Origin of the sequence: uncultured Psychroserpens sp. (assembly GCF_947492715.1) — a bacterium.
Lineage (GTDB): Bacteria > Bacteroidota > Bacteroidia > Flavobacteriales > Flavobacteriaceae > Psychroserpens.
The window spans coordinates 1-57,671 of record NZ_CANLNS010000002.1; the positions used below are offsets into that span (position 1 = coordinate 1).

A 57,671-nucleotide genomic window follows, 5' to 3' on the forward strand; every position below is an offset into this window, starting at 1 on the left:
GTATCTACCACTGAAATCGTTTGAGTATCAGACACAGCATTACCACAGTCGTCAGTAGCTGTCCAAGTTCTCGTAATGGTTTGCGTGTTTCCACAAGCATCAACAGCAGTATCAGCAAAAGTAACTGTTACATTACCACAAGAATCTGTAGCTGTAGCATTACCAGTGTCAGCAGGATCTATACTTTCTCCACATTCAACCGTAACATCTGAAGGAACAGTTAATGTTGGCGCAGTAGTATCTACTACTGAAATCGTTTGAGTATCAGACACAGCATTACCACAGTCGTCAGTAGCTGTCCAAGTTCTCGTAATGGTTTGTGTGTTTCCACAAGCATCAACAGCAGTATCAGCAAAAGTAACTGTTACATCTCCACAAGTATCTGTAGCTGTAGCGCTACCAGTATTAGCAGTATCAGTACTTTCAGTACATTCTACTATTTTGTTTTGAGGAATCGTTAATGTTGGTGCAGTAGTATCCACTACCGAAATTGTTTGAGTATCAGAAATGGAATTACCACAGTCGTCAGTAGCAGTCCAAGTTCTCGTTATTGTCTCTGTATTACCACAAGCATCAACAGACGTATCGGCAAACGTAACTGTTACATTTCCGCAGTTATCGGTCGCTGTAGCATTACCAGTAGCAGCAGGATCAGTGCTTCCTCCACATTCTACAGTTGCATCATCAGGTATCGTTAATGTTGGTGGCGTATTGTCAACCACTAAAATAGTTTGTTCGTATTCTAGTGTAGCACCACATTCATCTGTAAAAGTCCAAGTATTCGTATATGAACCATTGCTAGCACAATTTGGGTCTACAACAAAAGCACCAGTAGTTTTACTAAGTGTAAAATCGCATTGATCTGTTTCAGGAGCTAGACTTTGCGCTGCGTTTAATGCATTAGTATCTGAACAATCAATAGTTCTATCCAATTCAGCAGGAGCTGTTGCCCAGTTAACTGTAGGTTGAATTATATTAATCGTTACGGGAAGTTTATTACCTATATTACAATCGTTTAAATCAGAAGAACTAATTGTCGATTGATTATTTGGATTTTGAACACCATTATAGTTTGCTGTAAATTGCAAATCAAATGACAAATCACAGTTATCTTCTAGAAAATAGCAAGCATCTTGTATTTGAAGATCAAAATCTAGGTCCAGAGGTGCATCACCTACATCGACCATACCGTCTACAAAATTAAAGACAAGTTCACCTGTATTAGGGTTAAATGTATAAGTAACACCATTAGGTAAATTGTTTGGAATAATATTTTCTATTTGAGGTGGCAATGTTGCCGAAATAGTTAAGTTTATGGCATCATCATTTCCTTTATTAAAAACAGAAAAGTTAAATCCAAGTAATTCACCAGGATTTGTTGGGTTTGATCCCGAATCCATCATGATTTCAATTGGATCTAAATCTGGAGCCCAAACGTCAACTGCGAGTCCAACTAAATATAAACCATAAGTTTCTTGATTAGAAGTTAATCTTAAAGTTGCAGAAGTCTGGTTATTTGTAATTATACTATTGGAAGGATTATTAAGAGGAAACACGGCAGCGTCAAAACCTAAAGTATTTAGACTCGCTGGATTTCTGTCTATAAAATTCGAGTTCCCAACAGTAATCCTACTATTGAAAAAATTGTTACTTAATCTTTGAGGTGCTGAAATTGGCACAAATGTATTTAAAGGCGTTCTTATTTGTAATTGGTCGCCACTTAAATCTTGATCGCCTTCTAAAGATCCAATGACAACATTTGCATTAACATCTCCAGTAGGTACTGTTTGAAATCCACCAAAAGTGATATCAAAATTATTTGTTGCAGAAGATACATTGGCATATCCATCAAATAGACCAATATTTTTGGATGGTAATTTCGGACTTTCATATACAAATACAATTTGCCATCCACCAGACGTACCAATTGTACCTCCGTCGTGACCTATTACACTACCTGTTTTAGCTTCAACATTGGCAACCTGATAGGTTCCATAAGGATCATCTAAATTCGAAACAAGGTCAGTAATATCTTTTACACATATATATGGATCGTTATAAATATGAGTATTTCTACCTCTAAAAATTATGTCGTCTGCCGTTAAAGTTGCATATGCCGACTGACCAGGTAACATAAGTTTTATGTCATTGTAATTCCAATTTGGTTGATTTTCAGAATTTGCATCTGTCCCAGGCTCTCTATCTGCTGCTGCCCAATATAAATAGGCTTTTAAAACAGATAAGCAAAAAAGCTGAGGCTCTGGATTAGCGAAATTCGCACTACTAGAGTTAAATGTAGTAGCGTCATTATCAATATCCACATATACATTATTTGTAAAATCGTGGTTACCATCGGTACCGTTGTAATTAGTAGTAGCTGTTCTCGATAACATATTGTTAGCAATCATGGTGACATCTCCTTTTACCGTTTCATTGAAACGAGGAGTGAAAGGATCCAAAACCTGTGCAGACGCATAGATTCCAGAAACAAACATAATCAAGCTAAGTATGTTTTTTATTTTGTTATGATTAATAGCATTTTTCATAAGCCCTAGTTTAGATTTATGGATTAATTAGTACAGACTAATTAAAACTTTTGGGATCTGGAATTAATGATTTTATTATTATAGGGTTGCTCAATGGCTTTCCTGTATTAGAAATAGCTTTTACTTGAGAGCAATTCCAGGTGTTAAGTTTTGTGTCTTGAGGTCTAGATATTTTTACATAAAACTCCAAAGTTGCACCAGCTTCAATACTCATTGCGCTGTTAACGTTACTTTTTTGTTTGTTTAATGCGCTCTGTTTTAAAAGCACTTGATTTTGAGCACTAATATCTTTGCACGCTACATTTTCAGTTGAAATACTAAACTGTATATTGCTTTTAGATGAATTAGTGATTTCCATCAAATAAAAATGTTCGGTTTCGTTTACGGTTTTATCCGTATCCTTTTTTAAAGATAAACTTAGCTGTTCTTGGCCAAAAAATGATTGATAGCCAAAACATACAAGTAAAACTGTAATTACAATCTTTTTCATGTTTAAATTAATTAACAACGTATTATATTTCGCTTAGCGATGTTTAATAAAATTATTTTTCATAAAAGGGATGATTAGAAAACAATTTTCTAATTAAACTTCTATGGAAAAATGAGGGAAGAACATTGGTAACCAATGTTTGGTAAATGGATATATTAATATATTTTTGATTTGGGGTCATTAAAACATTAATTTAACTAAACAAATGAACTGATTACTAGTTCGTTTGACAAATTTAAATGTTAAGAGGGCAAAATACTCGTTAAAACGGAAATATGCAACATTTTATCGATAAAATTTGCATTTAATCGAATATCTATGAAAACAATTATATTAATAAGACATGCAAAATCGTCATGGGAATATGACGTTAATGACCATGAAAGGCCATTAAAAAAGCGAGGAATTAAGGATGCTAACTTAGTTTCGAAAGCATTTAAAGCTAAATCACTAGTTCCAGATGCGATTTATTCTAGTTCTGCAAAACGTGCTTTACTTACCTGTGAAATAGTAATGGAAAATTTAAAATTAGACACTAATCTTCTAACAATCAGTAAAGAAATTTATGATTTTGGAGGCGAGAACGTTATAGATTTTATAAAAAATATTAGCGAAGAAAATCAAAAGGTTATGATTTTTGGACATAATCATGCATTCACATCAATTTGCAATATATTTGGTGATAAATATATTGACAACCTTCCTACAAGTGGTTTAGTTGTTATAGATTTTAACGTAAATTCATGGTCTGAAATTGGCGATGGAAAAATGCGTTTTATGATTTTACCCAGAGATTTAAAATAATGACAAAAGACAAGAATAGTTACATAAATAGAGAATTAAGTTGGCTTCAGTTTAATGAACGTGTTTTACAAGAAGCCGCTGATGAAAGTGTTCCTTTGATTGAGCGCTTTCGTTTTTTAGGTATTTTTTCTAATAATTTAGACGAGTTTTTTAAGGTGAGATATGCTACAGTAAAGCGTATTGATGAAGCTGGTAAAGGCGGTAAAAGCGAATTAGGAATCAAAGCTGCAGATTTATTAGAGATTATTACTCAAGTTGTTATAAAACAGCAAAGTAAGAGTTTGGATATTCTTAGTAATATTCAATTAGAACTAGAAAATGAAGGAATTTATATCATTGATGAGACTCAAGTTGATGATGAGCAACATTCGTTTATAAAGAATTATTTCATTCAGCAAATTAGTCCGGCTCTAGTAAATATTGTTCTTAGTGATACTGTTGATCTTCCTCATTTGAAAGATAGTGCCGCGTATTTAGCGGTAAAAATGGAATTGACAAACCATGAAAAGCAATTTGCTCTTATTGAAATTCCTAAATCGATGAATCGCTTTGTGGTATTACCAAAGAAAAATGGAAAATGTTACCTCATGATTCTTGATGACTTACTAAGATATTGCTTAGATGATATTTTCAATATATTTAGCTATACCAATATTACCGCTAATATGATTAAAATCACACGTGATGGAGAATTAGATTTTGATAGTGATTTGAGTAAAAGTTTTATTGAAAAAATATCGGCGAGTGTAAAGGATAGACAAATTGGTGATCCTGTACGTTTTGTTTATGACAAAACCATAGACGAAGAGACCTTAGAATATTTAATGACCAAAATGGGGATTGACTCAAAAGATAGTGTAATTCCAGGCGGACGTTATCATAACAGACGCGATTATATGGGCTTTCCTAGCCTTGGGCGAACGGATTTATTGTATAATAAAATTAAACCACTGGAAATTAATGGTTTAAGTCTACAACATAGTATCTTTAATACGATTGCCAAAAAAGACTATTTGTTGCACACACCATATCAAACGTTTTCTTATGTTGTTAAGTTTTTACGAGAAGCTGCATTAGATCCTCAGGTAAGAACAATTAAGATTACAATATATAGACTTGCTCAAATTTCGCATATAGCAAGTTCATTAATAAATGCTGCTAAAAACGGAAAAAAAGTAACGGTTGTTATTGAGTTGAGGGCACGATTTGATGAGCAAGCAAATATCGATTATGCCGAGCAAATGCAGGACGAAGGTGTTAATCTTTTGTTTGGCGTTTCTGGCTTAAAAGTGCATAGTAAAATTTGTGTTATAGAGCGCGAAGAAGGTAAAGGCGTAAGGCGTTATGGCTTTATAAGTACAGGTAATTTTAATGAGTCCACCGCAAAAATATATACAGATTTTACTCTTTTTACGGCCAATCAAAAAGTCCTAAAAGATGTAAATAAAGTTTTCAACTTTTTTCAAACGAATTATCGAATATACAGGTATAAGCACATTATTACGTCTCCTCATTATACAAAGTCAAAATTGTTTGCATTAATAGACACCGAAATTGAAAATGTAAAAAACGGTAAACCTGCTTTTATTAAACTTAAACTTAATAGTATATCGAGCTATAAGATGATAGATAAACTCTATGAAGCGAGTAGAGTTGGTGTGAAAGTTCAAATGATAGTTAGAGGTATATGCTGCCTGATTCCTGGAATAAAAGGAATGAGTGAAAATATCGAAGTGATAAGTATCATTGATAAATTTTTAGAACATACAAGGCTCTATATGTTTTGTAATGATGGAGATGCTAAGATTTATATTTCTTCGGCAGATTGGATGACACGAAATATTGAAAATAGAGTAGAAGTGAGCTGTCCAATCTATCAAAATGACATTAAACAAGAGCTTCTCGATGTTTTTGATATTTGCTGGAATGATAATGTTAAGGCCAGAGCAATTAATGAAACACAAAGTAATGAATACCGTAAAAACAGTAAACCAAAAGTAAGAGCGCAATTTGCATTGTATGATTATTTTGAAAACAAACTGAAATCTTAGTCTATGTTATCCATCAAGAAATATGCAGCAATAGATATTGGTTCTAACGCTGTAAGACTTTTAATTTCGAATATTATTGAACAAGAAGGAAAGCCTGTTCAGTTTAAAAAGAGCTCATTGGTGCGTGTACCAATTCGTCTTGGGTCTGATGTGTTTTTAAATGGTGAAATTTCCGAAGAAAACAAAAAACGCATGCTGGATACAATGACGGCGTTTAATTTGTTGATGAAATCGCATAAAGTTGTAACATATAAGGCTTGTGCAACGTCTGCTATGCGCGAAGCCAATAACGGAAAAGAAATCGCAAAGATTATTTCTAAAAAGGCTAAAATCCACATTGATATTATTGATGGAGAAGAAGAAGCAGCTATTATTGCAGCTACAGATTTGCATTCATACATAAAGGAAGATAAAACGTATTTGTATGTAGATGTAGGTGGAGGAAGTACAGAATTTTCAGTATTTCATTTGGGAAAAATAGTGGCTTCAAAATCCTTTAAAATAGGAACAGTAAGGTTGTTAAAAGATATCGTTAAAAATGAAACTTGGTTAGATTTAGAGCATTGGATAAAAAAGAACACCGAATCATATGATAAGGTAGATTTAATTGGTTCTGGAGGAAATATCAATAAAATTTTTAAAATCTCAGGAAAGGCTTTGGGTAAACCATTAACCTATTTTTACTTAACGTCATATTATCATCGCCTTCAAACGTATTCTTATGAAGAAAGAATTACAGAATTGGGCCTTAATCAAGACAGAGCCGATGTTATTATTCCGGCTACTAAAATATATTTATCTGCCATGAAATGGAGTGGCTCCAAAGATATATACGTTCCAAAAATTGGGTTATCTGATGGCATTATAAAGAGCGTGTATTATAATACGGTTTCTAGTATAAACATCTAATTTTAAGTTCGTTTGGCGTATTTTTGAACCGAATACCCAATATTTATTTTGTATTGTTAATTTTCATTATATATTAGCCAACTCAAATCTTTGCTAGATATTAGCACAATTTTGACGCAAATCTCACGATAAAGAAAACCCTAAATAAGAATAGTTATGCAATTAAAATCAATACTACTTACTTTAATGTTCGTATCCATTACAACACTGTCTTTTTCACAAGAAGTTAGTTATGGAGTTAGGGCAGGTGTTAATATTTCAAATTTAGATTTTGATCCTGGACCTAATTTTGTAAATCAGCATAGAAACGGATTTGCCTTTGGCGGATTTGTAGATTTTGGAATTACTGAAACCTTTTCAACTCAAATTGAACTTCAGTATTCAGCAGAAGGTGGGAAAGCAGACGACATTAGAGCCGATTATATTCAAATGCCAATTATGGCACGTTTTTCACTAGGTGATAAGTTTGTAATTGGTGTTGGACCAATGGTGAGCTTAAAAACTTGGAAAAACCAGGATGCCTTTTCAACATTTACATTTTCAGGAGTAGGAGGTATTGAGTATATGATTAACGATGAGTTATTTGTAGATGCTCGAGTACATTACGGATTAAGTAATATCTTAGATGAAGATGTTTCAAACGGTCTTGAAGCTCAAAACACAACATTTCAGTTTGGATTTGGTATAAGAATCTAAGACTCTATAAGATATAAAAAAAGGCTTCAGTTTAACTGAGGTCTTTTTTTATGGATTATTTTAATATAAGGCTATGGTGCTACTGGAGCTTAATCACTTTGTTTTTTACAAAATTTAGCCATGAATGGTTTCGCTCTTGCCTAAATCTTTCATGATATTGGCTTCAAATTCAAGTAATTGCTGCCATTTCTCATCAACCTCTTTGCGATCTCCATATTGTCTGGCAAAACTTAAGAACATGGTGTAATGATTGGCTTCACTTACCATAAGTTTTCTATAAAACTCGGCAAGCTCTTTGTCTTCTAATTCTTCAGAAAGGAGTCTAAAGCGTTCGCAACTTCTAGCTTCAATAAGTGCAGCATATAATAAACGATGTACCAATTGAGTTGTTCTACTTCCGCCTTTTGGAAAAAACTTGAGTAATTGTAGGACATACTCATCCTTTCTATCTCGACCTAAAACCCAGCCATTTTCAATAATACGATCATGTACCATTTTAAAATGACTAATTTCCTCTTTAACGAGTGCTGTCATTTCTTTAACCAAATCGGTATATTCCGGAAAACTCACAATAAGGGAAATAGCAGTACTGGCAGCCTTTTGCTCACAATAAGCATGATCTGTAAGAATTTCTTCTACGTTTTTTTCAACGATATTAACCCAACGCGGATCTGTGGGAAGTTTTAATCCAAGCATAATTAACTCTGTTCTTCAATAAGTGTTAAACGTTCTCGACCATTTTTATCGATGTGCATTTCATAGAGTTTGTAGGCCGAATTCTGAGGGTTTATAAAAGAAAGACTCAAAGAGAGTTTACTGTTGTTTGATGCTTCTTGATTAACCCATATATGTTCTAATGTGGCATTATTCCAGAAATTAGAATTTGAATTGCCTCTAAATTTTTCTGCGGAAATGTGCTTGTCATATATAATTTCATCAGCAACCTTTACTAAAATATCAGACTCAAAAACGCGATGATATTTTGTTGATTGGTCTAACTTTTCTTTGGTTGATTGCATTAAAATTTCACGATCCATGGCACTATAATTCTTGATGCTTACATGAAATGTTTTTGAAATAATTGAATCTGTTTTTATTTCCGTATAATGTTCTGGATAGTAAGATTTTAATTCTAATAAATTAAAGTTTTTATTGAATTCTGAAACAGCGTTTTCAAGCCTGTCTTTCTTACTTGTTCTTCTGTTGCAAGACATAAGAATAAGTAGGATTAAACACGGAATAAGTAGAGCAAGTTTTTTCATGATATTGGAATTAAATATCTAAGCCAAATGTTTTTCGAAGCACCTCAATACTCGCATTTTTTTCCTTTAACTTTTCATATTTTTCTTGAGTAGTAAAGGCGTACTTTTTTGAAATCTCTTCGTTGACACTAATATCGAGTTTTAAATTAAAATTCTGAAGTGTTTTACGAAGAAATTCCATTAGTGGGTATTGAGCTCTTTCTAATTCTACTCTAAGTGTATCATTTGGGAATTCGAGCTGAATATCTGTACCATTTAAGGTAGGTTCTCCCATTTCTAAAATCGAAGCCATAATTTTCTCTCCCTTTTTATGTAATTGAGCAATATAGTTGTTCCAGGTAGTATGAAACTGTTCTTCTGTGAAATCTTCAGTTGGGAGATCATCCACATCAATAACAACCTCCATTTGTCTAATTTGATGCTCTTTTTTAGCCCTAATACTTTTTAGTGACAATCCAGATGTACGTTGATCTTTCTTTAAGTCTAAAACTGGTTTTGGAGGATCGGCAGTAATTGGTTTATCTACGGTGTCATTGTCGTTTGACTTTTCTTCAGTTTGATTTTGAGCAGTCGCGCTTTTTACTTTAGCTTTTTCAAGGTCAACAGGAATAGGAGTGATGCCTTTAGCTTTAAAGTAAGATGGAGGAATTATGTAATGTTTACTATTTTTTTTTTCTCCATCAAAAGTGATAGAGGCAAGTTGCATTAAACAAAGTTCAACAAGTAGGCGTTGATTTTTGCTGCTTTTGTATTTGAGGTCACAATCATTAGCAAGTTCTATACCTCTTATAAGAAAGTCATGGGGTGCTTTTCTAGATTGTTCTAGATACTTAGCTTTGGTATCTTCACCAACTTCAAGTAATTCTATGGTTTGTTCATTTTGGCAAACCAGCAAATCTCTAAAATGAGATGCTAATCCAGCAATAAAGTGATGACCGTCAAAACCTTTTGATAGGGTATGGTTAAATTGAATAAGAAGCTCAGGAATTTTATTCTCTAAAATCAAATCTGTACTATTGAAATAGGTTTCATAATCTAGTACATTTAAGTTTTCAGTAACCGCTTGTCTAGTTAGCTCTTTTCCAGAGAAACTTACAACACGATCAAAAATAGATAATGCGTCTCGCATTGCTCCATCTGCTTTTTGAGCAATGATATGTAAAGCATCATCTTCAGCATTAATACCTTGCTCTTGAGCAATATATTTTAAATACTCTTTAGCATCTTTTACTGTAATTCGTTTAAAATCGAAAATTTGACAACGCGATAAAATCGTTGGAATGATTTTATGCTTTTCAGTAGTTGCAAGAATAAATATGCAATGTTTTGGTGGTTCCTCTAAGGTTTTTAGAAAGGCATTAAATGCCGCTTGAGAAAGCATATGTACTTCATCAATAATATAAACTTTGTACTTTCCAACTTGAGGAGGAATACGCACCTGATCTGTTAGGCTCCTGATATCATCTACCGAATTATTTGAAGCCGCATCCAACTCGAAGATGTTAAAAGCAAAATCTTCATCTTCAGTTTCCGAGCCATCGCTGTTGATCATTTTGGCTAAAATACGAGCGCAAGTTGTTTTCCCAACACCTCTTGGGCCTGTAAACAGCAAGGCTTGAGCCAAATGATTGTTCTCAATAGCGTTTAATAAAGTATTTGTAATAGCTTGCTGACCAACAACATCCTTAAATGTTTGTGGTCTGTATTTACGCGCAGATACTACAAAGTGTTCCATGAAAAAAACTTAGAAGAACAAAGTTAAAAATTCAGTTCAAAATTAAGAATTATGTAGCTTTAATTTAGGAGGAGTTATTAACAATTAATTGTATTTTTGCACCAAGCAGATCGCCTTATCGCAGTGGCATTTATTGTCTCTGAGGAAAGTCCGAACACCATAGTGCAATCATAGTGGCTAACAGCCATCCATCGTAAGGTGAGGAAAAGTGCAACAGAAAGAATGTACAGGTTAAGCTGTAGTGAAACCAGGTAAACTCTATGAGGTGCAATGTCATGTATACCAACGCTTGAGTGCGGCACGTGCGATTGTTGGAGGGTAGGCAGCTAAAGTTTGCTGGCAACAGTAAACGTAGATAAATGATAAGGGCTTTTCTTTTTTTTGAGAATTCATTTTCTCAAAAAAAGAAAATGTACAGAATTCGGCTTATAGATCTGCTTTTTTTCTTTTTTGACACGTTTTGACACTTTAGTTACGGTCGTTTTTTTCTGTTCTGATTTTTGATAATCATTAGTTTTATAGCATGAAATGTATTATATCATATATCCTGTTTTTTTCCTTGTCACTTTCAGTTTTATCTCAGGAAATAGATAGTGTTAGAGTTATTTTAGAAAGTAATTTAAAGGAAGCAAATTCAGAGGCTCAAAAGTTAAACGCTATGTTGGCTTTGGGAGAACTTGAATTGGATCATAATTTTACAAAAGCAAAGTATATCATTAATGATGCATATGAATTAATTAATAAAACACCTACAAAATTCACTAATCATGAAAAGGCTTTAGTATTAGTTCAATATGGTGTGCTTAAAAGACGTTTGGGTAAACATGTTGAGGCTTTAGACAGCTACCTCCAAGCTTTAAAACGATTTGAAGTAGACGAAGACGATAAAAATATAGCAGATGTGTATCATAACATCGCCATGGTCTACAGGTCGCAAAAAGAGTATCGTAAGTCTATTCAATATTTTAAAAAATCTATAGCAGTTAATCAGGCTTTAGATAATAACCACGGCGTGGCTCAGGCGACTCTAATGCTTGGAGTCTCTTATAGTAGTACTAAACAATTAGATTCGGCGTTGATTTGTTATAACAAGGCAAAAGCCATTTTTAATACACTTAATGCAGACGAACAACTTCAAGAGGTTAATGACAATTTAGTAGCGATTTATAGAAAGCAGAAAGACTATGATGCGGCTTTGAATCTTAGTTTAAAAAACGTCGATTATTCGAAGCGTAAAGGAAAGCAATTGGCTTTGTGCGGAAATTACTATGATACCGCCTTAGTTTATGAAAAACTTAAAGCCTATAAATTGGCTGGTAAATATGTAGATTCCTCAATAAAATTAGCAAAGAAGGAAAAATTTATTCATCGTATAGCAAAAGGCTATAAAAAGCGTTCTCAATTATGGAATAAATTAGAGAATTATGGAGCAGCTTATAGAGATTATAAGCGCTTTAAAAAATATTCAGATTCTATTTTTAATATAGAAACGGTATCACAAATTCAAGAATTAGAACTGAAATATACTTTTGAAAAAGAACAGCAAGAAGCTAAATTGATTACAGAAAATGAACGCTCCAAAAAATGGTTGTATTTAGCTTTGTTTATTCTAACATTAATTGTGGCCATTACGATCACCTTATTAGTACAAAAAAATTATAGAAATAAAATTGAATTAGCACGTATAAATCATAAAGCCGAGACACTGTCTTTAGATCAGGAAATTAAAAATAAAGAAGTTAATGTTAAACAACTTATTGCAGATAATACGATGCGATTAGATTTTAAAAAGGAATTATTGGATCGCATTAGAAATGATAATGAGACAGCAGATGCTAAAGAATTCATTTCAAAACTAGCCAATGATTTAAGGCTTCAAATTGAAACAGAAAGTAAATTATCTAACTTACAACATACCATAGATGCTACAAATACAGCATTCGATACTGTTTTAAAAACACGCTTTTCTGAGTTAACAAAAGGAGAACGAGAAGTAGCTTCTTTATTACGTTTAAATTTGAGTGTCAAAGAAATTATGACGATTCGTAATGTTTCAGAAGATTCTGTTAAATCTATGCGTCGTCGTATTCGGAAGAAAATGCAAGTTCCTAAAACACAACGTATAGAAGATTTTATTCAATCGCTCAATTGAAACTTTTGACACGTTTTGACACGTGTTTTTTGTGGGTTTGAAACGTTTAGCTATGTATTTTAGCTGAAATTTTAAACCTTTAATCGATGAAACCTACTGTCTTACTGTTACTTTTTAGTTTACTAACATACAGCACCAATGCTCAAATCACTCAAGATAATACGGCATTAAGTGGTTTAGTACCTTCAGACTCACCAGTTTCTATTACTGTACCTACAGGGAATGATAAAGCGCTGATTATGGTGATTAGCGATGCTAGCTCTGCTCAAGTTTCTGATATACAAAACTTTAATGGCTTGCCAGTATATAGCTTAAATGATTCTGGTTTTGAGACTAAAGTTTTCATAGTCTACTTAGGTGATGTCACTACCGAATTTGTAGCTGATTTAAATTTTTCAAAAGGTATAAATACAGTATTTACTTTAAATAATGTAGAGCAAACTATGGATGATACTAAACTTAATGATTTTGAAAACATCATTGGGCAAAAGCCTGTGTTTACGCATTTAGGTAGTTTAAATAAAGAGCCGGGTGATTTTGTAATAAATGGATTTAGAATAAGTAACTCACTTGGAGGTGAATGCGCACAACCAGAGTTTAGTATTTTTAATTCTCAAGGAAACACAGTCAACCTTGAGTTTGAACAATCTGCTGGAGTAGGATCGGGTCTTCAATGGACTATTTATTCGTCTATTGTTTCCAATTCTAACGAGTATACAATGTGGTCTTTAGCAGATAATTGTTTCGATAATACCACTGGTCGTTATGCTGATGATTTTCAATATTATGCCGTTAGACACTATAGTATTATTATAAAATCTGTACTCGAAGAAACACTTACTACTGCCGTTATTGACAATGAGATAGATTTTAAATTATTTCCTAATCCAACTGATTCCATTTTACAATTTAACCAATCTTTTAATGGAACATATGCAATTTATAATACCTCTGGTAAGAATGTACTGTCATCTAAATCGGTTGAAATCGTTAATCATATTAATATTTCAACCTTATCAACAGGCACTTATGTCATTAAAATAGAAACTAAGGATGGTAAATCTTTCCAAAAACAATTTATAGTCAATACTAGAAAATAATGCTGTTAAGTCATTAGCAAACATAAGCGACACCTTTTGACACTCATCTTTTATGAGCCAAAATAATACAGCCATTATTTTTGCAAAAAATTAAAAACACTAAATCTACACAAATGAAACACTTTTACCTACTATTAATATCACTAGTCTTTACATACACGACAAATGCCCAATATACTGTCATTCCTGACGCGAACTTTGAAATTGCATTAGCAGCCTATGATGACATTGCAGGAGATGGACAAGTACCAACTAACAATATAAATACACTAACTTTTTTAAATGTTGGAGACAATAATATAAGTAGTCTTAATGGGATTCAGGATTTTGAAGCATTAGAGCAGTTAAGATGTAATAATAATAATCTTATGACTTTAGATTTAAGTCAGAATTTAAACCTTCAAAGATTGCGTTGTTACAATAACCCACTAGTTAATTTAGATTTGTCTAATAACCTTCAACTATTTGAATTAAGAAGTTATGCGTGTCCTTCACTTACGAGTTTAAATATTGCTAATGGAAATAATAGTAATATCAATCACCTTAACATCTCTTCTAATACAAATTTAACGTGCGTCGAAGTAGATAACCCAACTATCGCAGATGATTGGAACAATAATATAAACTTACCAGGAACATACTCCGCAGGATCTAACGTTGTTTATTGTGTTTTAGGCGTAAACGAAACTTATGTGCCAGATGATGCTTTTGAAGCGTATTTAGAATCCAACAGTTTAGGTAATGGCATTGCTAATGACAATAGAGTTGATAAGAGTTTAATAAGTACAGTAACTTCAATTAACCTAGAGAACCTAGGCATTATAGATGCCATTGGTATCAACGAGTTTGTCGTTTTAGAAACCTTGCAGGTTAATGATAATAACCTAGAGGTCATTTATCTAGACAATTTAATCAATTTAGTTACGTTTAGAGCAACTCGCAATAACTTAGTTACGTTAGATTTAAGTAATAGTACAAGTCTTGAGGTTCTTATTGTAGATTCAAATAATCTGTCTACACTTTTATTAAATTCAACCGTATTCATATATTATCAAGTCGCTGGGAATAACTTTTCATCCATAGATTTAACTAATTTTCCATTATTAGAAAGACTCTTTTGCAGTGGAAATAATATATTAAACTTGGATGTTAATAGTAATCCAGAATTAATTACAATAGAATGTCAGAATAATGATATTGAAAGTCTTGATGTATCCAACAATCCAGATTTAGTTAGCTTATTAGCTTTCAGTAATGCGTTAACCTCTTTAGATGTTAAGAATGGGAATAATGGTATCATGACTACTTTTAGAGCCGATAACAATACTAATTTATCGTGTGTAGAAGTTGACAATGAAGTAGCAGCTACAGATGGTTTCGGGAATTATTCAAGTTGGATGAAAGATGCTGGTACTGTATATTCTGAAGATTGTGCTGCGACGTTAGGGACAAACACCTTTGAGTTAAATACTATTTCTGTATATCCCAATCCAGTTGAGAATATTTTGAATATCAATGCAACTAATAATGAATTAAAAAGATTAGAGATAATAGATATTAATGGTCGACTAGTGATTACAAAATATAACAGCTTTGAGAACGTAGATATGCATCAATTGAATGCAGGCGTATACTTTATGAGGTTATACAACAAGAGTGCTACTAAGACACTTAAACTTATTAAGCAATAGTATGTTGTAATAGCTAATTAGTTTATTTTTAAGATTATATAGAGGCTTTATGTGCTACAAACTTAAATAAAGAACCCTTTACAAACTGTAAAGGGTTTTTTATCAGTAACATAATCTGAATGGGATTATTCTTTAGTTGGTGTATAGCTTAAGTCTGGTCTTATATCACCTTCAACTTGGTCATATTTTGAAGTAAGTTTAATCACATTAAAAAATGTATCACCTTTATCGTCACCAAAAATCTCATCATTTTCTTTGCCTCCCATAGCTATAGCAACATCGTCTTTACCTGCAATAGATACCATATAATAGCTTTCAGGGCTTCCAAAGCCGCTATGATAAATACTATAACCGTTTTTGATGCCTTTAGATTCAAATAGCGCTTTGACTTTAGCCATGGCTTCTTTCATCGCTTTGGCATTTTTTGGCGGATAGTATAAGAAGTGATATTCTCTATGATTTTTTCCTTCAGTGCTATAACCTTCAGGAGTATAAGATAACTCTGCGTTATAATGAATAATCGAATTGTTGTGAGAATCATAACATTGATCCATATCATTAAATAGTTTCCCAGCAGCTTCTTCTCCCATTTTTTCAAATAGTGGCGCCATTGGGTTTTTATCTAAATCGGCCATGTTTTCAATTGGAGATACATAGACATATCGTCCATCTTCCACACTTATGGTAGTCCAGTTTACACCCTTGATATCATGTTTTACGCAGTTATCTTTTAGGCTTTTTGCAGCTTGTTCATACTGTGGTATTTTTTCAAATTTCACGTTGTCTGTATGAACAACAAACATGGTTGGTGCATCTTGGGCGTAAGAAATGTTAGCCGCAAATACTACAGAAATTAGGATAATTAATCCTCTTTTTAAAGTTTTCATAATAATTGATTTAAGTTAATATGTTGATTGCATTAATAGCCTTAGTTAAAAGCCATAACAACTAAAATCAAAGCAAATAAGAGGACGTTTTATAGGTAAATCGAGCGTTTACTCAGAATTGAAGACTTATAAGATAATTAAAAAAAATGATTAGGATTTATACTACAAATTAAGCTAAGAGCAAACATAAATAATAGACAGAAAATACGCTTAAATAAAAACAGGTATATCTACTCGAAAAAACTAAACATGTTACCACCGTAGCCTTTAGAGTAGGCGTAGTGTTTGAGTTCTGACAAATCGGTATGCTTAGAATGCTCAACTATTAATAAGCCATCATCTTCTAATAACTCATTTTGAAAAACTAAAGCAGGAATTTTTGCAAATTCTTCTAAAGGAAAATCATATGGAGGATCTGCAAAAATAACGGTATGTTGTTGCTTCGTTTTTTCTAAAAATTTGAAAACATCACTTTTTATAGTCGAAATCTGCATTTCAAATGCTTGAGCCGTTTCATTAATAAATTTGATACAAGGGTAGTGCCCATCCACAGCAGTAATGTACTTCGTACCACGAGATGCAAATTCGTAACTTATATTCCCTGTGCCGGCAAATAAATCCAATACAGAGATCTCGTCAAAGTAAAAATTATTATTTAGAATATTAAATAAAGATTCTTTGGCCATGTCTGTAGTAGGCCTAACAGGTAATTTCTTTGGAGCGGTTATACGACGTCCTTTATATTGACCAGAGATAATGCGCATTAATTAAAGCTATTTAGGATTATAAAATCACTATGACTCGATGTGGTTTTTATACCATCATCAAACTTAAAGTAAGCTATAGGCTTTTCAAATGCCACATGTCTTATATAGGTATAGAGTATAGCGTATAGTTCACTTTTTTCTTCTATTTGACCCGTTAGAACCGTATGAATTGTTTCAGGGTTAAGTTTAAGTTGCTCAACAGTGAATAAAACATAATAGATAAAATCTTCTTTCGTATTATACTCAAAGGAATTATAGAAAATGAGTTTTCCGTTATTGATACCAATTATTTCGAATGTCGATGTATTGACATTGATATATAGTTTTTCTTCTTCATTTTTGAAATTTGTTTGTAACAAGGTTTCAATAAGTATCGTAGATGAATGCTTATAAACAAAACTTCCAAAGGTGTCGAAAATGTAGTTGTTAATATTAATTAACGGCACATAGATATTAACACTTTTATTTGTGGGTAAGGTGTCAAAACTGATAAAATCTGTCTTTAATATTTTTGCATTAAACTTTAAATAATCGGCCAAATTTTGTTCGTCAAATAATGCGTCAGGAACCAGACAAGACAATTCATTTTGATAAATACAAGTTATGGTGTCAAACGTTTGCTCAAAGTCTGAATTTGATGCAAGAATAACTTTTAAGTCATTAAGTAACTCAAATGGAGTTGCTTTCTTTTCTAAATGCACGTGTTGTAATAACTCAATGGTATTTGTCGTACGATTTAAAATACAAAAAGAAAGTCCACTCAAACGAATTTGAATGGACAGTGCTTTTATACTAATTTGTTTCAATTTAGTCTTTACTTAAGTTTTTAGGCCAGTTACCTTTGGTAACATCTTCTATCATAGAACCAACTTGTAATTTTGGTCCATTCACACCATCTACAGACATCACTTCTTTTTCTTTAGCAACTAAATTTTTATTCTGATCGTGTAGAATAATATCTTTATCAACAGACGCTTCAAATACTGCGATTCCAGTATCTTCTAATTTACCTGCATTTAAAGTGAACTTAGAGCCTGCAGGTCCAATACCTTCAGGAAGGTTCATCATTGTTTTATAACGTGGATCATCACCAAAAAGAGAATCTCTAACAGAAACAAAGTCTAATGTGTCAATGATAACAATATCCTTTGTGGTTTCAACACCTCCAAAACGAGCAGTTAGTTCCTCGTCAATAACCGTTGAGTCACGTCTTTGAGTAATTATAAATTTGGCAGTATCAATAAACTTAATTAAATCATCAAAATTACCCGTAAACTTTTTAGTTACAGTTCTATGCGCTAATTCGGCATCTCTAATATCTATTAATTTTGAGATTACCGTTTTGTATCGTTCTTCTTTCAGCTTATTAAATTTAATTTCGCCATAAACAGAATCGAAAGTAAGGTAGCCCAAAAAGAAGATTAAAGCCCACAAAACTATATTCAATACAGGTTTTAATTTTTTAGGTACAAATCTATCAATTAGCCAAACGATACCAATTGTAAGCAAAATTAGGGCTACAACTACAAGAATTACTTTTAACATAGTTAGTTTTTTTTATATTTTTAAGGAGTTACGCAAATCTACAATTTTTTTTTATTCGTTAAAATATTGTAGAGAAAAATCAATCAATGGTGAAAGATATAAAATAACTTTCAAATTATATAACAAATTTTGCCATGTCACCCCATAAAATTATAATGTATTAAATCATATCTTGCGTTTTTATTTGGATTTCAATTACATAGATGACGGCATCAGAATTTTATAAATTACTCATTAAGAAGTTTCCATTTGCTCCAACCTTAAAGCAAACAATAGCATTAGAGCAACTATCGCAATTTATTTATGACGACACTCCTAACGCCTTATATCTTTTAAAGGGATTTGCAGGAACAGGGAAAACAAGTATTATTGGCACCTTGGTTTCCAATATATGGGAAACAAAGAAAAGTGCTGTGCTAATGGCGCCAACAGGGCGAGCAGCCAAAGTAATCTCTAATTATTCTAACAAAGAGGCCTTTACTATTCATAAGAAAATATACTTTCCTAAGAAAAATAGAGGAGGAGGAGTGAAATTTGTGATGCAACCTAATAAACATCGCAACACCATTTTTATTGTCGATGAGGCGTCTATGATTCCTGATACACCTTCAGACTCTAAAAACTTTGAAAGCACGTCATTATTGGATGATTTGATACAATATGTTTATTCTGGGCATAAATGTAAACTCCTTTTAATTGGAGACAAAGCCCAACTACCTCCTGTGAAAGCCGATTTGTCTCCAGCGCTAAACCAAGATAAACTTGATCTAAATTATAACAAAAGAGTAACAGCTATTGAACTTGACGAAGTGGTTAGGCAAAATCAAGATTCGGGCATTTTGAGTAATGCTACTCGAATTAGAGAGGTTATAGAAAATGACTTTTTTGAGTCATTTAAGTTTAACCTTAATGGGTTTAAAGATATTGTTAGGCTTGTAGATGGACATGAGATTATGGACGCCATTAATGATTCTTATAGTGAGCATGGACATGAAGACACTGCAATCATTGTTAGAAGTAATAAACGTGCAAATCTTTATAATCAACAAATACGACACAGAATTCTTTTTAATGAAAACGAACTAACTGTTGGTGATTTTTTAATGGTGGTAAAGAACAATTACTTCTGGGTTAAGCCTACAACCGAGGCTGGATTTATTGCTAATGGGGATATCATTCAAGTTTTAGAAATCTTCTCTATTACCACACTCTATGATTTTCGTTTTGCAGAGGTTAAAGTACAAATGGTAGATTATCCCAAAATGCGACCATTTGAAACCGTTCTTTTATTAGACACCATTGAGGCCGAAACACCATCTCTTACTTATGAAGATAGTAATAGACTGTATCTAGAGGTTCAAAAGGACTATGAAGATGAAACGTCTAATTATAAAAAGTTTTTAAAAATTAAAGGGAATAAGCATTTCAATGCGCTACAGGTTAAATTCTCCTATGCAATAACATGTCATAAATCTCAAGGAGGACAATGGAATACCATTTTTGTAGAACAGCCTTACCTGCCAAATGGTATCGATAGAGACTATATGAGATGGTTATATACTGCTGTAACTAGAGCTAAGGAAAAATTGTATCTTATTGGTTTTAAAGATGATCTTTTTGAAGAAATTTAAGTGTTATTAATATGACAACCGAAACAATTATTAGTATTTTTTTAGGTATTGGATTATCGGCATCTGTAGGTTTTAGAGTGTTTGTGCCATTATTTGCTCTAAGTTTGGCAGCTTATTTTAATCTTTGGGAACTTAATGATTCGTGGCAATGGATAGGCAGTTTAACTGCTGTTGTGACCTTAGGTGTTGCTACTTTAGTAGAAATTTTTGGATACTATATTCCTTACATTGATAATTTACTTGATACTATAGCCATACCTTTAGCTACGATTGCTGGAACAGCCGTAATGGTATCTACTATTGCAGATCTAGGCCCAGTAATCACCTGGGCACTTGCAATTATAGCAGGAGGTGGAACCGCAGCAGCAGTCGCCGGGAGCTCTGGAGTAACAAGATTAACATCAACTGCAACAACGGGAGGAGTAGCTAATCCTATAGTATCAACTGTTGAAACAGGCACATCCATAGTTATGTCTGTCTTATCTCTATTTATTCCTGTACTGGCATTTATTTTTGTTGTTGCTATTTTATATCTCATTTTTAGAGTTTATAAAAAGATTAAAAGAAGTAAGAGCAAAACCACATAAAAGTTTTATTTTTGATATTCAATCTATATCAGTTTAATGAAGATAATATCAATGATACCTGCACGATATAGTGCATCTCGGTTCCCAGGAAAACTCATGCAGAATTTAGCAGGGAAGACTGTTATTTTAAGAACATACGAAGCGACTGTAGCCACGAATTTGTTTGATGATGTTTATGTTGTTACCGATAGTGAGACCATTTACAATGAAATTGTTTCGAATGGAGGCAAAGCCATAATGAGCCAGAAAGAACATGAGTCTGGTAGCGATCGTATTGCAGAAGCCGTAGAACATTTAGATGTTGATATTGTTGTAAACGTCCAAGGAGATGAACCCTTTACAGAGCGTACAAGTTTAGAAAAGGTTCTTGAGGTGTTTAAGGATGATGAGAAAAAAGATATTGATTTGGCATCCCTTATGGTTGAAATTCATGATTGGGATGAAATTAATAATCCAAATACAGTAAAGGTTATTGTTGACCAAAATAATTTTGCCTTATATTTTTCGAGAAGCCCTATTCCGTTTCCAAGAGATAAGGATGCAGGAGCTCGCTATTTCAAACATAAAGGTATTTATGCCTTCCGAAAAGAAGCTTTATTAGACTTTTACAAATTACCAATGCAGTTTATTGAGGCCACAGAAAAAATAGAATGTATTAGATACCTAGAGTATGGAAAACGTATAAAAATGATTGAAACAACAGTTGAAGGTGTTGAAATTGATACGCCAGAAGACTTAGAACGTGCTAAAAAACTCTGGAAATAGATTGGATACAAACTACAAACATATAAAAGTCATCGGGTTTGATGCAGACGACACGCTTTGGGTTAATGAAACTTATTTTCGTGATGCAGAACTAGAATTTGCTAAGTTAATGGCGCCTTATGAAACAGCAAATAAAATAGATCAAGAATTGTTTAAAAAGGAAATGGATAATCTTCCATTGTATGGATATGGAGTTAAAGGTTTTGTATTGTCTATGGTAGAAATGGCTATTGAACTTTCTAATAATATGGTGTCTAATGCCACCATTTCTGAAATTTTAGATATTGGTAAATCCATGCTTAATAAACCTGTAGAATTATTGGATGGGGTTGAGGATACCTTAAATGTTCTTTCTGAAAACTATAGGTTAATTTTAATAACTAAAGGTGATTTGTTAGATCAAGAACGTAAACTTGAAAAATCTAATTTAACATCCTATTTTCACCACATAGAGGTTTTAAGTGATAAGCAAGAAAGTAATTATGCGAAATTGCTTGAACATTTAGATATAGAGCCTAGTGAATTTTTAATGGTAGGTAATTCGTTAAAATCTGATATTTTACCCTTGGTGAATATAAATGCTAAAGCAATACATGTGCCTTTTCACACAACATGGTTGCATGAGCAAGTAAATACAGAAGAAACGGAGCAAAAAAAATATAGAACAATATCTAGTTTGTCAGATTTAAAATCGATTTTAGATTAATGAAAGTAATAGATCTAGATACTTGGAAACGCAAGGCGCATTATGAACATTTTAGATCTTTTAAAGATCCATATTTTGGTGTTGTGATTCCATTTGATATGACAACAGCGTATCGCTTTGCTAAATCGAATACCTTATCTTTTTTCGGAAAGTATTTGCACGATTGCATGAAAGCGATAAATGATATTGACGAATTAAAGCTTAGAATAGAAAATGATAAAATTGTGCTGCATGATCAAATTAATGCTTCGGCTACAATTATGAGACCCAATAAGACATTTGGATGTTCTTATATTGAATTTGATCGTGATTTAGAACGATTTTTAGTCAATTTAAATGCAGAGAAAAAGAGAATAGAACAATCGAGTGAATTGTTTCCAGAACGTAACGATTTGGCTTGTATACACTGTTCTGCTTTACCTTGGGTTCATTTTTCGGGACATAAAGAACCTGTGTCTGGAACCTTGGAATCTGTCCCTAAATTGGCATTTAGTAAAATAGAATATCAACAAGATGGCAAAATTACAATGAATGTGTCTATACATGTAAATCATGCTCTAGTTGATGGGTATCACGTTGGATTATTTTCTGAAAAATTCCAACATTATTTAAATAAGTAAAGATAAATCCAACTATGTTTTTATTTTTGTTACACGAAGACGAATAAATGAGTTATAAAAATTATCCAATGGTGTCCAGAGTTGTTTTTGGACGAGGCAGTTTTAATCAGTTAGGTGATATTATCGCACCTAAGCGTTTAAATAGAAAAGCCCCATTTATATTTTTGGTCGATGATGTATTCAAAGGCAATTCAGATTTAACAGCAAGAATTCCTTTAGCTTACGATGACCAACTTCTATATATTTCTGCAGAACATGAACCAAAAACTTCTCAGGTTGATGAACTCGTAGAAAATATTATTTTAACACATAAAGATAGACCCTCAGGAATTATTGGTATTGGAGGCGGAACCATTTTAGATCTTGCGAAGGCAGTAGCTATTATGCTAACTAATGAAGGCGAAGCTAAGGATTACCAAGGATGGGATCTGGTTAAAACCCCAGCTATTTATCATGTTGGTATTCCCACGATATCTGGAACAGGAGCCGAAGTCTCACGTACGACGATATTAACAGGCCCAGAAAGAAAACTTGGCATTAACAGTGATTATACACCTTTTGATCAAGTTATTCTAGATCCAGAGTTAACTAAAGACGTTCCTAAAGACCAGTGGTTTTATACTGGAATGGACTGTTTTGTACATTGTATAGAGTCTTTAAACGGAACGTATCTCAATGCGTTCAGCCAAAGCTATGGTGAGAAAGCCTTAGAACTTTGTAAAGAGATATTTCTTAGTGATAATTTATCAGATGAAGAGTCTGCAGATAAATTAATGATGGCTTCTTGGCATGGAGGGATGAGTATTGCTTATTCTCAAGTTGGCGTTGCTCATGCAATGAGTTATGGCTTAGGATATTTATTGGGTATTAAGCATGGCGTGGGTAATTGCATTGTTTTCGAACATTTGGAAGATTATTATCCTGAAGGTGTTGCTATGTACAAAGCGATGCGAAAAAAGCATAACATCACGATTCCTAAAGGTATTTGCGCCGAACTTCATGATGATGAGTTTGATATTATGATTGATGTAGCATTAAGCCTTGAACCATTATGGGAAAATGCAATAGGTAAAAACTGGAAGCAAGTGATTACAAGAGCAAAACTTAAAGCATTATATCAAAAAATGTAATATGCGGTGGCTAGCACGACTTATCTATTTTAAAATTTGGGGATGGAAAGTCACTGGTAATACCAATTTCTCAAAAGACACTATTAAAAAAGCGGTAATAATAGCTGTTCCTCATACAAGTTGGCATGATTTCTTTATTGGTATATTACTTCGGAAAGTTGTTAATGTGAAAACTAATTTCATAGCAAAAAAGGAACTGTTTAGATGGCCATTTGGTTGGTACTTTAGGGCAGTGGGAGGTGCTGCTATAGACAGAACTTCTGGTCAAAACAAAGTAGACGCTATTGCAAAATTGTTTGCAGATAAAAAAGAATTTAGATTAACCTTGGCGCCAGAAGGAACAAGAAAAAAAGTTGAGAATTGGAGAACAGGTTTCTATTATATTGCAAAAGCTGCTCAGGTGCCTATAATAATGTTCACTTTAGATTTTCAGAATAAACAAAATCATATTTCACAACCGTTTTATCCTACAGATGATGTGGATGCTGACTTTAGGTTTATGAAGGCGTTTTATAAGGATGTGAAAGGTAAAAAACCTGAATATTCATAAGCCTTGTTAGGAATGGTTCCAAGAGTTCTCGTCATCTTTATTTTTAGGCGATAAGCCTAAAACTTCATTTTTGGTATTTACACCTAAACCTAATACTGTTCTGTTGGCATAGTTGAAATAGGCTACAACTTGATTGATTTCTAAAATTTCTCCATCAGAGACACCCAAATCTCTCAATGCTTTAATATGATTTTCTGTAATGCTATTTGGTTTTAAACTTAGGTTTTTCGCATATCTAATAATGCCTAATTCTTTTGCATTAAGAATTGTGTCCAGCGAGTCGTTCTCAATATGATGTTGGAGAAGCATAGCTCTGTCAGCATCATTTAAAAAACGTTTCATACCTTCAAAATGATGCTTGTAACAATAATCACAGTCATTTATAAAACTAGTATAAGTTCCTAAAAATTCTAAAAACCAATTAGGGTAGGTGTTATCGGTATGATGTAATGTGTTTTTGTAAAGACTCATATGTCCAATTAAAGTATGTGGTCTTAAACTATGGATGCTTAAAACGTTATCAATTTGATTATTAGGACCTTTTATTTTAGAATAAATAGATTTTAGTTTGCCTGTGGCTTTTTCAAATGGGATTACTGTTATCCAACTCATAGTAATATTGTTAAGTTCTGTCTTTTAATCTATACACGAATTTAAGTCCGCTCCAATCTGCATCAATGGCCGCAACTTTAATATCAACTAATCCTTTATTCAAGATTAATTTTCTTACTGGTTCTCGCTTTAAATCTGTAATTATTTTGCTGCTACCTTTTGGCCAACTCACCCACATCAAACCATTAATTTTTAGTACAGGTTTATATCTATCAATAACTTGAGACAAGTCTGTAAGCGTTGTACAGAAGACATGTATGAAATCTGCAGATTTTTCTTTTAATGTCTTCAGTTCTATAAGGTCTTCTGGTAAATCTTCAAACAAGCTAAAGTAGTGATTAGGAGCTCTATAGAGCAAGAATGAGTGTCCATATTTTAAGCCTAATTTTTTCGCTAAAGGTGTTTGCGAATATCCTGAATTCATGTTGTTTTTTTGATCAAATTTTATATTTTTGGCACACATTTTGAGTTACTTAAAATGTAATCAAATACTGAAACATAAAGTAAACTATTAGTCCCTAAAAAGAAACAGATATTGATTATTACAAAAGCTATTTAAGACCATCTTAGATAGCTTTTTTGTTGTTAGAGCTTATTATTTTCAAACTTTGAGAGTAAATGATTGGTTTGCTGGTTCAATTTTCTTTTAAAAAAGCCTGTCCCTCCTAAAAGTAAACCTTTAAAACCCATGGCTTGCTTTGCCCATTTATGCAAATCAAAATAGTCTGTATGTTTTATGATTTTTCCATCTTTAAATTCAAAAGATGCCGAAATAACATTATGAACTTTTCTTCCCGTTTTACTGAAATTATAAAAGGCTTCCCATTGGGCACTACCATTATTATCATCAGTTTTGATATTAGAAAATGTAATTTTGAATTCTTTTCCTTTCTGTGAGTTCGCAAGCATTCGCCACATATTACCTGCTTGCGGGCCTTTTAAAACACCAAAAGCTGGGTCTTCAAATACAATGTCGTCATGATAACACGATGCCATTGTTTCCGCATCTAATTGATCAAAGGCTGTATAAAATTTCTTAATGAGTTCATCCATGTTTTAAAGTTAACAATTATTCTGTTATGAACGCTTACTTAATTACATGGCAACGAGGTTTAGATTATAAGATTTCGAGTTTAAATTTGGTAAAAGAAAAAAGACCATCTAAATAGAGATGGTCTTTTGAGTGTTTTATATTAAGCAGTCTTAGTACATGCTCTTTATTTTCTTTAGTTTTTCTTGCCAAATTAAAAGGCCTTGTTTGTGCTTTTCAATATTTTTAATAACATCTTTAACTAAAGGATTACTTTCGTCAACATTAGAGAAAAACTGCATATTATTCTCAAGTTGATTGATTTCTCCTTTAACTTCTGAAATTTTCTTTCTAATAAAGTTTTGCTCATTGTCCAATAACCTCGTATCATTTGGTTGAGATAAACTTTCCAGTTTATTTTCAAACTTGATCATTTCCAATTTGGTTTTATCCATATCCAATTGACCAAAAAGTCCATCTAATGCTTTATTGAATTTACCATCAATATAGCGCTTGTTTGATGGTACATGACCAATAGCTTTCCATGCCGAGATTTTCTCTTTTATACTTTTAATATCTGCCTCAGGTTTGCCAGATAACTTCAAAGCATTAACCTCTTCTAATAAAGCCGATTTTTGTTCATAGGCAGCCATCAATTCTTTATTAGCTTCATTGCGCTCTGCATTTAATCGATCAAAATAAGCGTTACAAGCACCTTTAAATTCTTTCCAAATTTTATCACTATCTCGCCTCGGTACATGTCCAATTTTTTTCCAATCACTTTGAATTTTTTTCATCAAAGGTGTTGTTGCAGCAAAATCTTCATTATCCTTATTATCTATTGCAATTTGAATTAGAGCTTTCTTTTTCTCTAGATTATCATATTGATCCTTCTTAAGATTTTTATAAAAGGCATTTTTATTTCTGTTAAATGTTCTAACTGCACCTTTAAATTTAGACCAGGTCTCTTCATTTACTTTTTGAGGTACTTTTCCTGCATTAAAGAAATCCTCTCTTAAGGCTTCAATAGATTTAATCTTCTTTTGCCATGCTTGGTGAGAGCTAGATGTGTCTGACGCAACTTCTTCAATTTTAGAAATAATTTCTTCTTTACGTTCTAAGTTCTTTTCGCGAGCCTTGTCTAAATTAGCATAATACGATTGACGCTTATCATGAATTGTCTTAGTTGCATCACTAAAACGTTCCCAGATTTCATCACGATGCTCTCTAGCCACAGGCCCTAGGTCTTCTTTCCAAAGTTTATGTAAAACTTGTAACTCTCTAAAAGAACGATTAATGTTATCATCTTTTGCTAATTCTTCAGCACGTTCAATAATTTTAGTTTTTTGCTCCAGATTGTGCTTAAAATCCATATCACGTAAGTCGCGATTTAAATGCAACACGTCATAAAATATTTCTACATGATGGTGGTAGGAATTCCAAGCATTGTTATAGCGATCTCTGGGAATAGGTCCAGCATTACGCCATTGTTCTTGGAGGTCTTTAAAATGTTTATAAGTAGTGTTTATATTTTCTTCAGCATTTACAAGTCCCTTAATTTCCTCAATAATATGAAGTCTTTTTTCAAGGTTTGCTTTTAAGTTATTTTCACGTTCTTTATAATAGGCATTTAAGCTATTTCTATAGGTTTTAAAGGCATTATTAAAACGTTTTTTAACAGGAGAGGAGTAGTAAAAATCAATTGCATTTCCACCATCGTTTATAAATTCTTCTTTTTTCTCATCCAGAAGTGCATCAAATTTAGAACCGAATTCTGATTTGATTTCATCAACTTGAGCTTTAATGTTTTGAATTTTATGGTTGTCTATAAGCTGCTCAAACTCAATAGTGAGTTGTTCCATAGACATAGAATGGTAGTCTTTAGATTCTAATTTATGACGTTCAGCGTTAGCCTCGTCTTCGGCATCTTCGGCATTTGCTTCTTCAATTTCTTCAACGTGAGCGTCGATTTTATTTGTGTCTTCTGCTTTAGGCTCATCGGTATGCTCTATAACGTCATCTACAGCATCCATGACGTCATCAACGTTTTCTTTATTAGTTGTTTCGGTTTCTATAGTTTCGGTCTCTTGCGAAATATCTATGTTATTTTCGACAGGCTCAGTAGACTCTTTTACCTCTTCTAAAATTGGCTCTTCTGAATTAGTTTTCTTTTCAGGAGATTGAGGTGCTTCGGTAGTATTTAATTCTATTTTTCCATCTGCTTCTTGCAGGTTATCATTCTCAGACATTTTTCAATGTTTTATGTATTAGAAGGCTAATATACAACCAAGCGGCTGATTTACAAAAAAAGAAATCTTAGTTATGATTTTTTAAGAGTATAAATTCCAAATCTTCCATGATTTTTCAGCTTGGAATACGAGCATTTGATAACCGTTAATAGTACTAGCTCCCTGGAGTTTTGCGATTTTTAAGAACTTGGTTTCTTCGGGATTATAAATTAAATCAAATACCAAGTGCTTATTCGAAATACCATCATATGGAAGATTTGGGCAACTATTGATATTTGGATGCGTTCCTAACGGTGTGCAATTAATAATAACCTTATATGATTTTATATGATCTATAGTAAGGTCGTCGTAGGTGAATTTTACACTATCGCTTTTTTGTCTTGAGACGTAGTCATATTTTATTTTCAACTTTTTTAAAGTATATGCAATTGCTTTTGATGCACCACCTGTACCAAGAATAAGCGCTTTTTTATGATGTGATTTTAAAAAGGGTTTAATAGATTTTTTGAACCCATAGCAATCGGTATTATGCCCTTTTAGTTTGCCTTTAGAATTTATTGTTATCGTATTAACTGCTCCAATTTTTTTTGCTTTTTTATCAAGAGTGTCTAAATATGGGATAATTTGTTCTTTATATGGAATCGTGACATTTAAGCCCGAAATGTCAGGATGGGTTTTAAGTAAATGTTCAAAATCGGAAATATCCTCTATATCAAAATTCTCATAAGTACATGAGAGTTCTTCAGCTTCAAATTTCTTACTGAAATACCCTCTTGAAAATGAATAATCAATATTTTTTCCTAATAAGCCTAATTTAAACATGTGCTTTTTTTGTGCGTTGACCATACCACTCTAAAGCAAGTACGATAAAAATTCCTATGATAATATAGCCTATGGCAAAATAGGTTTCAGAAGTTAGTTCAGGTAAAAAACGTTCATAATTAGAGATAATTTTCCCTCCATTTGAATCTAGCAAGAAACTCCCGTCATTTTGAGTTTTGAATATCGTTTTCTTCCAAGGCCAAACTACACCCAGCGAACCCACAATAAATCCAATGATAGAAGCTGTTGTAATGCTTTTATAATGTTTTAAAACATAACTCAAAACATGCGAAAATGTTACTAAACCAGTTACAGAGCCCAAGGTAAATACAACTAACACCTTAAGTAGTCTCACACGGATTTCATTTTGTAGAAAGCTAAAATCTCCTGAAAAAACCTCGGCAATTGTATCATATAATGCGTTCACAGAATCAACAAGTAGCAACACATAATTACCTAAAAGAATTAAGATAAACGATCCAGAAAAACCAGGGAGTGTCATCCCCGAAACACTAATTATGCCACAGAAAAAAACAAAAAACAGGTTGTCATTTTCCATTGCAGGATCTAAAAAACTAATAGCAATACCTAAGGAAATGCCAATAGCTAAAGATAGTATGCTTTTATAGTTCCAATCTTTAAAGTCTTTATTGATATAGTAAATTGATCCTACGATCATTCCGAAAAATAAACTCCAAACATACAATTCATAATTTTGGAGGAAGTAATCTAAAATTTTAGATACGCTAAAGTAACTAACGATCATTCCGAAGAAAAGTAGACCCAAAAATTTCCCATTGATATAGCGGTAGAAACTTTTAAATCGGCCATTAAATAACAATTTAAAAGCTGTTTTATTAACCCTTTGTAGTGAATATATAAACTCTTCGTAAAACCCAGCAACAAAAGCGACAACACCTCCAGAAACACCAGGGACTTTATTTGCGGCTCCCATGCCTAAACCTTTTATAACAAGGAATATTTTGTCTTTTAGTGTTCTGGTGCTCTCCATTAGGCTTTTCCTTTTTTAGTACCTAAGCTCTCAAGTACCAATATCGTTGCAAACCCAGCAATTATTAAAACTAATGCTAATACAATCTGATTATCGCCACTATAGGAGGTAGGCAAAATACTTTTATCTAAAACAGTTACTTCTAAGCCTTCAGAATTTATTCTTGTTTTTAATACCTCTTTCCATGGCCATATTTTATTTAAAGAGCCTATCATAAATCCAGTAAGGATGGCTAAGGTCAAGTTTTTCTTATGTTTAAACATCCAATTGAGTATTTTAGAAAACACTTTAAGACCAATAACAGCTCCAATGCCTAGAAGAAAAAATTTAAGTAAGGCATCTTTTAATAAATCAAAGTTCCCGGTTGTAACACCTTCAATGAGATTATTTACGGTGTTAATTGCAGTTTCATAAGCACCAAGTATGAGTAGTATAAAGGCGCCTGAAACGCCAGGAAGAATCATTGCAATAATTGCTATAAAACCACAAAATAATAGATACAAGGAACTATCTGGTGATGCAAACGGTTCGGCTAGTGTAATAAAATAGGAGAGGACCGATGTTATTGCTATAGCAGCAATTACAGATAACGACCAAGATTTTATTTGTTTTGCAATGTATAATACACTCGCCAAGACGAGTCCAAAGAAAAACGACCAGAGTAAAATAGGCTCATTGTGCAATAAGTACTTGATGAGCTTAGCCAAAGATAAGATGCTAATGAGTATACCTGAGAACAAGGCTAAGAGAAAGGTCCCATTTATAGAAGACCATGCCGCTTTGAATCCCTGTTGTTTCCAAATTTTAAAAACTCCTAAATTTAAGTTGTCAATACTCTCTATAAGCTCTTCATAAATCCCAGAAATAAACGCAATTGTACCGCCAGATACGCCTGGAACAACATCTGCTGCTCCCATTGCTATTCCTTTAAGTGTTATGAAAAAGTAATCTTTAAACTGTCTCTGCATGTTGATTTTTAATAGCTAGCGTAAAGGTATGAAATAGCTATGAGTAATTTCAGACAAAGTTTAATTTGATTTGACTTGTTTGTAGAAAAAAGTAAGTGTCTATTTTTTTGCGTTACTAATCATTTCAATAACAGAGGGTTTATGCAAAACGTTTGGAAATAACTCTTCTAAAATGAAATAAAACTCGTGATTTAGCAGCAATGCATTTTTTAAATGATAATGCCCCTTGTTACTTTGATTTAAGCTAAAGTTTAAACCAGCCAATCGAAATTCTAGTTCTGCCGTTTCTGGATAAAACTCTGCCGCTTGAATCAAATTCATGATTGAAGCCTCATATTCACCAAGTGCAATAAGAATGTCTGCTCTGGACAACCATGTTTGTAGTTCGTAATTACCTAAATCGAGTGTTTTTTTATAACCACGTTCAGCTTCCTCGAGAAAATTGAGACGATGGTTAATTTTTGCGTATAACTTCCAATATACGACGTTTTCACCATCTATATTAATGGCTTTATTAATATAGAACAGTGCTTTTTGGTAATTCTGTTTCTTATTATAAAATTTGGTAATAGCAATCCATCCTTTATCTAATAAGGGGTCTTCATGAACTGTTTTATAAAAATATTGTACAGCCAAATCATCATTACCAAGTTTTTCATAACAGTATCCAATTCGTAATAAAGCGAACGAAGTTGGTTCATCTAAGGCTAATGTGATTTTATAATTTTCAATAGCTTCATGGAACGCTTTTTTCTTTTCTAGAACTTTCCCTTTTTCTAGATAAGCACCAACAAAACTGTCGTCAGAAATAATGGCGAAATCGAAAGCAGCTAAAGCTTTGTCATAATCTTTTATCGTGAAATATTGACGCCCTAATTGATGCCAAGCAACTTCGCAATACGGGCTTTTATCAAGATATGTATTTAAAAAACTTATAGCGTCTTCATTTTCGTCTAGAAAGTCATAACAGTAAATTACATTATACAATGCAGAATAGTCGTCTAAATCAAGTTCTAAACATTTTTTAAAATAAGTTCTCGCATTGTGAAATTGATCTAAGAATAAATACTCCATACCAATTAGAGCATATAAATCTCCTACGCCTTCATCATTTTGAGCTAAATCTAACGCAATTAAAAGGGTATTAACGGCTTTTTCATGCTCATCTTGCTTTGAAAGTACATTTGCCTTCTGTATATAGATTTCTTCGTTTGAAGGCTCTAAAATGTGTAGCTCGTCTAGTAGCTTATCTGCCTCTTCAAATTTATTCTCGAGAACAAAAAGTTCTGTTTGAAATAACTTTAAGTTGATTGAAGATGGGTGTTGTTCAAGTCCTAACTTAACTGCTTTTTTTGCTAAAGCGATTTTACCTGTTTCTAGATAATGGTGAATAATATTTTCAAACTCTACAGAATCAAAGAACAAAACATTATTAGTTTTGAGCATTGATTCAAATCGATTAAGCGAAATATTGTTGTTGTCTTGAGGTAGACCAAACTCCATAAGCAAATAGCATTGTTTGTTAAATAAAAGTACTCTTATCAGTTAAAAAATTTAATATCTAATTTTAATGTTTTCAACAAAATAGTTAACAGCTAGAGTAGAAGTTAAGATTGATAGTTTTTAATTTCTATAAATCAAAGACTTAAGTTATAATAGTAATAGCATAAATTATGCCGAAATAGAATCTAAAACTCGTGTAATAATGGCACAACCTTCAAGGATTTCATCTTTTGAAATGGTAAGAGGCGGTGTAATTCGAATTGCTTTTGGTTCAAATAGTAGCCAAAATAAAATCAATCCTTCATCTTGACACTTTAAAATGATGTCATTTGCCATATCAGCAGAATGGGTTATGATGGCCAGCATTAATCCTTTTCCACGGATTTCAGTAATCAACGGATGCTTTAAGTGTTCTCGAAATAATTTTTCCTTTTCTAAAGTATCAGAAATGAGATTAGTTTCTGTTATTTCTTTAAGGGTAGCTAACGCCGCGGCTGCGATTACGGGATGACCGCCAAATGTAGTGATATGCCCAAGTTTAGGAGCTTCTTGTAATTGATTCATATGCTCAGATGATGCTGTAAATGCTCCAATTGGCATGCCACCTCCTAAACCTTTTCCAGTGACTAAAATATCTGGAATACAATTGAAATGTTCAAAACCGAATAGTTTTCCTGTGCGACCAAAACCAGGTTGTATCTCATCTAGGATCAATAAGGCACCAACATCATCACAACGCTTACGAACCTTAGATAAGTAATCGTTTGAAGGTGCTATGAAACCAGCACCACCTTGAATGGTTTCTAAAATAACACCAGCTGTATTACGAGTAATCCATGTGAGGTCGTCGATACTGTTAAAATCAATAAATTTCACATCTGGAAGTAATGGTCTAAAAGCACGTTTCCGATCTTCATAGCCCATAACACTCATGGCTCCCATTGTATTACCATGGTACGCCCCATGCGCAGCAATAATTTCACTACGTCCAGTAACACGTCTTGCAAGTTTTAATGCACCTTCTATAGCTTCTGTACCAGAATTGGTGAGGTATGTTTTTTGTAAATTTTCAGGAAGATGATTAGCCAATAACTTTGCGAGTTCTACAGCTGGTTGCTGTATATATTCGCCATAAACCATAACATGCAAATAACGGTCAATTTGGTTTTTAATCGCCTCAACAACTTTGGGATGTTTATGACCAAGACTACATGCCGAAACCCCAGCAACAAAATCTAAATATGCTTTGCTCTCTGCGTCATAAATATAGGAGCCTTCAGCATGAGAAATTGACATTGCCAAAGGGTGTGATGTCGTTTGAGCTTGATATTTGAAGAAATCATCTTTCATCAGTTACCTTTCTTTTTTTTATAGGTGGTTGGTAACGTATTACTTAAAGGCTTCTTTTTTTTCTTAAGTCTATCCTTTTTTGGTATTTGCCTGTTGGCTTTATTTTCTTTGCTTTTGTCTTTCTGTTTTGCCGTGTTTACTCGTTTTAAGAGCGCATCATCAAAGAATTCGTCATCTTCAACATAGGGTTCTAAGCCTTTAATCACTGGCAAAACTAATGGAGGATCGTCACTAAACAAGTCTTCTACGCTTTTGGGTTGTTCATCTCCTCTCCAATCAAAACCTCTAAACTTTCGTGCGTTTTCGGGAAATTGAGATTCAGGATATATGTCTCCATCGACCTGATTAAATAAAGTTATTATTTTATAAGGACCGTCAAATTTAAGGTTAATGCTACCTGATTTTGACTTATTAATACCTATTAAAGTGTCGTTATCATCTCGCGTATAAAAGATGATTTCAGCATTTTTAATAATATCAACATTATAAAGTTCATTATCTTTAAAAAGACCAATTAATCGCTGACCTTTAATTTGATTAAAGCCATCACCCAAGGTGTCTTTACTAATAAGGAATGCATTATTGAATACTTTAAGCGAATCGAGTTCTTCTTTTTCCACATCAGAGATTAAATGAATAGAATCTCCAGTCATTTGGTTACCTAAATTCCATAAAACAGGTCTTCGTTTTACCGAAAAGTCATCACCAGTTGCATAACGCTTTAAATTAATTAATTGCGTTAGTCCAGTTTTATGGTCGGCATGTATAGAATCGGCCTTACCACTCATATCACTCTTGTACATTTTGGCATTAAAGAATGCTCTGGTGATACGATGTTCGGGTTTTCCAGTGACCATTAAGGTATCGGCATGAATATAAATAGAGTCATTTTCTTGAACGGTAATTGCCAAGGCACGTTTCGTAATGAATACAGAATCTTTAGCTCTAAAAACTTCAGCATAATGGCCTCTAACGATACTTTTATTAGTGGTATCTGTTACTGTAATGTTATTTGTTGCCGAAACAAAACTCCTGTTTCTGTCAAAATATAAGCTATCACCTTTAACCTCTCGATTATCATAATCAACTTTTGAGTTCTTTACAAAATAACCCAAGTCATTGTTTGTATCGTAGAATCCGCGTTCAGAGTATACTTTACTGGTTTCACCAACAATTGTAGAAGGGCCATACATATAAGCATGTCCTGTTTCAGAATAAAAATCTAACTGGTTGGTGTTAAGGGTGTATTCTGGATTAACAAGAACCACATCTTTTTTGAAACGATACTTGCTTTTGTTTAAATAATAACGACCAATTTGGCTTGTAATCGTTCCAGAAGAATCTCGAACCACCTTACCCATACTTTTGTAAAAAGCCTCTTGTTTCGTTCTATCAAAAAACAGTGTGTCTGTTGTTAGTGTAGATTGAGGCTCGGTAAGTACAACATCACCTGCGGCAAAAGCTAGTTGAGTAATACCACTATATTCAACATATTTTGATGTCATATTAATGGTATCTCCTTGCTTGATAACCACATTACTAAACGCTTCTATAAAATCTTCATCATGATAATATCGTGCCTTATCGCACCACATATCAACGCCTTCATGAACAATGTGAATTTGACCTTGGTCACTACGAACAAAAGTGGTAACGTTAGGGCCTGAAAGCGAATCCCTAACGGTAAATCCAGAGTATTCTATAAAAATTTTCTTGGATTCTTGAGCATAGCTGTAAGTTGTTGCAAAACAACATGCGAGTATAAATATGTATCTGAAAATTAGATTCAAGTCAATATGGTTTGCTCCAAAAATAACTATATTCTCTTCGGAATAGTATGCCTTAACAGATTTTTAATACCTATCTATTAATAGTTTGGGTTCTATCTGGACCAACAGAAACTATTGTAATAGGAATCTCTAATTCTTTTTCAAGAAATGAGATATATGTGTTTAGTTCATCGGGAAATTCTTTGACATCCCTCATTTTAGTAAGGTCTTCTTTCCAACCTTTAAATTCGGTATAGATAGGAGTGACGTTTTCTTCCTCAATATTAAAAGGCAAGTGATGAATTGTTTCACCTTTGTACTTATATGCCGTACATACTTTTAAAGTTTTAAACCCTGAAAGCACATCACCTTTCATCATACTTAGTTGTGTAACACCATTAACCTGACAAGCATATTTAAGTGCTACCAGGTCTAACCAGCCACAACGTCTAGGTCTACCAGTTACGGCTCCAAACTCATGACCAATACGTGCCATTTCGGCTCCTGTATTATCAAATAATTCGGTTGGAAATGGTCCAGACCCAACTCGAGTTGTATAGGCTTTAAAAATCCCGAAGACTTCACCTATTTTATTTGGAGCTACACCTAAGCCAGTACAAGCTCCTGAAGCTGTAGTATTAGAAGATGTAACAAATGGATATGTTCCGAAATCAATATCTAACAATGAGCCCTGAGCACCTTCGGCTAAAATAGGCTTACCAGCTTTTAAGGCTTGGTTTAAATATTCTTCGCTATCTATAAATTGCAATTCTTTTAAGCGTTTTACAGCCGCAAAGAACTCGTCTTCCATTTCCTTTAAATTGTATTGAATGTCTACATTGTAAAAGCCAATCATAGCTTCGTGTTTGTTAGCCAAAGCACGATATTTTTCTTTCCAATTGTCTAATTCCAGATCTCCAACTCTTATACCATTTCTACCTGTTTTATCCATATATGTTGGTCCAATACCTTTTAAAGTAGAGCCAATTTTAGCTTTTCCTTTAGAGGTCTCTGAAGCAGCATCAAGCAAGCGATGAGTTGGTAAAATAACGTGAGCTTTTCTTGAAATAATCAATTTTGACTTATAATCTAAATTAAATTGATCTAAGCCATCTAATTCTTGCACAAAAACAACAGGATCGATTACAACACCATTTCCAATGACATTGATAGAATCATCGTGAAAAATTCCAGAAGGTATTGTTCTAAGCACATGTTTAATTCCATCAAATTCTAATGTGTGTCCTGCATTTGGCCCACCTTGAAAGCGGGCAATAATATTGTATTTGGAGGTGAGTACATCAACAATTTTTCCTTTGCCTTCATCGCCCCATTGTAATCCTAGTAGTAAATCTACTGCCATTGTGTATTAGTTAGTTGGTTTGTTTTTTGTTCCGTAAAAGTAGAGAGAATGGTTAGAGATAGAAATATCAAAAACCTCTTCAATTGTTTTTTTGATTGATTGGATACGAGGGTCACAGAATTCGATAACTTCACCAGTATCTGTCATGATAACATGATCATGTTGCTTATCGAAATATGACTTTTCATAATGCGCTTGGTTCTGCCCAAATTGGTGTTTCCTTACCAAAGCACATTCCATTAAAATTTCAATTGTATTGTAAAGCGTAGCACGACTTACGCGATAGTTTTTATTTTTCATTTTGATATACAACGATTCTATATCAAAATGTTCTTCACTGTCATAAATCTCTTGAAGAATAGCATAACGCTCGGGTGTTTTTCTATGCCCTTTTTCTTCTAAAAATTTTGTAAAAACGTTTTTTACAATCTCTTGGTTAGTCTGTTCTGTTTGTTCGCTCATAATCAAGGCACAAATTTACACATTTTTTAGACTCTAGTCACTTTATCTATTCCATTAATTTTTTTAAGATTATCAATTAGTTTTTTAAGCATGTTAATATTGTTTACAACAACGTTAATCTTACCACTAAATACGCCATCATCTGTTTCAAAACTGATACTTTTCATATTAACGTGCATATTTGAAGATATCACTTGAGTAATGTTATTAACTAATCCTAAATTATCAATTCCAGAAAGTTTAATTTGAGTGGCAAATTCTTGCTGAGTAGAATCAATCCATTTGGCCTTCATAATACGATAAGCGTAATTTGATTGCATACTCAAAGCATTCGGGCAGTTTTTCTTGTGCACTTTTATACCATCATTTATAGTGAGGAACCCAAACACCGGATCTCCGGGAATAGGATTGCAACAAGACGATAACTTGTAGTCTAGTTTCTCTTCTTCTTTACCAAAAACGAGTTGATCATATTTTGATGTTATTTCGTCTTTATCAAGATCTGGAGCCACTGTAGGTTTACGAATTCTATTTTTAATATAGCTCATAAACATATTGCTACGAGACGACGCATAATCTTTTAACATGGTGTTGTCTATAGTACCAATTCCAACGCGATAAAATAAATCTAAACTTGTTTTTAATTTGAAATGATTTACCATTTCATTTACCGATTTCTCGTCTAAAGTTATTTTTAGTTGCTTTAGTTTACGCCTTAAAATTTCTTTTCCTTCTTCGGCAACATCTTTCTTCTCTGCTTTAAGTGAAGATTTTATTTTGCTTCGAGCTCTAGCTGTTGTAGCATAGTCTAACCAGTTACGATTTGGCTTGATATTTTCAGCAGTAAGGATTTCTACTTGGTCACCACTATTTAACTCCTGACTCAAAGGAACAAGTTTACCATTAACTTTGGCTCCTTTGGTTTTCATGCCAATTTCAGTATGTATACTAAAGGCAAAATCTATTGGTGTAGCTCCTTTTGGTAAAGACTTTAATTGTCCTTTTGGAGAAAACACGAATATTTCTTTAGAATAGAGGTTAAGTTTAAATTGCTCAACAAAATCTACAGCGTTCGTTTCGTTACTTTCTAGAGCTTCTTGTAGTTTATCTATCCATGTATCCAGCGCATCTTCTGCGTTGCCTTGTTTATATTTATAGTGTGCTGCATACCCTTTTTCGGCAATTTCGTTCATTCTTTCACTCCTAATTTGCACTTCCACCCATCTGCTTTTTGGTCCCATTACAGTAATGTGTAGCGCTTCGTACCCAGTAGATTTAGGAGATGAAATCCAATCACGTAATCGGGTAGGATTGGGTCTAAAATGATCTGTAACTATAGAATAGATTTTCCACGCAAGGAATTTTTCGTTTTGAAAATCGGATTTATAGATAATTCTAACAGCAAATTTGTCATATACTTCTTCAAAATCAACACCTTGTTTGACTATTTTTTTTCTGATAGAATAAATAGATTTAGGTCTTCCTTTAATTTCGTAATTAAGCCCTTCTTTATCCAATGAATCAACAATGACTTTAGAAAAATCTTTGATGTAGCCATCCTGTTCAGATTTACTCTCTTGCATTTTTTCGAGAAGATCATTATAGACTTCTGGTTCGGTGTATTTTAATCCAAGATCCTCAAGTTCTGTTTTAATATTGTAAAGTCCAATTCTATGTGCTAGAGGTGCATAAATGTATAAAGTTTCCGAAGCAATCTTCTCTTGTTTATCCCGACGCATGGAGTCCATGGTTTGCATGTTATGAAGTCGGTCTGCTATTTTAATGATGATAACACGTACGTCATCATTAAGCGTTAATAACATCTTACGAAAATTTTCTGCTTGTGTCGATACATCGGCATCTTTACTAAGTGAAGATATTTTGGTTAAACCATCTACAATACGCGCTACAGTTTCTCCAAAAAGACGTTCGATATCATCTTTGGTATAATCTGGATTATCTTCAACAACATCATGAAGTAAAGCAGCGGCAATACTCGTAGCGTCTAGACCTATCTCACTCGCTACGATTTTAGCAACTGCAATAGGGTGGAAGATATAGGCTTCGCCCGATTTTCTCCGTTGTCCATTATGCGCATCTACAGCAACTTCAAAGGCTTCCCTAATTAACTTTTTGTCATCTTTAGAAAGGGTTTGATAACTTACTTTAAGAAGCTCTTTGTAGGCTTTCGCAATCTCTGCATTTTCTTTTTCTATCTCTACTTCAGTCATAGAACTAAAGTAACAATAAGATTTTTATTGTGCAATGGGTTTTATGCTTTGTTTTTAAATAATTCTTAGGTCCTTCCGTTTGCATTAGAAATTTCATTAAATCCGTCTATTGCCAAACTAATGTTTGTGTAATCACCATTTGGAATAAGTTCTATATCACCAATTATTTTAGCAATAGGAAATAAGACAGAACGTTTTGCTAAGACAGGGTTTCCTAGTTCAAATTTGGCCACGTATTCTTTGTTACTTACACTTAAATTACCAGTAAAGGTGACTTTTGGTAGATTTTTATTAGAAATAGAATCGGTATATAATTTGTCGAAAGATTCAAACCCACCAGATAAGGATTTTGCAACACTATGTGATTGGTTAGAAAAAAAGATGAGATCAGCCTTTTTAGAAAATTCGATATGCCCATCATTTACGGAGGCTTTCGGACTTGTAATTAAGAAAAGAGATAAATGTTGATTTACTATAGAATGTTTTAACTGTACTAATTCAGTTAAAGAATTAATCCAACCATCTAAAGGTTTAATGGCTTGGCTAATTATGGTTTCAAAGTAGGAAACATAATTAGTGAAGTATTTTTCTATTTTTTTAGCTAACTCTTTAGGAATAGTATTTGGATTATTATTTGGAAGATCAAAACTATCATAAACTGCAACGATATCTTTATTAGCCTCATTAATTTCTGGCATAATTGGATTGTGAAGTCGTGGTTGGTATTTGGTTTTCGGTCTGTCAAAAACAAAGTTAATTGAATTTGAATCTAAAGTGTATACGTATCCCATATGCTTTATAGCCCCTTCAAAAGCCTTTAGCATGGTTTCTTCTGGGAAGGTTATGGCAACTTCCATTTTTAACTGCTCTGGTTCTGAGTAAATTCCCCATTTAAAACCCGTAAGCCACCAATCTTTTTCTTGACCTCTTGTAAACAGTAATTCATTATCACGATATAAAGAAAAATGCATGTCTAGCATTTCGTCATTACCAACGCAATTATAGAATAAATTGTGATTTGGATTTGGGTCATCTGGGCGCTTACCTAAGTATTTGTCTAAAGTATTATATATTCCAGAATGATCATTTGGGTTACGATTATAAATGCCAATTTCACAACCAGTTTCTAGACCATATTGTCCTTTCCAAAGTTCAATCATCCATACTTTATTATCATATTCAAAAAATATGGGTTCGCAATCTATATTGGCACTTATCATAAATGCGGCAGCATCATAGCCATAAGCATAACCCAATTGTCTTTGAATCGCATACATACGAGAATAAAGAATATCTTGTTTTGGATCATACCTAAAACCCGCAAGATAAATAGCATGAGCTAATGCGCTGGTTGGTTGCCATTGTACCATAATGTGTTCTATTAATAACTAAAAAGAGAATACTTTTATGGCGAAGTTCGTTTAATTCTAAACTGAAATCAATACGTAGTTCTACGTAAATTTCTAACACGTTGAAGCAATGTTGGATGGGAATAATGTGCTAATACATATGATGGGTGAGGTGTTAGGTTACTCAAGCTGTTTTTTGATAATTTTTTAAGAGATGTGACCAACGGTTCAGCTGCATACGTATGCTTGGCATAATCATCTGCCTGGTATTCAAATTTTCGTGAGAGATGATTCATTACTAAACTTGTTAATTCTGAAATAGGCGAGTAGAGGAGTCCAAAGGCTATTAATCCAACATGAAAACTAGGTGTCTCTACACCAAGCGCATTGGATAATAGTGGGTTGGAAATAAAAATAGATAGAATAAAAAAAGTGATTCCGGTTAAAGCTATAGACGCTATTAAGTTGTAAATAATGTGTTTTCGTTTGTAATGACCTACTTCATGAGCAAGCACAGCAACAATTTCTTCATCATTAAGTTCATTTACTAAGGTATCGTAAAGTGTAACACGCTTTTCATTACCAAACCCAGAAAAATAAGCGTTAGCTTTAGTGCTTCTTTTTGAACCATCAATAATAAAAATCTTGTCGAGATTAAAACCAACAGATTTTGCATATTCTGAAATTTTATCTCTTAAACTACCTGCTTCTAATGGGGTTTGTTTATTGAAAAGAGGAACTACAAGTCTAGAATAGAACATGTTCATGAAAATGGTGAAGAGTGTCACGATTCCCCAAGCATATAGCCAAAACAAATCTTGAGTTTGTTGGTAGAACCAAATAATTAATGCTAGAATTCCTCCACCAATAATAGCCATCATAATCAATCCTTTAATCTTATCTAAGATGAATGTTTTTCTTGTGGTTTTATTAAAGCCAAATCGTTCTTCAATCACAAAAGTTTTATAATAACTAAAGGGAGTAGAAATTAGGTCGCTGCCTAACATAATGATGCCAAAGAAAACTAAAGCAATTACTATGGAATAGTCACTAAAACTTCTAGCTATCGTATCTACAAATTCAAAACCATCAAACAATAAAAAACCAAGTGTTAGGATTAATGAGAAAAGAGAACTCCATATTCCGAATTTATAATTAGTTTTTTTATAAGATTGCGATTTTTTGTATTCTGCTTCATCGTATACATCATCCAACTCTGTTGGTATTGGATCATCATAATGTTTAGCATTGAGTGCATCTAAATATTTATCTATTATAAAGTTGAAAATGATAATGCCAATAATTAATAAGAAAAGTATTTCTGCTGTCATAATATTATTTGAAATGTCGTTGACGTTTTGCTTCAAAGATTAAAATTCCGGCGGCAACCGAAACATTCATGCTATCAATTTCTCCTTGCATTGGAATCACAATATTTTGAGAAGAATTTTTTAACCATTCATCACTTAAGCCCGTGGCTTCTGTGCCAACCACAATAGCCGTTGGATTAGTAAAATCTTGTGTGTGGTAATCTACTGAGGCTTGTAAAGCAGCACAATAGATAGCTATATTTTGCTGCTGTAAAAAATTAATAATCTCTTTTGTTTGACCAGTTGCTATTTGGTTTGTAAATACACACCCTACACTGGATCTAATAATATTCGGATTGTAAAGGTCGCTTTTAGGGTTAGCAATAATAACGGCATCTACATTTGCGGCATCTGCAGTGCGCAATAAAGCACCAATGTTTCCAGGTTTTTCAGGAGCCTCTGCAACAAGAATTAAAGGATTTGGCGAATCAAATTTTAAATGATTCATGTCATGAGATCTAACGTTAACTATGGCAATAACCCCTTCAGTAGTATCGCGATGCGCAAGTTTTTGAAAAACTTCTTTAGAAATCTCAATACATTCTATCTCAGAAGATGATAGCGATTGCCTAAGTTGTTCAGAAAAGAGTGGCTTATAAAATAAAACTGTTTTTATTTGATAGTTTGCCTTTTGAGCCAAACTCAGCTCTCTCTGTCCTTCAACTACAAAAAGCCCTGTTTTTTTTCGTTCTCGTGATTTCTCCTTTAGAACAATTATTTTTTTTACTAATGGGTTTTGAGTACTCGTAATCTCCTTATGATTCATTTTCTGGCTATGCGCTATATTTGAATAGCCACAAATTTACGCTTTTATAGATCATTCACAATGTCTTTGTTGGTATTAGAGTTAACAATTGTTTTTACAAAAAGGTAGGAAAATTCCAAACCCAATTGTTATAGTAATGACATTAATCCGTTGATACTTAACTTTCCAGTTAACAATCAATTTAACTACTAACCAAACGCTATCTTTTCTATGAAAGTAAAATTACTATTTCCGCTTGTTGCCCTACTTTTTTCGATAACCACGTTTTCTCAAACTTTAAATCAACCCAATGATATGGTCGTTTGTGACAATGATAATGATGACATTGCTTCTTTTAATTTAGAATCTCAAACACCATTAATTCTTGGAGATTTCAGTCCAAATGAATACACGATCACCTATCATCTTACAGAAGCAGATGCGGTAAATCAGTTAAATCCTTTACCATCTCCATATACCAATTCTTCAAATCCTCAGACAATTTATGTTAGCGCAGTTCAAAACACAGGTAATATAGAGCTATTTACATTTAATCTCATTGTAAACTCATTACCAATAAATGGTTTTGCTCAAGATGTTATTGCATGTGATGAAGGGGGTGGCTTTGCAGTATTTGATTTAACTCAATTTGATCTAGAATTTGCCGAGGGTAACCCAAACCTATCTGTTACTTATTATGAAACATTACAGAATGCAGATTTAGGGATAAATTCAATAGCAAACCCTGAATCTTATATAAATACGGTTGCTTATTTTCAAACCATTTACGTGAGAATTGAAGATAACGTTACGGGTTGTTATTATGCGAGCCCAAATACCGTTTTATACTTAAATGTAGATCAAAGTATTATTCTAACTGAACCAACAGCATTTGTTGTTTGTGATGACGACGGAGATGGGTTTTATCCTTTCGATTTAGAAAGTAAAACTGCCGAAATTTTAAACGGAAACCAAAACCCAACACTTATTGTAACTTACCATGAAACCCTTGCTGATGCTGACGCTAATGTGAACGCATTATCAACGCCATATTTTAATATTGTTGGTTTTGCACAAACTATTTATGTAAGAGTGTCGACAAATTTTGGTGATTGTTATGAAACCACAACTTTAGAATTAGTAGTAGATGTTGACTGCCTTTCGGTATCTCCAGCAACGATAGATTTTTGTTCAGACGACCCTAATTTTATTGGTGAATTTGATTTAACATCTGAGAATTCAGAGATTGTTAATGGAGCGGATGTTGTCGATTATGTTTTTACATATTATACAACAGAAGCAGATGCTGTAAATCAGAATAACCCTATAGCCAATCCAACATCTTATCAAAATACTCTAGAAACATTAGTGATTTATGTACATGTAGAAGAAAATGCTACAGGTAACACAGCAATAACAACATTAACGATTAATGCCAATTTAGCACCAATAGTTGATTATAATGGTTCTTATACGATTTGCAATGGAGAGGAAGTTGTGTTAACACCTTTAGTTTCTGGAGGTAGTGGACAATATACATACCTATGGAATACAGGTGCCACAGATCCAGAAATTGTCGTGTTCGAAAGTGGTGTTTATACTATCGATGTAACAGATGCATTTACTGGCTGTATCGCTGAAACGTTTTCTATAGATGTTATAGAAGGAGAATCAATAGCACTAGGTGATGCCGCCGATTTAACAAGCTGTGAACCAAATGCAATATATGATTTAACCTTGACGCTTCCAGAGATTTTATTAGGAGCAGATGCAAGTTCTTTTATTATAACATTTCATGTCAATCCAAACGATGCGTTCTTCGGTGTTAATCCTATTGCAAATCCTACAGTTTATACTTCGACAAATGCTACGGAAACAATTTATGTAAGAGTTCAAAATGAAAACGATAGTTGTTTTGCTCTTAGCGATTTTAATATCCTAACAGAAACATGTCCTATTGAAGTGGCGTGTGGAGAAGATCCAGTTAATACAACGTTTTGCTATGAATTGGATGATGCTACACCATATGTATATTCTAGTTCTGATGGCTCACAGTTGCATGTGTTTTTTAATGCTGGACAGGTTGAAGATACTTGGGACGAATTGGTAGTTCTAGATTCTGATGGTGTTACAAATTTAAATCCAGAAGCAACAACTTATGGGAATGGAGGTGACTTAACAGGATTATCTTTTGTGTCAACAGGTGATACAATTACTATTTATATTAATTCTGATGAGGTTTTTGCATGTGCAAATCAAAATTATATTCCAATAGATTTTACCGTAAGTTGTTTAGATCCAAATGCCTTACCTAACTGTACGTCTGTACTTACATCACCTGAGAATGGTTCTGAGGACGTAAACGAAAATACAGATATAACTTGGACGGCTTCGTCTGGGTTGGTTAACGGTTATAAGGTATCAGTAGGAATCACGCCTGGAGGAACGGAGGTTCTTGACCATGTTGATGTAGGTAATGTATTAACTTATGATATAGGAACACTCGATTATGAGATTACGTATTATGTAAGTATTGTGCCTTACAATGACAATGGTGATGCCATAGAATGTGCTGAAGAGAGTTTTACTACAAGAGCAAACCCTAATCAGCTCGTAGATTGTGATAATGGTGCTGTTAACACAAATTATTGCTACGGAAATAATGACACTAGCGAATTTTCTTTTGAAAGTGTTGACGGACTGCCACTAACTGTTGTTTTTAACGCAGGAGCGACCGAGGTAAATTATGATGAAATTTCAATACTAGATTCTGACGGAACCGTTTTAAATCCAACACTTCCTTATGGGAATAATGGAAGCTTTACAGGATTAAGTTATACGTCTTCTGGAAATAGTATTACTATACGTTTTGATACTGATGGTTCTATTAGCTGTCAATCTGGAAGTACTTGTTGTACCGAAGCCTTTGATTTTGATGTGTTCTGTGCGTCTTCGGTTGGATTGATACAAGTAAATGCTTTTGAAGATGCCAATACAAATGCTGTATTTGATGCCAATGAGTTTAATTTCTCAAATGGATATTTCACCTATGAAGTTAATAGTGATGGTATTATTAATACCGTGAATTCATCTACAGGGAGTTTTCAAATTATTAGTACAAATGACACTGATACTTATGATATTACGTTTAATTTATATGAAGAGTCTGCAGGCTGTTATGATTTAACAACAAGCAGTTTTAATGCTATTAGTGTAGCCAATGGAAATACAGTAACATTAGATTTCCCTGTAGTAGAAGAACAAAGTTGTGAAGATTTGGCGGTATACCTTATTAATAACTGGACGCCACCAAGACCAGGCTTTACCCACACAAATTATTTGTATTTAGAAAATTTAGGATTTACAACGATTGCATCTGGAACAGTTGAGTTTACAATTGATCCTCAGATGGTATTAAATAACACCTTTAGCGTAAATCCGGCTTATACGATTACGACAACAACAACAGGGTTCACTGTAGATTTTGTAAACCTTCAACCAGGAGATGTGGAGACTATTGGAATTTCAATCATGTGTCCAGCAAGTGTTGCCTTGGGAGATATTGTTACAAATACAGCAGACTATATTACCGATAATAATGATTTGGTGCCTGTAAATAATTATTCCACATTATCTGAAGTTGTAGTTGGCTCTTGGGATCCTAATGATAAAATGGAGTCTCATGGTCCAACTGTGGTTTATGATGATTTTGCCGCGTCTGATGAATACCTGTATTACACGATTCGTTTCCAAAATTTGGGTACAGCTGCAGCAACATTTGTTAGAATAGAGGATGCACTAAATAACCAATTAGATGAGACTACTTTTCAGATGCTACGATCTAGTCACGATTATGTTGTGACACGATCAGGAGCTAATCTCGAATGGTATTTTGATGCTATAAACCTACCTGCAGAACAAGATAATGATGAAGGAAGTAGAGGTTTTGTATACTTTAAAATTAAACCAAAACCAGGCTATGCTATAGGAGATATAATCCCTAATACTGCGGCTATATATTTCGATTTTAATGCACCTGTAATTACCAATAGATTTGATACAGAGTTTGTTGAGTTTGCCTTATCGGTTTCAGAAATTGATATAACATCTTTCGATGTGTTTCCTAATCCAGCAAAAGATAAGGTAACGATTAGGTTAAATACTAATAACTTTGAAAATATAACCGTTGAATTTATTGACATACAAGGGAAACAAATTTTGAAACAAGATATTTCAGAAGGAAGCTCTATGGATATTAATACTTCAAATTTACAAAGCGGAATGTACTTCGTTAAGTTACATACAGCAACTAAAAGTTTAGTAAAGAAACTTGTTATAGAATAACCCAAACAAATGATTTCACAAAACCTCAGGGACAAGCCTGAGGTTTCCTTTTGATACTATTAAATTATTAGGGTAATTGTATTACCTTAATAGACTATTTAAGACACTATATTTATGAAACAAAAATTACTAATTGCCCTATTTACTTTAAGTTTTTTATCTGGTTATACACAAGTTGATTTAGGAGAGGATATTTTTACATGCGAAGGAGAGACTGTTGTGTTAGATGCTACGACTGCCAATGCCATAGAGTATGCTTGGTTTCAGAATGGTTTCATTATTATCAATGAAAACGGACCAACATTAGAGGTGAATTACACAGATATTTATGAAGTTCAAGTTATTATTGATGCAGACACCATTTTTGCAGATACGATTTTCGTAACATTCAATCCATCACCAGATGCTCAAACCCCATCAGATTATGTGGTATGCGATGCTAATTCTGGAGGCTTTGGGGTGTTTGATTTTACCACTAAGGATGCCGAAATCATTGGAAACGATCTCGATGTTTCAATAAGCTATTACCAATCAGAATTTGATGCATTAGCCTATGTTAATGCGTTGGCGAGCCCGTATTCTAATATTAGTAATCCTCAGACTATTTGGGCTCGTGCTGAGAATGTTGTAACCGGTTGTTTTTCAATAGTGAATTTTGATCTTATAGTCGACCCAAATTGCGAGGATATAGAAGTATTCTGTGGGGCAATTCCAGTAAGTATAGACTATTGTTATCCAGATAATACGAGTTATCAGTATAACTTTCTAAATTATACGGGTTCACCATTAACACTGACATTTAATTCTGGACAATTAGAAACAGACGGAGATTATGTTATCGTTATTGATTCTGATGGTGTAACTCAACTTTTCAATGGTAATAATAATGGAGACCTTGATGGACTAAGTTTCCAATCTACTGGAGCATCCATTTCGGTTAGAATAGAAACAAATGAAAGTATAAGTTGTGGAGATGGTAGTTCAGAATCTATTACGTTTGATGTGTCTTGTAATGATTTTTCTGGAAGTATTAGCGGTCGCGCTTTCTTTGACGAAAATGGTAATGGGATGGTAGACGGAAATGATTCTAATTTTAGAAATGGGTATTTTACGTATGAAGTAAACAACAACGGTATCATTAATGAAATTATGACTTCGGATGGCAGCTATTACATAGCCAACCCAGGAGAAGGAAATACTTATGAGATTTCGTATCATTTGTTTGACAATTATGACGATTGCTACACGATTACAACAAGTACTGTGAGTAACGTTTCAGTAACTGGAGATGAAGATTTAGAAATTAATTTCCCCGTAACTAACGACCTCATGTGCGAAGATCTAGGTGTTTATGTATTAGCTCCTTTTTCCGCGGCACCAAGACCAGGATTTAATTATGTAAACCGCGTATATATTGAGAATTTTGGATTTAATACGATTGCTTCAGGTACCATAGAGTTTGTGGCAGATGATTCAGTCCAGTTTGATACAACCTTATATCAAACAAACCCCAACCATGTTATTACTAATACTTCAAACGGATTTATTTTGGAGTTTACAGATTTGCAACCAGGTGATATCGAGTTTATAAATGTGTTGTTATATTGCCCAGCGAGCGTAGAATTGAATCAAGTCGTAACCAATACGGTAACATATGTAACTTCGGGAAATGACGATTTCGAACTCAACAATACATCAACTCTTAGTCAAATAGTTGTTGGCTCTTTTGATCCTAATGACAAAATGGAAGCTCATGGACCAGAAGTTGTTTATGATGATTTCGTGGTGTCCGATGAATTCTTATACTATACAATTCGTTTTCAAAATGTTGGTACAGCAGATGCCATTACCGTTAGAATTGAAGATGTTTTAGATTCTGGTTTAGATCAAACAACCTTCGAAATGTTGCAATCTAGCCATAATTATATTTTGTCTAAGATTGATAATGAAATCACATGGCAATTTGATAATATTTATTTGCCTGCAGAACAAGACGATGCAGAAGGTAGTAACGGTTTTGTCTATTTTAGAATTAAACCCCAAGCGGGTTATGCCCTTAATGATATTATTCCAAATACAGCGTCTATCTATTTTGATTTTAATGCTCCTATTATAACTAATACTTTTCAAACTGAGTTTGTTGAAGAGAGCTTATCAATTTCAGAAATAGATGCATTAAACTTCAATATATATCCAAATCCAGCGAAAGATAATGTTATAGTTGAATTGAATGAGGTACACTTCGGAAATGTAACGATTCAGGTTATTGACATCCAAGGAAAGCAAGTTTTGGAACAAGATATTTTAGAAGGACATACAGCGAATATTGACACATCCCATTTGCAAAATGGACTGTATTTTATAAAATTGAATACAACAACAAAAAGTTTAATAAAGAAACTTGTAATAGAATAGTCCAAATCTTTATTTAGTTGAATTTAGGCCTCAGGATTTTTCTGAGGCTTTTTTTGTAAACTATTCTGTTTACCTTCGTCTAAGCACGAAACTAAAACATCAACAAATGAAACTTAAAACTTTACTTTTAATTGTACTCGTAGTTTTTGCATCTTGCAAGGAGAATAAAACCAACGAAACAGTAGAATCTATTGACTATTCGGAAGAAAATTTAGATGCTACAACAAGCGTATATCCTGAGAATATTAGCAAGATATTTGATGCGCATGGAGGTGTAGACGCATGGAATAACATGAACACATTGTCATTTACTATGGAGAGACCAAATGGAAAAGAAGTGACCACAACCAATTTAAAAACACGCGCAGAGCGTATTGATACGCCAACATATACAGCAGGTTATGATGGGGATGTGCTATGGGTTAGTGAGAAAGACGGTAATGAATATAAAGGCAATGCCAAATTTTATAAAGGATTGATGATGTATTTCTATGCCATGCCTTTTATCGTTAGTGACAATGGTATTATATATGAAGAGGCAACTCCTCTTGAATTTGAAGGTAAAACGTACCCTGGAGTTCTAATCTCTTATGAAGATGGGGTAGGAGCATCATCAGACGATCAATATGTTTTATATTATGATGAAGAGACAGGACAATTGCAATGGTTAGGATATACAGTTACTTTTGGTAAGGATGAAAAAAGTACCGATTTTCATTTTATCAGGTATAACAATTGGCAAACGGTTAATGGATTAGTGTTACCTAAAAGTATTGATTGGTATAACTATGAAAACAACGTACCTACAGAAAAACGTAACACTGTAGAATTTTCAGATATTATCGTATCAGATAAAACCCCTAATGCTACACTTTTTGCTAAACCAGAAGGCGCTATTTTAATAGAATAGTATGTATCTAATTAATAAAAAAAGACCTATCTATTGTGAAATTGATAGGTCTTTTTTTTTTAGCACACAGCGCATGTTATTTTTTCTTAGGTTTTAATTTTTCAGAATAACGCTCCCATAGTTCTGTTTGATGTGTATCTAAGCTAATTAAACGTCCATCTATAAACGCATGTGTAATAATATTGGTTCTCATATCTAAGGCATCTCCTTCGCTAATAAAGAGCGTAGCACTTTTACCAGCTTCTAAACTGCCATAATTCTCATCTATTCCTAAAATTTTAGCTGGATTGAGAGTAATGAGTTGTAAGGCCTGTTCTTTTGTTAAACCATGAGCAACTGTAGTACCTGCATAAAAAGGCAAGTTACGCGAGTTCATACGTTCCATTTGCCCACTTGTTTCTAAAGCAACAGTAACTCCCTTATCTGTAAGTAATTTTGCTAATTTAAAAGGCATGTCATAATCATCATCTGATTGGCTTGGTCTAGAATGAACACGTTGTAATAACACCGGAATGTTATGTTTCTTCAACATATCGGCTACTTTATATGCCTCATACCCACCAACAATAACAGTTGACTTTACATTGTGCACTTTTGAAAAATTTACGGCATCTGTAATACCTTTTTCATCATCGACATGAATATATAATGTTTTACTTCCGTCAAACAAGCCATTAGTAGCCTCAAATGGTAAATTTTTAATTGCTTTATCACTTTGCATATAGGCCTTCGCTCCATTAAAATAATCGGCAATCTGCGTGACTTGATTATCATAGTTTTTGTTAACTTTCATAGCAGGATCTTCTCCTAACCACCAACGGCCTCTAGAAAAACTGTTGGGCCAATTCATGTGAATCCCATCATCTTCTTTTATAACGGCATCTTCCCAATTCCATGCATCAAATTGTACAATTGATGAAGTTCCTGAAATACGACCACCTCTTGGAGTGATTTGGCCAATTAACACGCCATTCGGCCTCATAGATTCAACAATCTTAGACTCGGCATTGTATGCTATTAAACTTCTGATATGAGGATTCCAAGTTCCAAGCTCAGAATCATCATCTGTAGCCCTAACGGCTCCAATTTCAACCAATCCCAAGGTTGAATTGGGTACAATAAAACCAGGATACACGTGTTTTCCATTGGCATTAATAACATCCATTTTTGACATATCTACTCTAACTGTAGTTCCATCTAAAACCTGAGTTAATTTTCCGTTTTCAAAAATGATCAAGCTATTGTTAATTACTTTTCCATTTCCTAAGTGTGCTGTGGCGCCAGTAATGGCGACTGCTTTGTCTTGTGTTGGAGCAGGTGTTTGTTGCGCATAACCAAGAGAGAAACTCATTAGAAATACAACGATTGTTTTTATATATATAGTTTTCATAATCATCTTTTTAGTGTTGTTCTTGATCTAAATAATCACAATGCATTTGATCCTTCTCTTTCTTTTTGATAGGCTGCGTTTTTAGGCCTTTATTTTTGGCTTGCATCATCATATTTATAAGGTCACTTTTTTCTCTTTTAATTTGATCACGCATGATTTGATCACGTTTTAAATCAAAATAGGTTACACCTTCAATAATGGTCTTTTCTGCTTTTGCATAAATAGACATTGGGTGGTCAGACCATAAAACAACATCTGCATCTTTTCCTTCTTTTAAACTTCCTACACGATCATCAATGTGTAATAGTTTTGCAGGATTAAGTGTTACAAATTTCCAAGCATCCTCTTCACTAATACCTCCATATTTTACAGATTTTGCAGCCTCTTGATTTAAACGCCGAGACATCTCACCATCGTCACTGTTAATAGCTACTATAACACCTGCGTTATGCATAATTGCAGCGTTGTATGGGATGGCATCATTAACTTCATATTTGTAGGCCCACCAATCACTAAATGTTGATCCGCCTACGCCATGTTCAGCCATTTTATCTGCCACTTTATAACCTTCAAGAATGTGCGTAAATGTGTTGATTTTAAAGTCAAACTTTTCGGCAACTTTCATCAACATATTAATTTCACTTTGCACATAAGAATGACAGGAAATAAAACGCTCTTTGTTTAAGATTTCGGCAATTACCTCCATTTCAATATCTTTTCGATATGGCTTTCCGCTTTTCTTTAACTCATCATAGGCTTTAGCACGATTAAAATAATCCATATATAGTTGCTCAACACCCATTCTAGTTTGTGGAAATCTTGCAAAACTTTGCCAATTAGATTGTTTTACGTTTTCGCCTAAAGCGAATTTTATAAACTTCGGACTATCATCATAAATTAAATTTTGAGCAGTTTCTCCCCATTTTAGTTTTATAATGGCCGAACGCCCTCCAATAGGATTTGCCGATCCATGTAAAATTTGAATGGAAGTAACGCCTCCAGCAAGGTTTCGATAAATATCGATGTCTTCATCATCAATAACATCTTCAATAGATACTTCAGCAGAAGAGTTGTGACCTCCTTCATTAATAGAAGATGCCGCAATATGTGAGTGTTCATCAATAATCCCCGCAGTTAAATGTTTGCCAGTAGCGTCTATAACCGTCGCATTTCCGTCGGAAATATTCTTGCCGATTTTAGCAATTTTACCATTTTTAATTAAGACATCGGTTTGCTGTAAAACACCTGCATCTTCATTAGTCCAGACGGTTGCATTTTTAAAGAGTAATGTTTCTGCTTTTGGTAGCTGATCAAAACCATAAGCGACATTTGGATATGTTACAGCAACTGTCGTTTTAGGCACTTTATCCTTCATTGCTTTTTTATCCTCTTTGGCCTTTTCTTCTTTAGGCATCTTGGTGGCATAAAATGTCATTTCATTGCCATTTGGGAAAATGGCTTTTCCGTTAAGGGCATTATTATGATTAACATGAGCTGCTAATCGAATAAATTTTTGTTGGGTAGAATCTTTGGTTGTCATGGAGATATTTACCCAATCATCTGCGTAGTTAATTTTTGAACCTCTTGTTTTACCATCACTAGTAATTTCAGATTTTAATTTACTTAATGACCCTTTCAAGGTCATTTTGTAAGATGCACCAGCTAAGCGAAATTCATAATCTCCGCGAATATCTTTAACATCCATATTTTCAAGTACTGTTTTCTTTCCTTGAACCCAGTTTTCGTACAGTGTAGTTTTGCTATCAAAAACATCTCCAGATGTAATTAAAAAGTTAGCATAAGCGCCTTTATTTAATGATCCTATTTGAGAAGATTTTCCTAGTAATTTTGCAGGTGTCGTTGTTAGAGCCTCTAATGCTTTTTCCTTTGAAAGCCCATACTCAATAGCTTTCATGACATTAGATTTAAACGATTTTGGAGATTTTAAATCGTGCGTGGTAAAAGCAAAAGTCACGCCGTTTTCCGCTAAAACCTTTGGGTTAGACGGTTCTTGATTCCAAGCTTTCATATCTCCTAATGAAAGAGATCTACTTAAAAAAGCATTTTCTACATCATATGCTGCTTGAAAGTTGACTGGAAGGATATAAGATGCATTTGTTGCCTTTACGTCTCTAATGCGCTCATATTCATCTCCACCACCAAGAATGACATATTGAATGCCAAACTGGTCTCCAATTTTATCTGCTCTAAGGGCATTTACTCTGTTACCAGCACCAAAGATTTGTACTAAATTTTTATTATCATTTAAAGCCTCAAGTGAAAGGTCTTTAGTTTGACTATAACCTTTTCCATACCAATCAGCATCTAAATACATTTGACGCAATAGAGCCATGCTTCCCATTATAGAACCAGGATAGGATTGCCTTGAAGTAACACTTTTTCGAAAAGAAAAGTATTGTCCAGATTGAGGGTCTAGTATACGAACTTCATTTCCAGCACTAGGATTTAAGGCTACTAAGGTTCCGCTTCCTCTAATAATACCATCTTCAATATATGTGTTTACCACACCGAAACCAGCTTTTAATAGTTCTTTTGCCATTTTAGAATCATATCTAAACTTATCAATAGCCCTATTTTCTGGCATTACATGATCGTTCCAATAGTATCCAGTTCTGCTTGGACCATATTGCGGTCCTCTGGCGTTACTGTTTGGACGTTCAGGTTTTTTTACACCAAATGTGGAATATATATCTATAAAAGACGGATAAATACTTTTACCCTCTAGATTAACAATGGTCGTGTTTTTTGGAATGGTCACCTGTGTACCAGATGCCACTACTTTTCCATCTTTAATTAGTAATGTGCCATTCTCAATAATTTGAGAAGGTGTGACGTAAATTTTTGCATTTGTAAATGCTTGATAATTGGTGTTGGTGACTTTAACACCATTGTTCTTAGGGAAATAGTCTTGAGCAAATAATGCAAAACTGCAAAAGCAGAGCGCTATTGCAAACTTGATTTTATTCATATGAATGGTTGGTTTTAATTCCTTCTAAAGATAAAAATTAAGACCTTACGACACTGCAAAACTCCTATATTTTAACGTTTAATCTATGGGATGGTTTTTATGATAATTAACTAATAATGCGACGACATAACTATAACTTTCCATGCCACCAGCCTGATTATTAGACTTTAAGAAGTTATTGTAGGTGGCTTTAAACAAGGGCTCTGTAGGGTTTTGATAATTATCCCAGAAATCCTGAACTTCCTTATAATTATAGATAATACCTTCATTAACCTGAGAGACGAGTTCTTTATATAGTTCTTGATCTCTTTTAAAAGTTTCATGCAAGCAATGGCGAAGTGCAAATGCAAATCCAGAATAATTAAAATACACATTTGGATGATGCATAGCAGCCATACTACCTATGAAATTAGCTTCGTTTTCGGCAGCATAACCTAGTTGGTGCGCAACTTCATGACTCCCTGTTGTGGGAAATTTGAATGATGGAATTAAACCATCAACTTGTGCTTCATTTGTAAATGGGTTTAAGTATCCCGAAAATCCCATATAGGTTAATGGTATGCTATATAATGAACGCTTTATACTTCGAGGTTGATATGCTAAATAAGGAAATTCTTGAGATAATTTATCATAACCTTCAGGTATCATTTTTAAGATTTCAGACTTAGAATAGGGTATCACCACTTTCGTAGAATCATGAGCGGCAAGTTGAAGTTGAAGGCTATTGGTTTTGCCAATTAATTGCTTGGTGAGGTCTACTAACTCTTCGGTTGTATAATCATGATTAATGTTCAACGACTTATGTAGCGGTAGGCGATAGTAGTTAAAAGCCCAAAGTAGATGAAATGCAAAGTAACCAACCGAAACTGCCGATAATACATCTAAAAACCATTGCTTCGAGTCTTTAATTATACGTTTTCTATTGCTGAAGAGCCACCTAACAATATATAACCCCAAAAGCGTATAAAGAATGTCTCCTACTGAAAATGGCAGCCATCCAAACGCATAGCGCATGGCTTTGGAGATCCAAATATAAATGCCATGACTGTAGACAGATTCGACCAAATTTGGAAAATTTACTAATACCTTTAGAAAAATAATCTGGGGAATAATAGATAAAGCTATAATGAGTCTTTTATATTTCAGCATGACTCAAAAATACTAAAAAGAATGTACCTTTGCTAAACTAAAAAAAACAGAATGAGTTCAGAAATAAGACAACTAGAACCTAAGCAACTTTGGAATAAATTTGCCGACTTAAATGCCGTACCAAGACCCTCTAAAAAAGAAGAACGTGTAATACAGTTCATGAAAGATTTTGGTGAGAAATTAGACTTGGAAACTATTGAGGATGAAGTAGGGAATGTTATTATAAAAAAGCCAGCCTCTTCTGGGATGGAAGATCGCAAAACTGTTGTGATGCAATCACATCTAGATATGGTACATCAAAAAAATAATGATACAGATTTTGATTTCGATACACAAGGTATTGAGATGTATATAGATGGAGATTGGGTAAGAGCAAAAGGCACAACACTTGGAGCTGACAATGGGTTGGGTGTAGCTACCATTATGGCTATTTTAGAAAGTACAACAATTGTACATCCTGCTATTGAAGCGTTATTTACCATAGATGAAGAAACCGGAATGACAGGAGCAATGGGATTAAAAGGAGGAATGCTTGATGGCGAAATTCTTTTAAACTTAGATACAGAAGAAGATGATGAAATAGGTGTAGGTTGTGCTGGAGGTGTTGATGTTACTGCGACAAGAACTTATAAGGAAGAGGAGACTCCCGAATTTAAAATAGGGTTTATAATTTCAGTTAAAGGCTTACAAGGAGGTCATTCAGGTATGCAAATCCATGAAGGACTTGGAAATGCTAATAAAATAATGAACCGTTTGTTATTTGATGGATTTGAAAATTTTGGCTTGCGCATTTCAAACATTGATGGAGGGAGCTTGCGTAATGCTATACCGAGAGAAAGTAATGCCATTGTTGCCATAGATGCTGTTCATGAAGCCGCTTTTATATCTGAAATGGATAACCTTGCGAATACGATTAAAACGGAGTTAAGAACAATGGAACCAGAATTGGTCATTGACATCTCTAAAACAGAGACGCCAAATAAAATTATGGATTTAGGAGTTCAAGAAGGATTAA

At 33.6% G+C, this 57,671-nt stretch carries 45 protein-coding genes, 1 other RNA gene and 1 pseudogene (1 of these 47 running past the window's edge); 19 read left to right on the forward strand and 28 right to left on the reverse strand.

Annotated features, from left to right (window positions below):
* Both Q0787_RS06835 and Q0787_RS06840 read right to left on the reverse strand, forming a co-directional pair.
* Positions 1 to 2,546 (reverse strand): annotated as a pseudogene (locus Q0787_RS06835) (hypothetical protein); the annotation flags it as partial.
* Between the two features lie 37 nt (positions 2,547 to 2,583).
* Complete coding sequence (locus tag Q0787_RS06840; RefSeq protein ID WP_298901538.1) at positions 2,584 to 3,036, reverse strand: hypothetical protein; 453 nt, start codon at positions 3,034 to 3,036, stop codon at positions 2,584 to 2,586.
* A gap of 318 nt (positions 3,037 to 3,354) precedes the next feature.
* Here Q0787_RS06840 and Q0787_RS06845 point away from each other — a divergent pair, with 318 nt between their 5' ends.
* From Q0787_RS06845 to Q0787_RS06860, 4 genes are all read left to right on the forward strand, one after another.
* Positions 3,355 to 3,840 (forward strand): histidine phosphatase family protein, encoded by a 486-nt coding sequence (locus Q0787_RS06845; RefSeq protein ID WP_298901539.1) that lies wholly within the window; start codon positions 3,355 to 3,357, stop codon positions 3,838 to 3,840.
* Positions 3,840 to 5,891: a polyphosphate kinase 1 gene (ppk1, locus tag Q0787_RS06850; protein ID WP_298901540.1), complete on the forward strand. Its 2,052-nt coding sequence runs from the start codon at positions 3,840 to 3,842 to the stop codon at positions 5,889 to 5,891. The genes Q0787_RS06845 and ppk1 overlap by 1 nt, the downstream gene beginning before the upstream one ends.
* A gap of 3 nt (positions 5,892 to 5,894) precedes the next feature.
* Positions 5,895 to 6,800 carry a rod shape-determining protein gene (locus Q0787_RS06855; RefSeq protein WP_298901541.1) on the forward strand — a complete coding sequence of 302 codons (906 nt, stop codon included), beginning with the start codon at positions 5,895 to 5,897 and terminating at the stop codon, positions 6,798 to 6,800.
* A 156-nt stretch (positions 6,801 to 6,956) separates the two neighbouring features.
* The gene (locus Q0787_RS06860; protein WP_298901542.1) at positions 6,957 to 7,496 is read left to right on the forward strand and encodes a porin family protein; all 540 of its coding nucleotides are present in this window, start codon (positions 6,957 to 6,959) and stop codon (positions 7,494 to 7,496) included.
* Positions 7,497 to 7,610: 114 nt separating this feature from the next.
* Here the strand turns inward: Q0787_RS06860 and Q0787_RS06865 are convergent, their stop codons facing one another.
* The 3 genes from Q0787_RS06865 to Q0787_RS06875 are packed head-to-tail and all read right to left on the reverse strand — an operon-like array spanning position 7,611 to position 10,493.
* On the reverse strand, positions 7,611 to 8,192 hold the full coding sequence (locus Q0787_RS06865; protein ID WP_298901543.1) for a tRNA-(ms[2]io[6]A)-hydroxylase: 582 nt from the start codon (positions 8,190 to 8,192) through the stop codon (positions 7,611 to 7,613).
* 2 nt (positions 8,193 to 8,194) lie between these two features.
* Complete coding sequence (locus tag Q0787_RS06870) at positions 8,195 to 8,758, reverse strand: hypothetical protein (protein WP_298901544.1); 564 nt, start codon at positions 8,756 to 8,758, stop codon at positions 8,195 to 8,197.
* Between the two features lie 10 nt (positions 8,759 to 8,768).
* The gene (locus Q0787_RS06875) at positions 8,769 to 10,493 is read right to left on the reverse strand and encodes a DNA polymerase III subunit gamma/tau (RefSeq protein ID WP_298901545.1); all 1,725 of its coding nucleotides are present in this window, start codon (positions 10,491 to 10,493) and stop codon (positions 8,769 to 8,771) included.
* A 102-nt stretch (positions 10,494 to 10,595) separates the two neighbouring features.
* Between Q0787_RS06875 and rnpB the strand changes: the two genes are divergently transcribed.
* The 4 genes from rnpB (at position 10,596) to Q0787_RS06895 (ending at position 15,436) form a co-directional block, all read left to right on the forward strand.
* Positions 10,596 to 10,938: RNase P RNA component class A (rnpB, locus tag Q0787_RS06880), an RNA gene on the forward strand.
* 78 nt (positions 10,939 to 11,016) lie between these two features.
* Positions 11,017 to 12,645, forward strand: coding sequence for a tetratricopeptide repeat protein (locus Q0787_RS06885; RefSeq protein ID WP_298901546.1), 1,629 nt, complete (start codon positions 11,017 to 11,019; stop codon positions 12,643 to 12,645).
* A gap of 86 nt (positions 12,646 to 12,731) precedes the next feature.
* Positions 12,732 to 13,745, forward strand: coding sequence for a T9SS type A sorting domain-containing protein (locus Q0787_RS06890; RefSeq protein ID WP_298901548.1), 1,014 nt, complete (start codon positions 12,732 to 12,734; stop codon positions 13,743 to 13,745).
* A 113-nt stretch (positions 13,746 to 13,858) separates the two neighbouring features.
* Entirely contained in the window at positions 13,859 to 15,436 is a 1,578-nt protein-coding gene (locus Q0787_RS06895) for a T9SS type A sorting domain-containing protein (RefSeq protein WP_298901550.1), read from the forward strand.
* 125 nt (positions 15,437 to 15,561) lie between these two features.
* Here Q0787_RS06895 and Q0787_RS06900 read toward each other — a convergent pair whose 3' ends face one another.
* From Q0787_RS06900 to Q0787_RS06915, 4 genes are all read right to left on the reverse strand, one after another.
* Positions 15,562 to 16,323: a hypothetical protein gene (locus Q0787_RS06900; protein ID WP_298901553.1), complete on the reverse strand. Its 762-nt coding sequence runs from the start codon at positions 16,321 to 16,323 to the stop codon at positions 15,562 to 15,564.
* Between the two features lie 230 nt (positions 16,324 to 16,553).
* Complete coding sequence (locus Q0787_RS06905; RefSeq protein WP_298901555.1) at positions 16,554 to 17,087, reverse strand: RsmD family RNA methyltransferase; 534 nt, start codon at positions 17,085 to 17,087, stop codon at positions 16,554 to 16,556.
* Complete coding sequence (locus Q0787_RS06910) at positions 17,087 to 17,896, reverse strand: DUF3822 family protein (protein WP_298901556.1); 810 nt, start codon at positions 17,894 to 17,896, stop codon at positions 17,087 to 17,089. Before Q0787_RS06910 ends, Q0787_RS06905 begins: the two co-directional genes overlap by 1 nt.
* Before the next feature lies 1 nt (position 17,897).
* Positions 17,898 to 18,635 carry a hypothetical protein gene (locus tag Q0787_RS06915; protein WP_298901557.1) on the reverse strand — a complete coding sequence of 246 codons (738 nt, stop codon included), beginning with the start codon at positions 18,633 to 18,635 and terminating at the stop codon, positions 17,898 to 17,900.
* Between the two features lie 203 nt (positions 18,636 to 18,838).
* Between Q0787_RS06915 and Q0787_RS06920 the strand changes: the two genes are divergently transcribed.
* The 7 genes from Q0787_RS06920 to Q0787_RS06950 are packed head-to-tail and all read left to right on the forward strand — an operon-like array spanning position 18,839 to position 24,624.
* The gene (locus Q0787_RS06920) at positions 18,839 to 20,266 is read left to right on the forward strand and encodes an ATP-dependent RecD-like DNA helicase (RefSeq protein ID WP_298901558.1); all 1,428 of its coding nucleotides are present in this window, start codon (positions 18,839 to 18,841) and stop codon (positions 20,264 to 20,266) included.
* 11 nt (positions 20,267 to 20,277) lie between these two features.
* Positions 20,278 to 20,853, forward strand: coding sequence for a DUF4126 domain-containing protein (locus Q0787_RS06925; protein ID WP_298901559.1), 576 nt, complete (start codon positions 20,278 to 20,280; stop codon positions 20,851 to 20,853).
* A gap of 36 nt (positions 20,854 to 20,889) precedes the next feature.
* Positions 20,890 to 21,618: a 3-deoxy-manno-octulosonate cytidylyltransferase gene (gene kdsB, locus Q0787_RS06930; protein ID WP_298901560.1), complete on the forward strand. Its 729-nt coding sequence runs from the start codon at positions 20,890 to 20,892 to the stop codon at positions 21,616 to 21,618.
* A 1-nt stretch (position 21,619) separates the two neighbouring features.
* Positions 21,620 to 22,324 (forward strand): HAD family hydrolase, encoded by a 705-nt coding sequence (locus Q0787_RS06935; protein WP_298901561.1) that lies wholly within the window; start codon positions 21,620 to 21,622, stop codon positions 22,322 to 22,324.
* Positions 22,324 to 22,944, forward strand: a complete 621-nt coding sequence (locus Q0787_RS06940) for a CatA-like O-acetyltransferase (protein WP_298901562.1) — start codon at positions 22,324 to 22,326, stop codon at positions 22,942 to 22,944. Before Q0787_RS06935 ends, Q0787_RS06940 begins: the two co-directional genes overlap by 1 nt.
* A gap of 47 nt (positions 22,945 to 22,991) precedes the next feature.
* On the forward strand, positions 22,992 to 24,074 hold the full coding sequence (locus Q0787_RS06945) for an iron-containing alcohol dehydrogenase family protein (RefSeq protein WP_298901563.1): 1,083 nt from the start codon (positions 22,992 to 22,994) through the stop codon (positions 24,072 to 24,074).
* A gap of 1 nt (position 24,075) precedes the next feature.
* On the forward strand, positions 24,076 to 24,624 hold the full coding sequence (locus Q0787_RS06950) for a 1-acyl-sn-glycerol-3-phosphate acyltransferase (protein ID WP_298901564.1): 549 nt from the start codon (positions 24,076 to 24,078) through the stop codon (positions 24,622 to 24,624).
* Between the two features lie 6 nt (positions 24,625 to 24,630).
* On the opposite strand, the gene Q0787_RS06955 is transcribed toward Q0787_RS06950, so the two are convergent.
* The 16 genes from Q0787_RS06955 to Q0787_RS07030 all read right to left on the reverse strand — a co-directional run bounded on the left by Q0787_RS06955 (position 24,631) and on the right by Q0787_RS07030 (position 43,480).
* Positions 24,631 to 25,236, reverse strand: coding sequence for a peroxidase-related enzyme (locus Q0787_RS06955; RefSeq protein ID WP_298901565.1), 606 nt, complete (start codon positions 25,234 to 25,236; stop codon positions 24,631 to 24,633).
* 10 nt (positions 25,237 to 25,246) lie between these two features.
* Entirely contained in the window at positions 25,247 to 25,660 is a 414-nt protein-coding gene (locus Q0787_RS06960; protein ID WP_298901566.1) for a DUF3052 domain-containing protein, read from the reverse strand.
* Positions 25,661 to 25,821: 161 nt separating this feature from the next.
* Positions 25,822 to 26,289, reverse strand: a complete 468-nt coding sequence (locus tag Q0787_RS06965; RefSeq protein WP_298901567.1) for a nuclear transport factor 2 family protein — start codon at positions 26,287 to 26,289, stop codon at positions 25,822 to 25,824.
* 150 nt (positions 26,290 to 26,439) lie between these two features.
* On the reverse strand, positions 26,440 to 28,515 hold the full coding sequence (locus Q0787_RS06970; protein ID WP_298901568.1) for a DUF349 domain-containing protein: 2,076 nt from the start codon (positions 28,513 to 28,515) through the stop codon (positions 26,440 to 26,442).
* Positions 28,516 to 28,596: 81 nt separating this feature from the next.
* Entirely contained in the window at positions 28,597 to 29,337 is a 741-nt protein-coding gene (locus Q0787_RS06975) for a shikimate dehydrogenase (RefSeq protein ID WP_298901569.1), read from the reverse strand.
* Positions 29,330 to 30,349 (reverse strand): DUF368 domain-containing protein, encoded by a 1,020-nt coding sequence (locus Q0787_RS06980; protein ID WP_298901570.1) that lies wholly within the window; start codon positions 30,347 to 30,349, stop codon positions 29,330 to 29,332. Before Q0787_RS06980 ends, Q0787_RS06975 begins: the two co-directional genes overlap by 8 nt.
* Positions 30,349 to 31,317, reverse strand: coding sequence for a DUF368 domain-containing protein (locus tag Q0787_RS06985; protein WP_298901572.1), 969 nt, complete (start codon positions 31,315 to 31,317; stop codon positions 30,349 to 30,351). Before Q0787_RS06985 ends, Q0787_RS06980 begins: the two co-directional genes overlap by 1 nt.
* Before the next feature lie 99 nt (positions 31,318 to 31,416).
* Positions 31,417 to 32,820 carry a tetratricopeptide repeat protein gene (locus tag Q0787_RS06990; protein WP_298901573.1) on the reverse strand — a complete coding sequence of 468 codons (1,404 nt, stop codon included), beginning with the start codon at positions 32,818 to 32,820 and terminating at the stop codon, positions 31,417 to 31,419.
* Positions 32,821 to 32,988: 168 nt separating this feature from the next.
* Complete coding sequence (locus tag Q0787_RS06995; protein WP_298901575.1) at positions 32,989 to 34,170, reverse strand: aminotransferase class III-fold pyridoxal phosphate-dependent enzyme; 1,182 nt, start codon at positions 34,168 to 34,170, stop codon at positions 32,989 to 32,991.
* A complete protein-coding gene (locus tag Q0787_RS07000; RefSeq protein ID WP_298901577.1) occupies positions 34,170 to 35,960 on the reverse strand; it encodes an OstA-like protein in 1,791 nt (596 codons plus the stop codon). The genes Q0787_RS06995 and Q0787_RS07000 overlap by 1 nt, the downstream gene beginning before the upstream one ends.
* Positions 35,961 to 36,030: 70 nt before the next feature.
* Positions 36,031 to 37,302: an adenylosuccinate synthase gene (locus tag Q0787_RS07005; RefSeq protein ID WP_298901578.1), complete on the reverse strand. Its 1,272-nt coding sequence runs from the start codon at positions 37,300 to 37,302 to the stop codon at positions 36,031 to 36,033.
* A 6-nt stretch (positions 37,303 to 37,308) separates the two neighbouring features.
* On the reverse strand, positions 37,309 to 37,764 hold the full coding sequence (locus Q0787_RS07010) for a Fur family transcriptional regulator (protein WP_298901579.1): 456 nt from the start codon (positions 37,762 to 37,764) through the stop codon (positions 37,309 to 37,311).
* A gap of 26 nt (positions 37,765 to 37,790) precedes the next feature.
* On the reverse strand, positions 37,791 to 39,995 hold the full coding sequence (locus Q0787_RS07015) for a RelA/SpoT family protein (protein ID WP_298901583.1): 2,205 nt from the start codon (positions 39,993 to 39,995) through the stop codon (positions 37,791 to 37,793).
* A gap of 65 nt (positions 39,996 to 40,060) precedes the next feature.
* Positions 40,061 to 41,365: a DUF4474 domain-containing protein gene (locus Q0787_RS07020; RefSeq protein ID WP_298901584.1), complete on the reverse strand. Its 1,305-nt coding sequence runs from the start codon at positions 41,363 to 41,365 to the stop codon at positions 40,061 to 40,063.
* A 68-nt stretch (positions 41,366 to 41,433) separates the two neighbouring features.
* On the reverse strand, positions 41,434 to 42,675 hold the full coding sequence (locus Q0787_RS07025) for a M48 family metallopeptidase (RefSeq protein ID WP_298901585.1): 1,242 nt from the start codon (positions 42,673 to 42,675) through the stop codon (positions 41,434 to 41,436).
* Positions 42,676 to 42,679: 4 nt separating this feature from the next.
* On the reverse strand, positions 42,680 to 43,480 hold the full coding sequence (locus Q0787_RS07030) for an RNA methyltransferase (RefSeq protein WP_298901586.1): 801 nt from the start codon (positions 43,478 to 43,480) through the stop codon (positions 42,680 to 42,682).
* A gap of 210 nt (positions 43,481 to 43,690) precedes the next feature.
* Between Q0787_RS07030 and Q0787_RS07035 the strand changes: the two genes are divergently transcribed.
* The 3 genes from Q0787_RS07035 (at position 43,691) to Q0787_RS07045 (ending at position 51,128) form a co-directional block, all read left to right on the forward strand.
* The gene (locus tag Q0787_RS07035; protein WP_298901587.1) at positions 43,691 to 47,803 is read left to right on the forward strand and encodes a T9SS type A sorting domain-containing protein; all 4,113 of its coding nucleotides are present in this window, start codon (positions 43,691 to 43,693) and stop codon (positions 47,801 to 47,803) included.
* A 114-nt stretch (positions 47,804 to 47,917) separates the two neighbouring features.
* Positions 47,918 to 50,218, forward strand: coding sequence for a T9SS type A sorting domain-containing protein (locus tag Q0787_RS07040; RefSeq protein ID WP_298901588.1), 2,301 nt, complete (start codon positions 47,918 to 47,920; stop codon positions 50,216 to 50,218).
* A gap of 106 nt (positions 50,219 to 50,324) precedes the next feature.
* Positions 50,325 to 51,128 (forward strand): DUF6503 family protein, encoded by an 804-nt coding sequence (locus tag Q0787_RS07045; protein WP_298901589.1) that lies wholly within the window; start codon positions 50,325 to 50,327, stop codon positions 51,126 to 51,128.
* Between the two features lie 76 nt (positions 51,129 to 51,204).
* On the opposite strand, the gene Q0787_RS07050 is transcribed toward Q0787_RS07045, so the two are convergent.
* The 3 genes from Q0787_RS07050 to Q0787_RS07060 form a co-directional block, all read right to left on the reverse strand.
* Positions 51,205 to 52,518, reverse strand: coding sequence for an amidohydrolase family protein (locus Q0787_RS07050; protein WP_298901591.1), 1,314 nt, complete (start codon positions 52,516 to 52,518; stop codon positions 51,205 to 51,207).
* A gap of 10 nt (positions 52,519 to 52,528) precedes the next feature.
* Positions 52,529 to 55,507 carry an amidohydrolase family protein gene (locus Q0787_RS07055; protein ID WP_298901592.1) on the reverse strand — a complete coding sequence of 993 codons (2,979 nt, stop codon included), beginning with the start codon at positions 55,505 to 55,507 and terminating at the stop codon, positions 52,529 to 52,531.
* Between the two features lie 78 nt (positions 55,508 to 55,585).
* The gene (locus Q0787_RS07060) at positions 55,586 to 56,656 is read right to left on the reverse strand and encodes a DUF3810 domain-containing protein (RefSeq protein ID WP_298901593.1); all 1,071 of its coding nucleotides are present in this window, start codon (positions 56,654 to 56,656) and stop codon (positions 55,586 to 55,588) included.
* 51 nt (positions 56,657 to 56,707) lie between these two features.
* On the opposite strand from Q0787_RS07060, the gene Q0787_RS07065 reads away from it, so the two are divergent.
* Positions 56,708 to 57,671 carry the 5' portion of an aminoacyl-histidine dipeptidase gene (locus tag Q0787_RS07065; RefSeq protein WP_298901594.1) on the forward strand. The gene runs 500 nt beyond the window's last position, so 964 of the gene's 1,464 nt are visible here — the first part of the coding sequence; it begins with the start codon at positions 56,708 to 56,710; its stop codon lies off the right edge, out of view.

Coding starts and splice junctions, on each gene's coding strand:
- Q0787_RS06840 (WP_298901538.1), bottom strand. CDS start 3,036: ATGAAAAAGATTGTAATTACAGTTTTACTTGTATGTTTTGGCTATCAA.
- Q0787_RS06845 (WP_298901539.1), top strand. CDS start 3,355: ATGAAAACAATTATATTAATAAGACATGCAAAATCGTCATGGGAATAT.
- ppk1 (WP_298901540.1), top strand. CDS start 3,840: ATGACAAAAGACAAGAATAGTTACATAAATAGAGAATTAAGTTGGCTT.
- Q0787_RS06855 (WP_298901541.1), top strand. CDS start 5,895: ATGTTATCCATCAAGAAATATGCAGCAATAGATATTGGTTCTAACGCT.
- Q0787_RS06860 (WP_298901542.1), top strand. CDS start 6,957: ATGCAATTAAAATCAATACTACTTACTTTAATGTTCGTATCCATTACA.
- Q0787_RS06865 (WP_298901543.1), bottom strand. CDS start 8,192: ATGCTTGGATTAAAACTTCCCACAGATCCGCGTTGGGTTAATATCGTT.
- Q0787_RS06870 (WP_298901544.1), bottom strand. CDS start 8,758: ATGAAAAAACTTGCTCTACTTATTCCGTGTTTAATCCTACTTATTCTT.
- Q0787_RS06875 (WP_298901545.1), bottom strand. CDS start 10,493: ATGGAACACTTTGTAGTATCTGCGCGTAAATACAGACCACAAACATTT.
- Q0787_RS06885 (WP_298901546.1), top strand. CDS start 11,017: ATGAAATGTATTATATCATATATCCTGTTTTTTTCCTTGTCACTTTCA.
- Q0787_RS06890 (WP_298901548.1), top strand. CDS start 12,732: ATGAAACCTACTGTCTTACTGTTACTTTTTAGTTTACTAACATACAGC.
- Q0787_RS06895 (WP_298901550.1), top strand. CDS start 13,859: ATGAAACACTTTTACCTACTATTAATATCACTAGTCTTTACATACACG.
- Q0787_RS06900 (WP_298901553.1), bottom strand. CDS start 16,323: ATGAAAACTTTAAAAAGAGGATTAATTATCCTAATTTCTGTAGTATTT.
- Q0787_RS06905 (WP_298901555.1), bottom strand. CDS start 17,087: ATGCGCATTATCTCTGGTCAATATAAAGGACGTCGTATAACCGCTCCA.
- Q0787_RS06915 (WP_298901557.1), bottom strand. CDS start 18,635: ATGTTAAAAGTAATTCTTGTAGTTGTAGCCCTAATTTTGCTTACAATT.
- Q0787_RS06920 (WP_298901558.1), top strand. CDS start 18,839: ATGACGGCATCAGAATTTTATAAATTACTCATTAAGAAGTTTCCATTT.
- Q0787_RS06925 (WP_298901559.1), top strand. CDS start 20,278: ATGACAACCGAAACAATTATTAGTATTTTTTTAGGTATTGGATTATCG.
- kdsB (WP_298901560.1), top strand. CDS start 20,890: ATGAAGATAATATCAATGATACCTGCACGATATAGTGCATCTCGGTTC.
- Q0787_RS06940 (WP_298901562.1), top strand. CDS start 22,324: ATGAAAGTAATAGATCTAGATACTTGGAAACGCAAGGCGCATTATGAA.
- Q0787_RS06945 (WP_298901563.1), top strand. CDS start 22,992: ATGAGTTATAAAAATTATCCAATGGTGTCCAGAGTTGTTTTTGGACGA.
- Q0787_RS06950 (WP_298901564.1), top strand. CDS start 24,076: ATGCGGTGGCTAGCACGACTTATCTATTTTAAAATTTGGGGATGGAAA.
- Q0787_RS06955 (WP_298901565.1), bottom strand. CDS start 25,236: ATGAGTTGGATAACAGTAATCCCATTTGAAAAAGCCACAGGCAAACTA.
- Q0787_RS06960 (WP_298901566.1), bottom strand. CDS start 25,660: ATGAATTCAGGATATTCGCAAACACCTTTAGCGAAAAAATTAGGCTTA.
- Q0787_RS06965 (WP_298901567.1), bottom strand. CDS start 26,289: ATGGATGAACTCATTAAGAAATTTTATACAGCCTTTGATCAATTAGAT.
- Q0787_RS06970 (WP_298901568.1), bottom strand. CDS start 28,515: ATGTCTGAGAATGATAACCTGCAAGAAGCAGATGGAAAAATAGAATTA.
- Q0787_RS06975 (WP_298901569.1), bottom strand. CDS start 29,337: ATGTTTAAATTAGGCTTATTAGGAAAAAATATTGATTATTCATTTTCA.
- Q0787_RS06980 (WP_298901570.1), bottom strand. CDS start 30,349: ATGGAGAGCACCAGAACACTAAAAGACAAAATATTCCTTGTTATAAAA.
- Q0787_RS06985 (WP_298901572.1), bottom strand. CDS start 31,317: ATGCAGAGACAGTTTAAAGATTACTTTTTCATAACACTTAAAGGAATA.
- Q0787_RS06990 (WP_298901573.1), bottom strand. CDS start 32,820: ATGGAGTTTGGTCTACCTCAAGACAACAACAATATTTCGCTTAATCGA.
- Q0787_RS06995 (WP_298901575.1), bottom strand. CDS start 34,170: ATGAAAGATGATTTCTTCAAATATCAAGCTCAAACGACATCACACCCT.
- Q0787_RS07005 (WP_298901578.1), bottom strand. CDS start 37,302: ATGGCAGTAGATTTACTACTAGGATTACAATGGGGCGATGAAGGCAAA.
- Q0787_RS07010 (WP_298901579.1), bottom strand. CDS start 37,764: ATGAGCGAACAAACAGAACAGACTAACCAAGAGATTGTAAAAAACGTT.
- Q0787_RS07015 (WP_298901583.1), bottom strand. CDS start 39,995: ATGACTGAAGTAGAGATAGAAAAAGAAAATGCAGAGATTGCGAAAGCC.
- Q0787_RS07020 (WP_298901584.1), bottom strand. CDS start 41,365: ATGGTACAATGGCAACCAACCAGCGCATTAGCTCATGCTATTTATCTT.
- Q0787_RS07025 (WP_298901585.1), bottom strand. CDS start 42,675: ATGACAGCAGAAATACTTTTCTTATTAATTATTGGCATTATCATTTTC.
- Q0787_RS07030 (WP_298901586.1), bottom strand. CDS start 43,480: ATGAATCATAAGGAGATTACGAGTACTCAAAACCCATTAGTAAAAAAA.
- Q0787_RS07035 (WP_298901587.1), top strand. CDS start 43,691: ATGAAAGTAAAATTACTATTTCCGCTTGTTGCCCTACTTTTTTCGATA.
- Q0787_RS07040 (WP_298901588.1), top strand. CDS start 47,918: ATGAAACAAAAATTACTAATTGCCCTATTTACTTTAAGTTTTTTATCT.
- Q0787_RS07045 (WP_298901589.1), top strand. CDS start 50,325: ATGAAACTTAAAACTTTACTTTTAATTGTACTCGTAGTTTTTGCATCT.
- Q0787_RS07050 (WP_298901591.1), bottom strand. CDS start 52,518: ATGAAAACTATATATATAAAAACAATCGTTGTATTTCTAATGAGTTTC.
- Q0787_RS07055 (WP_298901592.1), bottom strand. CDS start 55,507: ATGAATAAAATCAAGTTTGCAATAGCGCTCTGCTTTTGCAGTTTTGCA.
- Q0787_RS07060 (WP_298901593.1), bottom strand. CDS start 56,656: ATGCTGAAATATAAAAGACTCATTATAGCTTTATCTATTATTCCCCAG.